At 63.2% G+C, this 55,877-nt stretch carries 54 protein-coding genes and 1 pseudogene (2 of these 55 running past the window's edge); 30 read left to right on the top strand and 25 right to left on the bottom strand.

Going from position 1 to position 55,877, the window contains the following annotated elements:
• Both HU719_RS09035 and HU719_RS09030 read right to left on the bottom strand, forming a co-directional pair.
• Positions 1–299, bottom strand: the 5' portion of a protein-coding gene (locus HU719_RS09035) for a hypothetical protein (protein ID WP_186517956.1). 208 nt of this gene lie to the left of the window's left edge; only the first 299 of its 507 coding nucleotides appear in the window; the start codon lies at positions 297–299; its stop codon lies off the left edge, out of view.
• 80 nt (positions 300–379) lie between these two features.
• Entirely contained in the window at positions 380–2,062 is a 1,683-nt protein-coding gene (locus HU719_RS09030; RefSeq protein WP_186535103.1) for a WG repeat-containing protein, read from the bottom strand.
• Between the two features lie 207 nt (positions 2,063–2,269).
• Between HU719_RS09030 and HU719_RS09025 the strand changes: the two genes are divergently transcribed.
• A complete protein-coding gene (locus HU719_RS09025) occupies positions 2,270–3,409 on the top strand; it encodes a glycerate kinase (protein WP_186535104.1) in 1,140 nt (379 codons plus the stop codon).
• Positions 3,410–3,413: 4 nt separating this feature from the next.
• Here HU719_RS09025 and HU719_RS09020 read toward each other — a convergent pair whose 3' ends face one another.
• The 11 genes and pseudogenes from HU719_RS09020 to HU719_RS23870 form a co-directional block, all read right to left on the bottom strand.
• On the bottom strand, positions 3,414–5,615 hold the full coding sequence (locus HU719_RS09020) for an LTA synthase family protein (protein ID WP_186535105.1): 2,202 nt from the start codon (positions 5,613–5,615) through the stop codon (positions 3,414–3,416).
• Between the two features lie 311 nt (positions 5,616–5,926).
• Positions 5,927–7,198 carry a fibril amyloid transporter FapF gene (gene fapF, locus HU719_RS09015; RefSeq protein ID WP_186517949.1) on the bottom strand — a complete coding sequence of 424 codons (1,272 nt, stop codon included), beginning with the start codon at positions 7,196–7,198 and terminating at the stop codon, positions 5,927–5,929.
• A 45-nt stretch (positions 7,199–7,243) separates the two neighbouring features.
• The gene (gene fapE, locus HU719_RS09010) at positions 7,244–7,984 is read right to left on the bottom strand and encodes a fibril amyloid subunit FapE (protein WP_186535106.1); all 741 of its coding nucleotides are present in this window, start codon (positions 7,982–7,984) and stop codon (positions 7,244–7,246) included.
• A 34-nt stretch (positions 7,985–8,018) separates the two neighbouring features.
• Positions 8,019–8,708: a fibril amyloid maturation endopeptidase FapD gene (gene fapD / locus HU719_RS09005; protein ID WP_186517947.1), complete on the bottom strand. Its 690-nt coding sequence runs from the start codon at positions 8,706–8,708 to the stop codon at positions 8,019–8,021.
• 61 nt (positions 8,709–8,769) lie between these two features.
• Entirely contained in the window at positions 8,770–9,996 is a 1,227-nt protein-coding gene (gene fapC / locus HU719_RS09000) for an amyloid-like fimbrin subunit FapC (protein WP_186517946.1), read from the bottom strand.
• A gap of 51 nt (positions 9,997–10,047) precedes the next feature.
• The gene (gene fapB, locus HU719_RS08995) at positions 10,048–10,620 is read right to left on the bottom strand and encodes a fibril amyloid subunit FapB (protein ID WP_186535107.1); all 573 of its coding nucleotides are present in this window, start codon (positions 10,618–10,620) and stop codon (positions 10,048–10,050) included.
• A 1-nt stretch (position 10,621) separates the two neighbouring features.
• On the bottom strand, positions 10,622–11,062 hold the full coding sequence (gene fapA, locus HU719_RS08990; protein ID WP_186535108.1) for a functional amyloid chaperone FapA: 441 nt from the start codon (positions 11,060–11,062) through the stop codon (positions 10,622–10,624).
• 298 nt (positions 11,063–11,360) lie between these two features.
• Positions 11,361–11,912, bottom strand: a complete 552-nt coding sequence (locus HU719_RS08985; protein WP_186535109.1) for an AAA family ATPase — start codon at positions 11,910–11,912, stop codon at positions 11,361–11,363.
• The gene (gene pnuC, locus HU719_RS08980; RefSeq protein WP_186535110.1) at positions 11,909–12,475 is read right to left on the bottom strand and encodes a nicotinamide riboside transporter PnuC; all 567 of its coding nucleotides are present in this window, start codon (positions 12,473–12,475) and stop codon (positions 11,909–11,911) included. The genes HU719_RS08985 and pnuC overlap by 4 nt, the downstream gene beginning before the upstream one ends.
• Positions 12,476–12,572: 97 nt before the next feature.
• Positions 12,573–13,307 (bottom strand): methyl-accepting chemotaxis protein, encoded by a 735-nt coding sequence (locus tag HU719_RS23875; protein WP_424803791.1) that lies wholly within the window; start codon positions 13,305–13,307, stop codon positions 12,573–12,575.
• Between the two features lie 138 nt (positions 13,308–13,445).
• A pseudogene (locus tag HU719_RS23870) lies at positions 13,446–14,117 on the bottom strand (cache domain-containing protein); the annotation flags it as partial.
• A gap of 390 nt (positions 14,118–14,507) precedes the next feature.
• Here HU719_RS23870 and HU719_RS08970 point away from each other — a divergent pair.
• Complete coding sequence (locus HU719_RS08970) at positions 14,508–15,338, top strand: undecaprenyl-diphosphate phosphatase (protein WP_186517937.1); 831 nt, start codon at positions 14,508–14,510, stop codon at positions 15,336–15,338.
• On the top strand, positions 15,338–15,733 hold the full coding sequence (locus HU719_RS08965) for a DUF1294 domain-containing protein (protein ID WP_186517935.1): 396 nt from the start codon (positions 15,338–15,340) through the stop codon (positions 15,731–15,733). Before HU719_RS08970 ends, HU719_RS08965 begins: the two co-directional genes overlap by 1 nt.
• Here HU719_RS08965 and HU719_RS08960 read toward each other — a convergent pair.
• Positions 15,710–16,072, bottom strand: coding sequence for an MmcQ/YjbR family DNA-binding protein (locus HU719_RS08960; RefSeq protein WP_437179659.1), 363 nt, complete (start codon positions 16,070–16,072; stop codon positions 15,710–15,712). The two genes, HU719_RS08965 and HU719_RS08960, sit on opposite strands and share 24 nt — an antisense overlap.
• Before the next feature lie 7 nt (positions 16,073–16,079).
• Entirely contained in the window at positions 16,080–16,982 is a 903-nt protein-coding gene (locus HU719_RS08955; protein WP_186535113.1) for a LysR substrate-binding domain-containing protein, read from the bottom strand.
• A gap of 136 nt (positions 16,983–17,118) precedes the next feature.
• Between HU719_RS08955 and HU719_RS08950 the strand changes: the two genes are divergently transcribed.
• Positions 17,119–17,730 (top strand): FMN-dependent NADH-azoreductase, encoded by a 612-nt coding sequence (locus HU719_RS08950; protein WP_186517932.1) that lies wholly within the window; start codon positions 17,119–17,121, stop codon positions 17,728–17,730.
• Between the two features lie 121 nt (positions 17,731–17,851).
• Positions 17,852–18,901 (top strand): alpha/beta hydrolase family protein, encoded by a 1,050-nt coding sequence (locus tag HU719_RS08945; protein WP_186535114.1) that lies wholly within the window; start codon positions 17,852–17,854, stop codon positions 18,899–18,901.
• On the opposite strand, the gene HU719_RS08940 is transcribed toward HU719_RS08945, so the two are convergent.
• Positions 18,860–20,041, bottom strand: coding sequence for an MFS transporter (locus HU719_RS08940; protein ID WP_186535115.1), 1,182 nt, complete (start codon positions 20,039–20,041; stop codon positions 18,860–18,862). The two genes, HU719_RS08945 and HU719_RS08940, sit on opposite strands and share 42 nt — an antisense overlap.
• Positions 20,042–20,293: 252 nt before the next feature.
• The gene (locus HU719_RS08935) at positions 20,294–21,880 is read right to left on the bottom strand and encodes an ABC-F family ATPase (RefSeq protein WP_186517930.1); all 1,587 of its coding nucleotides are present in this window, start codon (positions 21,878–21,880) and stop codon (positions 20,294–20,296) included.
• A 280-nt stretch (positions 21,881–22,160) separates the two neighbouring features.
• On the opposite strand from HU719_RS08935, the gene HU719_RS08930 reads away from it, so the two are divergent.
• Positions 22,161–22,661, top strand: a complete 501-nt coding sequence (locus HU719_RS08930) for a methylated-DNA--[protein]-cysteine S-methyltransferase (protein WP_186520437.1) — start codon at positions 22,161–22,163, stop codon at positions 22,659–22,661.
• A 1-nt stretch (position 22,662) separates the two neighbouring features.
• Here the strand turns inward: HU719_RS08930 and HU719_RS08925 are convergent, their stop codons facing one another.
• Both HU719_RS08925 and HU719_RS08920 read right to left on the bottom strand, forming a co-directional pair.
• A complete protein-coding gene (locus tag HU719_RS08925; RefSeq protein ID WP_186520438.1) occupies positions 22,663–22,905 on the bottom strand; it encodes a hypothetical protein in 243 nt (80 codons plus the stop codon).
• Complete coding sequence (locus HU719_RS08920; protein WP_186535116.1) at positions 22,902–23,642, bottom strand: carbon-nitrogen hydrolase family protein; 741 nt, start codon at positions 23,640–23,642, stop codon at positions 22,902–22,904. Before HU719_RS08920 ends, HU719_RS08925 begins: the two co-directional genes overlap by 4 nt.
• Positions 23,643–23,739: 97 nt before the next feature.
• Here HU719_RS08920 and HU719_RS08915 point away from each other — a divergent pair, with 97 nt between their 5' ends.
• Positions 23,740–24,237 carry a DUF2867 domain-containing protein gene (locus tag HU719_RS08915; protein WP_186535117.1) on the top strand — a complete coding sequence of 166 codons (498 nt, stop codon included), beginning with the start codon at positions 23,740–23,742 and terminating at the stop codon, positions 24,235–24,237.
• A 70-nt stretch (positions 24,238–24,307) separates the two neighbouring features.
• A complete protein-coding gene (locus tag HU719_RS08910; RefSeq protein WP_186535118.1) occupies positions 24,308–25,003 on the top strand; it encodes a metallophosphoesterase in 696 nt (231 codons plus the stop codon).
• Here HU719_RS08910 and HU719_RS08905 read toward each other — a convergent pair.
• On the bottom strand, positions 24,981–25,595 hold the full coding sequence (locus tag HU719_RS08905; protein WP_186520442.1) for a LysE family translocator: 615 nt from the start codon (positions 25,593–25,595) through the stop codon (positions 24,981–24,983). The two genes, HU719_RS08910 and HU719_RS08905, sit on opposite strands and share 23 nt — an antisense overlap.
• A gap of 291 nt (positions 25,596–25,886) precedes the next feature.
• On the opposite strand from HU719_RS08905, the gene HU719_RS08900 reads away from it, so the two are divergent.
• The 15 genes from HU719_RS08900 to HU719_RS08830 all read left to right on the top strand — a co-directional run bounded on the left by HU719_RS08900 (position 25,887) and on the right by HU719_RS08830 (position 43,834).
• A complete protein-coding gene (locus HU719_RS08900) occupies positions 25,887–27,302 on the top strand; it encodes a hypothetical protein (protein WP_186535119.1) in 1,416 nt (471 codons plus the stop codon).
• Between the two features lie 318 nt (positions 27,303–27,620).
• Positions 27,621–28,298 (top strand): thermostable hemolysin, encoded by a 678-nt coding sequence (locus tag HU719_RS08895; RefSeq protein ID WP_186520444.1) that lies wholly within the window; start codon positions 27,621–27,623, stop codon positions 28,296–28,298.
• Positions 28,288–29,754 carry an AMP-binding protein gene (locus tag HU719_RS08890; RefSeq protein WP_186535120.1) on the top strand — a complete coding sequence of 489 codons (1,467 nt, stop codon included), beginning with the start codon at positions 28,288–28,290 and terminating at the stop codon, positions 29,752–29,754. The genes HU719_RS08895 and HU719_RS08890 overlap by 11 nt, the downstream gene beginning before the upstream one ends.
• An 8-nt stretch (positions 29,755–29,762) precedes the next feature.
• The gene (locus HU719_RS08885; RefSeq protein WP_186520446.1) at positions 29,763–30,443 is read left to right on the top strand and encodes an iron-containing redox enzyme family protein; all 681 of its coding nucleotides are present in this window, start codon (positions 29,763–29,765) and stop codon (positions 30,441–30,443) included.
• Positions 30,430–31,236 (top strand): SDR family oxidoreductase, encoded by an 807-nt coding sequence (locus HU719_RS08880; protein ID WP_186520447.1) that lies wholly within the window; start codon positions 30,430–30,432, stop codon positions 31,234–31,236. Before HU719_RS08885 ends, HU719_RS08880 begins: the two co-directional genes overlap by 14 nt.
• Positions 31,233–31,874 carry a tetratricopeptide repeat protein gene (locus HU719_RS08875; protein WP_186520448.1) on the top strand — a complete coding sequence of 214 codons (642 nt, stop codon included), beginning with the start codon at positions 31,233–31,235 and terminating at the stop codon, positions 31,872–31,874. The genes HU719_RS08880 and HU719_RS08875 overlap by 4 nt, the downstream gene beginning before the upstream one ends.
• A 2-nt stretch (positions 31,875–31,876) precedes the next feature.
• A complete protein-coding gene (locus HU719_RS08870) occupies positions 31,877–32,539 on the top strand; it encodes a response regulator (RefSeq protein ID WP_186535121.1) in 663 nt (220 codons plus the stop codon).
• On the top strand, positions 32,536–33,900 hold the full coding sequence (locus tag HU719_RS08865; RefSeq protein WP_186535122.1) for a sensor histidine kinase: 1,365 nt from the start codon (positions 32,536–32,538) through the stop codon (positions 33,898–33,900). The genes HU719_RS08870 and HU719_RS08865 overlap by 4 nt, the downstream gene beginning before the upstream one ends.
• A gap of 167 nt (positions 33,901–34,067) precedes the next feature.
• Complete coding sequence (locus HU719_RS08860) at positions 34,068–34,622, top strand: cytochrome b (RefSeq protein ID WP_186520471.1); 555 nt, start codon at positions 34,068–34,070, stop codon at positions 34,620–34,622.
• 192 nt (positions 34,623–34,814) lie between these two features.
• On the top strand, positions 34,815–36,185 hold the full coding sequence (gene chrA / locus HU719_RS08855; protein WP_186535123.1) for a chromate efflux transporter: 1,371 nt from the start codon (positions 34,815–34,817) through the stop codon (positions 36,183–36,185).
• Positions 36,186–36,402: 217 nt separating this feature from the next.
• Positions 36,403–38,052, top strand: a complete 1,650-nt coding sequence (locus HU719_RS08850; protein WP_186535124.1) for a VRR-NUC domain-containing protein — start codon at positions 36,403–36,405, stop codon at positions 38,050–38,052.
• Positions 38,049–40,304, top strand: a complete 2,256-nt coding sequence (locus HU719_RS08845) for an ATP-dependent DNA helicase (protein ID WP_186535125.1) — start codon at positions 38,049–38,051, stop codon at positions 40,302–40,304. The genes HU719_RS08850 and HU719_RS08845 overlap by 4 nt, the downstream gene beginning before the upstream one ends.
• Positions 40,305–40,383: 79 nt before the next feature.
• Positions 40,384–42,021 carry a phosphoglucomutase (alpha-D-glucose-1,6-bisphosphate-dependent) gene (gene pgm / locus HU719_RS08840; protein ID WP_186535126.1) on the top strand — a complete coding sequence of 546 codons (1,638 nt, stop codon included), beginning with the start codon at positions 40,384–40,386 and terminating at the stop codon, positions 42,019–42,021.
• 173 nt (positions 42,022–42,194) lie between these two features.
• A complete protein-coding gene (locus HU719_RS08835; protein WP_186535127.1) occupies positions 42,195–43,082 on the top strand; it encodes a pirin family protein in 888 nt (295 codons plus the stop codon).
• A gap of 491 nt (positions 43,083–43,573) precedes the next feature.
• On the top strand, positions 43,574–43,834 hold the full coding sequence (locus HU719_RS08830; protein ID WP_186520456.1) for a DUF1652 domain-containing protein: 261 nt from the start codon (positions 43,574–43,576) through the stop codon (positions 43,832–43,834).
• 55 nt (positions 43,835–43,889) lie between these two features.
• Here HU719_RS08830 and HU719_RS08825 read toward each other — a convergent pair whose 3' ends face one another.
• A complete protein-coding gene (locus tag HU719_RS08825) occupies positions 43,890–44,177 on the bottom strand; it encodes a hypothetical protein (protein WP_186537287.1) in 288 nt (95 codons plus the stop codon).
• 207 nt (positions 44,178–44,384) lie between these two features.
• Between HU719_RS08825 and HU719_RS08820 the strand changes: the two genes are divergently transcribed.
• The 5 genes from HU719_RS08820 to HU719_RS08800 all read left to right on the top strand — a co-directional run bounded on the left by HU719_RS08820 (position 44,385) and on the right by HU719_RS08800 (position 49,720).
• Positions 44,385–45,005, top strand: coding sequence for a LysE family translocator (locus tag HU719_RS08820; protein ID WP_186537288.1), 621 nt, complete (start codon positions 44,385–44,387; stop codon positions 45,003–45,005).
• A gap of 18 nt (positions 45,006–45,023) precedes the next feature.
• The gene (locus HU719_RS08815) at positions 45,024–45,896 is read left to right on the top strand and encodes an alpha/beta fold hydrolase (protein ID WP_186537289.1); all 873 of its coding nucleotides are present in this window, start codon (positions 45,024–45,026) and stop codon (positions 45,894–45,896) included.
• Positions 45,897–45,998: 102 nt separating this feature from the next.
• Positions 45,999–47,126 (top strand): HlyD family secretion protein, encoded by a 1,128-nt coding sequence (locus HU719_RS08810; protein WP_186537290.1) that lies wholly within the window; start codon positions 45,999–46,001, stop codon positions 47,124–47,126.
• Entirely contained in the window at positions 47,116–48,624 is a 1,509-nt protein-coding gene (locus HU719_RS08805; RefSeq protein WP_186537291.1) for an MDR family MFS transporter, read from the top strand. The genes HU719_RS08810 and HU719_RS08805 overlap by 11 nt, the downstream gene beginning before the upstream one ends.
• 340 nt (positions 48,625–48,964) lie before the next feature.
• Positions 48,965–49,720 (top strand): AraC family transcriptional regulator, encoded by a 756-nt coding sequence (locus HU719_RS08800; RefSeq protein ID WP_186537292.1) that lies wholly within the window; start codon positions 48,965–48,967, stop codon positions 49,718–49,720.
• A 2-nt stretch (positions 49,721–49,722) separates the two neighbouring features.
• On the opposite strand, the gene HU719_RS08795 is transcribed toward HU719_RS08800, so the two are convergent.
• On the bottom strand, positions 49,723–50,670 hold the full coding sequence (locus tag HU719_RS08795) for a LysR substrate-binding domain-containing protein (protein ID WP_186520463.1): 948 nt from the start codon (positions 50,668–50,670) through the stop codon (positions 49,723–49,725).
• A 146-nt stretch (positions 50,671–50,816) separates the two neighbouring features.
• On the opposite strand from HU719_RS08795, the gene HU719_RS08790 reads away from it, so the two are divergent.
• Complete coding sequence (locus HU719_RS08790) at positions 50,817–52,193, top strand: L-serine ammonia-lyase (protein ID WP_186537293.1); 1,377 nt, start codon at positions 50,817–50,819, stop codon at positions 52,191–52,193.
• A 102-nt stretch (positions 52,194–52,295) separates the two neighbouring features.
• A complete protein-coding gene (locus HU719_RS08785) occupies positions 52,296–53,603 on the top strand; it encodes a serine/threonine transporter (protein ID WP_186520465.1) in 1,308 nt (435 codons plus the stop codon).
• Positions 53,604–53,662: 59 nt separating this feature from the next.
• On the opposite strand, the gene HU719_RS08780 is transcribed toward HU719_RS08785, so the two are convergent.
• From HU719_RS08780 to HU719_RS08770, 3 genes are all read right to left on the bottom strand, one after another.
• Positions 53,663–54,340, bottom strand: a complete 678-nt coding sequence (locus tag HU719_RS08780) for a DUF3313 domain-containing protein (protein WP_186537294.1) — start codon at positions 54,338–54,340, stop codon at positions 53,663–53,665.
• 222 nt (positions 54,341–54,562) lie between these two features.
• Positions 54,563–55,858 carry an NAD(P)/FAD-dependent oxidoreductase gene (locus HU719_RS08775; protein ID WP_186537295.1) on the bottom strand — a complete coding sequence of 432 codons (1,296 nt, stop codon included), beginning with the start codon at positions 55,856–55,858 and terminating at the stop codon, positions 54,563–54,565.
• 13 nt (positions 55,859–55,871) lie between these two features.
• Positions 55,872–55,877: the end of a polyamine ABC transporter substrate-binding protein gene (locus tag HU719_RS08770; RefSeq protein ID WP_186537296.1), read on the bottom strand. Its footprint extends 1,083 nt past the window's final position; 6 of the gene's 1,089 nt are visible here — the last part of the coding sequence; its start codon lies beyond the right edge, outside the window; the stop codon is at positions 55,872–55,874.

Here is a 55,877-nt window from a genome sequence, read left to right as displayed (position 1 = left end):
CCGCGCCGCAGGTTGAACCCCTGCTCGTCGAATGCCAGGCAGTATTGGCCCTCGGCGGCCTTGAGGGTCTGCCGCAGGCGCGCCTCGATCAGCCGGTGGTTCAAGCGTTGAAAGGGCTTGCGCGGTGCGCCGGTGCCGATCAGCCACGCTGGCAGCACCCGGCGCAGCGGCGCGAGCACACGGTTTTGCCAGTCTTCGACGGCGGCAATTACCCGGTCATGGGCCTGGGTTTGCTGCGCGAGTTTTTCGGCCAGGCGCGCGTCGGTGTGAGCAGGGGTGATGCAAAAGTGCAGTTCCATGGGGCGGGGCAGCCGATGTCCGTATTTGCTGGGGGCAGCATTCTAACGGATTTTGCCTACCCAGCCCATGAACTGGCGCGCTATGCCTGGAAGGTCCAGTGTTGCAGGGGGGCAGGCTCCACCCGGCCATCGGCATGCAGCAGCACCATTGCGCCATCTTCTGCCCGTTGCGCAGGCACTCCTGCATCGCGGTTCCAGTGCTCGGCGATAGGCTCAGCGCTCCACACCACCATCTTGGGCTGGGCGATCCAGGCGTAGATGGGCTCGTGCAGCCAGCTACCATCGGCGTGAGCGATACCGGTTTGCAGGCCCTCGGTGCAGTATTCGCTCGGGTCGTCGGGTGCGATCGTGCACAGCCAGCCGTACATATCGGCCCATTTCAGCCCGAATACTTCGTGCACGTCGGGCAGCACCTGGCGCTGGGCGTGCAGGTCATAGACACTCTCGAACCATTCGTACCATTCGGGATGCTCGACACACAGGCTGGTGCGCACATAGCGGCCGGCCACGCCTGGGGGCGCTGGGGCGAGCTCGGTGGGGTCATCGCTGGGTACCCAGACCAATTTACCCAGACCGGTATAAACCATGGGGATCAGTGGCTGGGCCGCGCAGTCGACCATGCCGACCTTGTCCTCGCGCCTTGTCACGATACGCATGCTGGCATCGCTCCATTGCCTGGCCGGGTCGATGTCACTGACAAACGCGCCAAGCGCCTCATAGTCAGGGGGCAGCAGCGCGCGCCCTTGGGCCGTAAGCAGGCCCTTGCCGTCGTTGCGCTCGGGGACCCAGGCGTACAGATCGGCGCTCCAGCTCATTTCATCCCAGGCAGGCGCCACCACCCAGTCACCCTGGCGGTCAATCAACCCCCACAGCCCATTTTCGCAGGCAGGGGCGAGGTTGGCGGGCGAAAAGTCGTCTACGTTTTCAAAGCACGGGCTCAGCGCCAGGTTGCCGGTCAGGTCGATAAAGCCGAACTTGTCGTCCTTCATGACCGCCGCCAAACCGTTTTCAAACGGCCAGATGCCTTCGTACTGCGCGGGTACCAGCACTGCCGCCTCAGGCTCGCGGCCGTTGCGTACGCCCCATAGCTCGCCGATATCGAACGCGTACAGGTTGTGGCCAAGGTGAGCGTTGTCGATGGCGCTCTGGGCCTCGAACTCATCGAACCGCACCTGTAGCGGCTCATCGGTCTCAGCGAAGTAAGGGTGGTCCAGCCCGCTCAGGCCGAACTGCCAGGCCCAGCCGTCCTCGTCCTGCACGCCGTTCACGTTCAACAAGGCCAGCACGCCTGCGACATCGTCGGCGGCCATGCGCTCGCGCAAAGCTTGCCAGCGTTCGTTGCATTGCTGGCGCACGGCCGCGATGAACTGCTCGGGCTCACCGCTGTAGAGCCAGGACAACTCGTCCAGGTTGGCGTTTAACCAGCACTCCACGCCGTCATCTTCGGCCTCAAGCAACTGCTCAAGCCACAGCGCCGCGCCTTCGATTTGCAGGCAATACAGCGATTGCTTGGCGCGTTCGCGGCCAATCAAGAACGCGGCCAGCTCGTACAACCGCGCCCGCGCTGCGTGGGCGGGGGCGCGCAGGCCGTCGCTGCCGGCATCGCCGAAGACCCGCTGGCGGGTGTCTGCCTGGGTGGTTTCGCTTACAGCCAGCAGCACCTGCCAGAGGGTCGGCAGGTTGTTGTTGGCGCTGGCGATTTCGCATGATTGCGTGTCGCCGTCTTGGTCTGTCTGCAGGTACAGCCAGGCGCGGTTGCCCATGGGGACGTCCTTGTAGTTACGCGGTGAAGGGAGGCGGCTGGCTTGATAACCCAGTACTGTCGCAAGTTCAAGCCTTGCGTGCATTCAGCAGCGCAGGGCCAGGCGCGGCATCTGCCCAACAACCGCCATGCGCTTTTGTGCATTCGACCGAGGCTGGCTTGCCGTGCAACTGTCAGCATGCGCAGTACAAGACAGGAGAACCCCCCAATGAAAATCGTGATCGCCCCAGACTCGTTCAAGGACAGCCTCGACGCCGCAGGCGTTGCCCGTGCCATCGCCAGTGGCCTGGCTCAGGTGTGGCCGCAGGCGCAACTGCTGGAGTGCCCGATGGCCGACGGCGGCGAGGGCACCATGGAGGCGATCGTCGCCGCCAGCCACGGCGAACAGCGTCGCCAGCGTGTACGTGGGCCATTGGGGACCAGCGTTGAAGCCAGTTGGGGCTGGCTGGCCGAAAGCCGCACGGCGGTGATCGAAATGGCCCAGGCCAGCGGTATCCAGCTGGTACCGAGCGGCCAGCGCGATGCCTGCCGGACCAGCACCTGGGGCACTGGCGAGCTGATCGCCTCGGCGTTGGCCGCTGGCGCCCAGCGCATTGTCCTGGCAATTGGCGGCAGCGCCACCAACGACGGCGGCAGCGGCATGCTGCGCGCCCTGGGCCTGCGCTTGCTGGATGCTGCCGGCGAGCCGCTGGCCGAAGGTGGCCTGGCATTGGCGCAGTTGGCGCGTATCGATGCCAGCGAGCTGGACCCGCGCCTGGCCGAGGTGCAGGTTGAAGTGGCGGCAGATGTCGACAACCCGCTGTGTGGCCCGAACGGCGCTTCGGCGATTTTCGGCCCGCAGAAGGGGGCCAACCCTGAGCAGGTGCAGCAGCTGGACCGCGCACTGGGCCATTTTGCCGACCACTGTGCGCAGTGGCTGGGCGGCGATGTGCGCGACGAGCCGGGCAGCGGCGCAGCGGGCGGCATGGGCTTTGCGGCCAAGGCATTCATGGGCGCACGCTTCCGCCCGGGGGTAGAGGTGGTGGCTGAGCTTGCCGGCCTGGATACGCTGGTGCAGGGCGCGGACCTGGTGATCACCGGCGAAGGCCGCTTCGACGCCCAGACCTTGCGCGGCAAGACCCCATTCGGGGTCGCGCGGGTGGCCAAGGGGCACGGGGTACCGGTGGTGGTGTTGGCCGGCACGCTGGGCGCCGGCTATGAACAGCTGTATGCCCACGGCATCGATGCTGCGTTTGCCATCGCCAGCGGGCCGATGACCCTTGAGCAGGCTTGCGCCGACGCCGGCCCGTTGCTCAAGGCGCGGGCCGCCGACGTGGCGCGGGTGTGGCGGGTAGCCCGCTCTGGCTAAGGCTTTAGCCGGCGTGGGCCAGCGGGTGCTCGTCGGGCTCCTGGCTGGGCTCTTCTTCACCCGGCAGGGCGGTGATGACACTGAAGTCACTGACCTCGACCTCACCACCGCCATAGCCGAGCAAGTGGAACGAAAACGCCTTGCGCTCGGTAGGGTTGTCGAAGTCGAACTCCATTTCCATCGGCTGATCGGCCGTTACCAGCACCTCCTCGGGCAGGCCTAGCTGCACGTCCTGCTCGAATTCCTTGGCTTTAAGGCGGATATACGCCTCGTGCTGCGGGTCGAGCGCGCGCACCTTGATGCGCACCTTGGTTCGCGAGCCTTCGGGCATCTCAAGGTACTGCGCGCCAATCAGGTTGTCGGCCCAGTCGTCGCGGATGTGCTCTTGCAGGGCAATCGGCGATGGCCCTCCGAACTGGTAGCGCAGGTTCAACGGGGTTTGCAGCAGCGACTGGTCCAGGGTGTTGGCCAGTAGGCTGATTTGCGGGCCGAGGGTGCTGGTGCCCCGGTCGATGAAGCGCGCCTGGTCGGCAATGAAGCCTTCGCTGGCATAACGCCGGCAGCGCTGCTGGAAATCACACTCGGTGAACGTGCCCTGGCCGTCGTGGTAACGCAGCACGCCGTTGGTGAAGGAGATCATTTCGCGGCCGCTGTCATAGTTGCGGAACAGCGAACGCCCGCCCAAGGCTGCCGGGATCGGCAAGGCAAAGTAGTCGAGCAATGAGGTCGCCAGGTCGATATGGCCGTAGGTGCCGTGTTTGAGCGTAGGTAACTTCGCCTGCTCGGGCGCCAAGGTCAGGTTGAAGCCCCAGGAAGACGCCAGGCGCACGCCGTCGATGCCGTGGGATTCGTCCGAGGTAATCACCACCAAGGTGTCCTTCAGTACGCCCTGACGTTCGAGTTTGTCGAGGAAATCGCCCAGCGAATCGTCAAGGTAAGCCACGGCGGCTTGCTTTGGCGTGTCGTAGCGCTCCAGGTAGTCATCAGGTGCCGAATAGGGCTGATGGGTGCCGACGGTAAGCAGGGTGAGCATCCACGGCTGCCTTTGCTTGCGCAACTTGCCGACGTAGCCCAGGGCCCCCTCGAAGAAGGCGCGGTCGTCCTTGCCCCATGGGAATTCCAGGTAGTTGTCATTCTTGAACCACTCCTGGCCATGCACCGAGGCAAAGCCGATGTGCGGCATGATCCGGTCCTTGGCCATGAAACGCAGCCCGGCGCCTTGCAGGTAGTGGGTGGAGAACCCGGCCTGACGCAGTTGCGCGGGCAGGCAAGACTGGTTGCGCACCTGCTGGGTGAGCAGCTCGACGCCTTTGGGGGTGCCGTTGGCCAGTTTGTCGTAGTCGCCGCAGAGCATGGCGTACAGGCCACGGATGGTCTGGTGGGTATGCAGCACGTAATCCGGGGTGTTCATGCCGCGCTCGGCCCATTGGCTCAGGCGTGGCATCAGGTCTTCGTCAAAACGGCTGCCCAGCGCCTGGCGGTTTGTGCGCACATACGCGCCCGGAATGCCCTCGACGGTGATCACCAGCAGGTTGCGGGCCTTGCCGCGCCCTTTGAACAGGCGCTGGCCGCTGAGGTCGGCCTGGGTCAGGCCGCTGGTGGGCAGCGGCGTGACGGGGGTTGGGCCATAGACCAGCACCTCGGCACGTTGCTGCAGGCTGCCGGTGGCGGCGCTGAGCAACTGGTGCGGCAGGTTGTACTGGCGCCATTGGTCGGCATCGGACGGCAGCAGGTGTTGCGTGCCCCAGTGCGTCAGCAACAGCACTGCAGGCACCGCCCAGGCTTTGCGCGGCAGCGCGGCGCGGTGCTGACCGCGGCCATACCAGGCGCCAGCCAGCCACGCCAGCAGGCCAACGGCCAGCAGCGCGGGCAGCCAGGGGTGGGAAAGGCCGCCGCCGGTTGAGTTTTCCATGAACTGCGGGTCGAACAGGTAATGCAGGTCGGCCTCGTTCGGCAGACGGCCTACAGCGCTGACCAGCTCAGCCGAGGCCACGAACAGCACGACCCAGGCCAGCAATACAGGCAATGCCAGCCACCAGGCGCGGCGTTGCAACAGCATCACCAGCAGGCTGCCGATGGCGAGGTCTGACAGGTAGCCCAAGGGGTCGGACCAACCCAGCAGGGCGCGCACGCCCAGCGGTATGAGCAGCACCAACCCGCACAGGGCAATCAACCGGGCGCGTGGCTGGCCGAGCATGTTTTTCACGTAAGCGATCCTTCTACCATGAAACTGACATACAAAAGTGCTGGATGATATCAGCCCGCGGGCAGGTGCGTTGCGAATGAAAACACCGGTTACCAAAAGTGCGGGCGGGCTTGCCGCTGCATCGATGAGGTTTTACGCGGTCAGGGTAGGAGCGGCCTTGTGCCGCGATGGGCTGCGAAGCAGCCCCAGCAATTCTGTATGGGGCTCAGATCCTGGGGCCGCTTCGCAGCCCATCGCGGCACAAGGCCGCTCCTACACAATCAAAAGCGGCTTGCCTGAAACACCGGGGCGGCACTGCGAGGCTTTGCGCCTTAGAAGTAATACGGGAATTTCAGGCTGAAGGAAAAATCAGGCGAATCGTCGGTCAGCCCTATCGACAGGTTGGGCACGATAGTCAGGTTTTCCGAGGCCGCGAAGGTCATGCCGATGTTGAAGTTGGCGGCGTTGTAGTCGCTGTTGGTGATCGACTGCCAGTCGCCGCCGTCGCGCTTGATCTTGCTTTTGCTAGCGAACTGGTCAGTAACCGAGAACGACATGCTCATCTTCTCGTTCAGCGCAAAGGCGATACCGCCACCGATCTGCCAGGAATCACCCAGCTTGACCTTGCCCGGCACCTTGCTGCCCTGCTCGGGGCTGATGTCACTGAACGAGTCTTGCATGTTGTAGGTGTAGGACAGGCTGCCAAACAACACGGCCGGGTCGTAGGTCTTGACCAGCGAGATTCCGGGGGTAATCGACCATACGCCGTTGCCGGTAGGCAGGCTTTCCGGCACCGCCAGGTTGTCGTTGCCTGGCACCTCGCGCAGCTTGATGCCGTAAGGGTCCTTGCCTGTGGGGGCCTTGATGCGCAGGGTTGCTACTGCATCGGGCAGGCTCTCGGTCTCGTCGAGGAACTTGTACGCCACGCCAACGTTGACGTCGCCCAGGGTCGGGTCGCGCTTGACGCTGGCGGTGGACTCAGACTGCCCGGAACCACCGGCACCGCCTGAGGAGTAGCTGGAGTCGCGGTAAACCACCGGCACGTTTATGTCGAACTGCCAGCGCTGCGCGACGTTGTAGCGGGCGGTCAGGTCCAGGGTCCAGTTGTCGGCCTTGATGCGGTCGATGTTGATATCGCCGAGAAAGATCGAGTCCAGCGCCAGAAAGCCGTTGAGCACAAGGGCGCGGGTGTCGTAGTGGGTGTAGGTGATGCCGGTTTCGATACTGAACTTGCCGCCACCGAAAAAGCCACTGGCCTCGTCGTACAGGTTCGATACGCTCTGCGCCGGCTCCGAGTCGTCCTTGAGCGACTGCCCATACGAGCTGCCCGAGCCATTGGCAGCCACTGCCTGGCCGCCGCGGGTGCTGGCGGCCGGGGACTTGACCAGGCGTTTGGGCTGGGGCGCGGCGGGTGTTTCTTCGACCTGGCGAACCCGCTGTTCCAGCACCATCAGCGCGTTTTGCTGCGCTTCATAGCGGCGTTTGAGCTCCATCAACTCTTGCTTGAGGGCCTCGACCTGAGGGTCGGCTGCAGCCTGAAGCTGCATGGCGGGGGCCAGGGTGGTCAGGCAGACGACAGCGCTGAATCTCAACGATCGATGCATGGGGAGCCGTCCCTTCAGGCTACATGGAATGAAACAGAGCGTAGATCAGTATCCGAGTGCGCGTAGGCCTTTGAGCTGGTCAAGATTGTTGGTCAACGCACCGCCCGAGGGGATGTTGTCGCGCAGCATCACGTTGAGCGAAGTGATATTGCTGACGTGGTTGCCATTACCGAGCAAAGTGGTGTTCTGCATCAGCCCGCCTTGGGCGATGCTCTGCACCGTGCTGCCCTGGTTGCTGCCGGCGACGATGTTCATCTGCACCCCGGTGCCGTTGCTGGTGACGCTCATGGAACCGGCGCCATTGGCGCCGACCAAGGTCGAGCCGGGTGCCAGCACCTGGCCTTGTGGCGTTACATCGGTGGCTTGGCTGCCCTTGGTGACTTTGATATCGACGTTGTTCAATGCCGAATTGTTGTCGCCGGCTGCGCGTACCACTTGGGTCACGCCGCTGGTGGTGTTGAGCCCGCCGCCACCGGTCACCGTGCCGGTGCCTGGGGTCACCGTGCCGCCACTGCCTTTCTCGTCGATGACAGTCACGTAGAACTGCGGCTTGATGGTGGATTGCTGGATCTGCATGGTGGAGGTCGCGCCAATCACCTCGCCATTGGCGTTCTGCCAGGTGCTGGTCATGACAATGCCGAAGCTGACGATACGCCCCGGCATGACATAGCGGCCCCGCAGGTTGGCCAGTTCCTGGTCCTTGAGCTCGATCGGCTGGAATACCTGTGCCTGGGTTGGCAAGCTGACCGCAAGGCACATCAGGGTCAGCCAGGCTTGCGTCTTCATGGAATGCTCCTAAAGCGTCATGCCCGCTTTGTAGTTAGAAGAAATCGCTGCGGATAAAACCGAAATCCATCAGCTCCGAATCCTTGACCGGTGAGAAGTTGTTGATGCGGTTCTTGGCGGTTAGCGGCTGCGGCGGGTCGAGCAGGGCGTTGTCCTTGTCATAGCCCTGGCCGATCACCGCGAAGATGATGCCGTTCCAGCCTTTGACGAAGTCCTCGACCTTGAAACGCTTGTGGCCCAGCACCGGGTCGCCGATGTAGGCCCAGCCTTTCTCGACCTTTTGCAGCACCACAAAATGCTTGTAGCCACGGATGTCCATCAGCACCACTACCGGAATGCGCACTTCGTGCAGGGTTTCCGGGGCCACCCGGTAACCGCGGGCGCGCATGCCGATGCTTTCGACGTAGCGCTTCATGTCGAGCATGGAAAAGCCCTGGGTGCGTACCAGGTCCTGGTCGGCGTGGGCCAGCATGCCTTCGATCAGGTCGTGCTCGGTCACATCCAGCCAGTAGGCCTGGCGCAGGATGGTGGCAAGCGCTGCCGCGCCACAGCTGAAGTCGGTTTTCTGCTGCACCAGGTCGGCAAACTTGCGTTCGCGCACGCTCTGGATCGGCTTGAACACCACGGCACCACCCGGAAGCACCGAAAGCGGCATCTGCGCCGCTTCACTGGTTGGGGTAACGCCGGTCAGGCAAAGCAGCAACGCCATGGCAGGTATGCGCATGATCGAACGCCTTCTGGTTACATGGAAAAGGCCCCTCGCAAGGGGCCTTGGCTGCACACGATCAGTACGAGGTGTTGGAGATCGCCAGCGAGTTGCTTTGCTGGTTGCCTACACCGGCCGCCACGTTGACACCCAGGTTGCCCGAGCTGCCAGTCACCGAACCACTGAGGGTTGCGGTGTTGTTGACCACATTCGACCAGCCGTTAGGCCGCAGCACCTGGAACGAGATGGTGTTGCTCAGGTCGTAGGCGCTGGACTCGCTGTAGCTCTTGGTGACGTTGTCGTGGGATTCGGATGCCGACTGGCCCGAATTGTTGTACGACGAGTCGTAGGCTTTTTCGAACGAGGAGTCGTACGTGCTGCCTTGGGTGGTGGCGATGCTGCCGTTGAGGTTGCCGTTGAACGAGTCGCTGGTGCTCACGCTGCGGGTGCGGTCGCCATTGCCGTTGTTGAAGGTGACGGTACGGTTGGTGTTGAGCGCGCCGTCGCCGCTGGCAGTCAGGGTTGCGTTGCTGGTGGCATTGGACTCGCCCGACTTGCTGCCACTGGCCTGGGCATGTGAGGCGCCTTCATTGCTCCAGTTGCCCGAGGAGGTCTTGTCGACGTTGGCCACCGAAGCCTTGCTGAAGCTGGCAGTGCCGCTTTGGGTGGTGGTCAGCGAAACGGTGTCGACGCTCATGTTGCGGTCGGACTTGTTGTTGACGATCAGGCCTGGGCTGTTCTGCTCGGCCGAGGCGTTGGCGACCGAGTTGCCGCCTTGTGGCGAGGTGGCATTGGCAATCGCCATGGTGTTTTTCTGCTGGTTCAGGTCGCCACCGGCCACGTTGATGCCCATGTTGCCCGAGCCACCGTTACCCGAGCCGCTCATGACGGCTGAGGAGGTGGTGTTGTAATTGTCGACCTTGTTGTCGTTGCTGTACTGCTTGACGTAGGCCGTCGCAGTGGCTGCGCCGAACACGAAGGCGTTGTCGATGCCAGCAGCGTTTGAGTTGGCAATGGCGGCAGCGTTGTCCTGCTGGTTGCCGCTGCCGGAGGCCACGTTGATACCGACGTTGCCGCTGGCACCGCTGGCGGAGCTGCTGATTTCGGCGCGGTTTACCGTGCCTTCATTGAGAATGCGGTTGCCGGTGCTGTTTTGCGTGTCCACAGCAGTCGCCGCAGCGCTGGTCTGAACAACAGTTGGCCCGTGGTTGCGGTCGCGGCGGTCGTTTTGCCCAGCCTGTGCAGCCACAGCCATGATCGCAGCAATTGCGAAAACCAGAGGCTTGATTGCCATCGAAGGTTTCATGGTGATTCTCCGTGCTCGGTTTAGGTTAAGTGTTGTTCCTGACTGCCTGGGTCAATTGGCGACCCGCACGCTCAGGGTGTTGGCCGTTCGGTTTCCCACCCCGGCGCTCTGGTTCAACTGGATCACCCCACGGCTACCGGTGAAGGCCTGGTCACTGGTACTGACCTGGCGATAGCCGGCTGGGGTGTCCGTCGCACCTGAGTTGTTGATCAGCGCCACGTTCTGCTGCATGAGGACGCTGTCGTCGAGACTGAGCGGTTGCGCGCTGACACTCAGGCGCACCGCGTTGGCTTGCTGGTTACCGGCACCGGCGCTCTGGTTGACCCCAAGAATGCCGTTGCCGCCGCTAAAAGCGCTGCCTTGGATAGTGGCCCCGGCTGCCATCGAGGCATCGGCCTGGGTGTGCGCCTGTTGGCGAATCTGGGTGGTGGCGCTGGCGTCATGGCCAAGGGCGATGGCGCGGGCATTGGCTTGTTGCTGGCCGTCGCCTGCGGCCTGGTTGACCGACAGCACGCCTTGGTAGCGGGCGCCGGAGCTGTCGATGGTGGCGGTATTCACCACTTGCGGGTCGGCGTTCACTTGCAGCGAGATCAGCGCGGTGAGCATCAGCAGTGCAGGCTTCATGTTATTTGCCCCCCAGTACTTTCAGCGCACCCATGCCTTGTTGGACGCTGGAATTGACCATGTTGGCGATGCTGCTGCCGCCGCCCGAACCACGCCCGCCGGCAAGGTTGGGCAGTTGGGTCTGGGTGTTGACGTTGCCGCCCAGGTTGTTGGTCTGTTGCAGCACCATGCTGTTGATGCCGGCGCCGCTGCGAATGCCGGCAAAATCGCCGTCGCTCAGCTCGCCGGTCTGGCGCAGAATGAATGCAGAAGGGTTGGTGTTGACGGTGACCGGGTTAGGGTCGGGGATGACCGGGGCGCGGGTGGCCATGCGCGGTTGCACGTCACGCAGGATGATGATGCGCCCATCGTCGGCTTGCGCCGGCAGGTTAAGGGCCGCGCCAAGTGCACAACCCAGCAACAGGAGGCGGGTGATGCGGGTGCCTGAGTCGAGTGTGTGCACGGTGGCGGTTCCTTCTGATCGGTGCTGGCCGGGGTCAGCGTTGACAGAAGGAGGGCAGAAGTCGTGCCAGTTTTCCTTTTTATTTATAGATCAACAGCTTGCATGGGAATCGCGGGGGCGGGTCGAGGCAGTTGTATCAGCGCTGAAACGCAGTGCTCGCGGCAAGCGGTGAAAACCCCGTAGTACGGGGGATGTGAAGAGATCGTGAAACGCTGTCTCAGCGCTGAAACAGGTCCCCGGGTTTTGCCGCTCGCCCCGCTAATCCGGGGCTTGCGCCGCCCAAAGGTGTCTTACGCTGTTAACACTCGGTAGCACAAGCTGGCAGCTGGCCACTAAGCAGCCGTGCTACGGCAGCGAGAGCAGCGGCGCTGCGTTGCGGCCAGTCGCCTTCAATGACCTGCAACGGGCGCTGATGGCTCTGCAGCCAGCCCAGGCTGTCATTGAAAAACGCCTGGCGCTGGGCCAGGTCTGGTTGGCAGCGCTGGCCGTCGCCTACCCAACTCACGCCCTCGGGGCGCAGCAGCAGGTGCAGGTCGTAGTGGCGGGCGGCGAGGGCGTGTTCGATCCAGGCTGGGCAATCGCCGAAGAGGGTGCGGCTCCAGAGGATATTGCTTAGCAGGTGGGTATCTAGAATCAGCAACGGCGGGGCCTGCAAGCGGCCTTGATCCTCCCACTGCAACTGCCCTTCGGCGATGGCGGATATATCTTCATAGCAGGTGTCTCGCTGCTCACGCTCGATGAAGTGGCGAACGTATTCACCCACCACCACACCGCCAAAATGGGCCTGGATCTCGCCGCTGAGCCAGCTCTTGCCGCTGGATTCGGGGCCGCACAACACCAGGGTTTTCATGCGTAGGCCAGCGCCGGGTCGCGGCGCCACTCCAGCCAGCCGCGCACCGCAATCACGGTGAACAGGGCATACAGCCCGGCAGTAAGGTAGAGGCCTTTGTACAGGAACAAACCCACGAAGATCACATCCAGCACCACCCACAGCGCCCAGCATTGCAGGCGTTTCTGTGCCATCCACAGTTGCGCCACCAGGCTGAAACCTGTCAACGCGGCGTCCAGCCAGGGTTGTGCGGCGTCGGTGTAGTGGGCCATGCCGGCGCCCAGCAGCAGGCTGAACACCAGGCCTGCGGACAAGCTCTTGAGCATAGGCGCTGAGGCCAGGCGCGAAACCTGGCGGGCGTCTTTCTGGTTGTCTGGGCGGGTCCACTGCCACCAGCCATACACTTGCAGCACGGCGAAGAACAGTTGCAGCAACATGTCCGAGTACAGCTTCACTTCGTAGAAGATCCAGCTGTAGAGCACCACCATCACCAGCCCGATCGGCCAGCACCAAGGGTTCTGCCGTACGGTGAGCCATACGGCAATCACGCCCAGCGCTGCGGCAAAGAGTTCAAGCCCGGACATCGGCGCGCCTTCCAAGGGGAAAGGGCGGGATGCTACAAGCAGCGAACTGCAAGCTGCAAGCGAACGGTGCGGCTTGCAGCTCGAAGCTTGCCGCTGGCTAAACCCGGAACTGGCGCAGCAGTTGCTCGAGCTCTTCGCTCAGGCGGCCCAGGGCGTTACCCGCTTCGCTGGATTGGCGCGCGGCTTCGGCGGTTTCCTGGGACAGCCCGGCGGTTTCGGTGACGTTGCGGTTGATCTCCTCGACCACATGCGACTGCTGCAAGGTGGCGCTGGCAATCGAGGCGTTCAGGGCACCCAGGGTGTTCAGCGCCTGGCTGATGGCATCGAGGCGGGTACCGGCTTCACGGGCCTGGGTGACGGTCTGGCGCGAGGCCTCGCTGCTGGTATCGATGGCTTTGACGGCGGCCTCCGACTGGCCCTGCAGGTGCTCGATCATGGTCTGGATTTCAGCGGTGGATTGCGCCGTGCGCTGGGCCAGCAGGCGCACTTCGTCGGCTACCACGGCAAAGCCGCGGCCTTGTTCGCCGGCGCGGGCCGCTTCGATGGCTGCGTTCAGCGCCAGCAGGTTGGTCTGCTCGGCGATGGCGCGGATCACCTCCAGTACGCCGCCAATGCGTGTGCTGTGGCTGGCCAGCTCGCGGATGACCTGCACTGCCTGCTCGATGGTCGCCGACAACCGGTCGATCTGTTCCAGGCTGCCATGGATGGCGTGCTGGCCCTCATCGACTTGCTGCTGGGCGTTGCGCATCTCGCCGGCGGCCTGCTCGGCATGCTTGGCGACATCGTGCACGGCGTAGCTGACTTCGTTGATGGCGGTGGCCACCTGGTCCATCTGCAGCGATTGCTGCGCGCTGCGCGCCTGGGCGGCACCGGCGTTGTCGCCGACATTGCCGGCGGACTGCGCCAGGGCATGGGCTGCGCCTTGCAGTTGGCCAACCACGCCTTGCAGCTTGCCGTTGAAACGGTTGAAGTGCTCGCCCAAGTGGGTGATTTCATCGCGCCCATGGGTGTCCAGGCGGCGGGTCAGGTCACTTTCGCCGCTGGCGATATTGCCCATGGCCTGCACCGCCTCGTGCAAAGGGCGTGAGATGCTGCGGGCGATCAGCAATACCACCAGCGCCATCAGCACCGCGATGGCGATGCCGACCAGCGAGGCGTGCCACAGCTGGCGGGCGAACTCGTCCTGCACGTCATCGACATACACCCCCGAGCCGATGATCCAGCCCCAAGGCTTGAACAATTGAATGTAGGACGTCTTTGGCACAGGGTCGCTGGCGCCGGGCTTGGGCCAGCGGTAGTCGACCGGGCCTGCGCCCTGGCTTTTGGCCAGCGTGACCATTTCGTTGAACAGGGCAAAGCCGTCAGGGTCGCGGATCGACGACAGGTCCTGGCCTTCGAGCTTGGCGTTGACGGGGTGCATGACCATCTTCGGCTGCAGGTCATTGATCCAGAAATAGTCGTTCTGCTCGTAGCGCAGGCCGCGCACCACTTGCAGCGCCTGCTGCTGGGCGGCATCACGGGTCAGCGTGCCGGCGGCCTCCAGGCCTTGGTAATAGGCCAGCACCCCGGCTGCGGTCTGCACCACGTGGCGGGTCTTTTCGGCCTTGGCCTGGTACAGGTCGCCATGGATCTGGCGCAGCATCAACAAGCCCAGTACTACCAGCATGGCCACAGCGACCAGCAGGATCAGCCAGAGACGGCGGCTGATCGACATCGACCTGAGGGTCTTCATGATGCGTTACTCCAGTGTTGTTCTTTTTATAGAAGGCATCCAAGCATGCTTTGGCCTAGGCCCCCACCCGACCAACGGCTAATGGGTATGAAGTGACATTCCGTGTTGCAGGTAATACGGGAACGGAAACAGTCCCTCTGCTAGGATCTCGGCCGCTCTGGATGAAACCTTTAGCGCGCTGAACTTTTCTGCTGGTATTGCACCCAAGGGTCGCTGTAAAACGGCGTCGCCGCGTGCGGTATACATTTGCATATCAAAACAGAGGGGCCTGCCAATGGCGCGGTCCCCCATGGGGGAATGATGGATTTTTGGAGTGCCTTGCAGGCGATCATCCTGGGCGTGGTCGAAGGGTTGACCGAGTTCTTGCCCATTTCGAGTACCGGGCACCAGATCATCGTTGCCGACCTGCTCGGCTTTGGCGGCGAACGCGCCATGGCGTTCAACATCATCATCCAGCTGGGCGCAATCCTGGCGGTGGTGTGGGAGTTTCGTCGCAAGATCTTCGATGTGGTGGTGGGGCTGCCGACCCAGGTGCCGGCGCGGCGCTTTACCGCCAACCTGCTGATTGCCTTCCTGCCGGCCGTGGTGCTGGGTGTGCTGTTCGCCGACCTGATCCACCATTACCTGTTCAACCCCATCACTGTGGCGGTCGCGCTGGTGGTGGGCGGGTTGATCATGCTCTGGGCCGAGCGTCGCGTGCACCGCGTCGAGGTCGAGCATGTCGATGAAATGAGCTGGCACCACGCCCTGAAGATTGGTTTCGTGCAGTGCCTGGCGATGATTCCAGGCACCTCGCGCTCCGGCTCGACCATCATCGGCGGCCTGCTGTTTGGCCTGTCGCGCAAGGCGGCCACCGAGTTTTCGTTCTTTCTGGCGATGCCGACCATGGTCGGGGCGGCGGTGTATTCGGGCTACAAGTACCGCGACCTGTTCCAGCCTGCAGACCTGCCCGTGTTCGCGCTAGGCTTCGTGGTGTCGTTCATCTTTGCCATGATCGCGGTGCGCGGGCTGCTCAAGTTCATCGCCAACCACAGCTACGCGGTGTTTGCCTGGTATCGCATTGCCTTCGGCCTGTTGATTCTGGCCACCTGGCAGTTTGGTTGGGTTGACTGGGCGACGGCGCAACCCTGATGGCTCGCGCGCAGGCTGCTCAGCCGGGTATTCGCAATGCCGGGCTCAAGGGCTTGGTATTGGCTGGCCTGTGCCTGCTACCGCTGGGCGGCAGCTTGCAGGTTGGGCTTAGCGGGCAGTCATGGGTGCCTTTGGCAATGTACCCGGCACTGAGTTTGATCAGCCTGCTGCTGTATTGGCAGGACAAACAGCAGGCCCGTACCCAGGTTTGGCGCACGCCGGAGAAGGTGCTGCATGCCAGCGAACTGCTGGGCGGTTGGCCTGGGGCATTGCTGGCCCAGCAACTGTTTCGCCACAAGACGCGCAAGGTGTCGTACCAAGTGGTGTGCTGGGCCATCGTGCTGGTGCACCAGGTGTTCTGGTTCAATCATCTATGGCACGCAGGGCTCTTGTAGCAGCAGCCCCACCTGCGTGCGCTTGGGCAAGCGTTTCACCACCAACTGGTGCGAGCGGCTGAGCAGCTCGCGTAGCTCTTCGCCGCCCATGGGGTAGGGCGGCGCCACGCTTACCCACTTGGCCCGCGCCAGATAAGGCGCCGGGCGAATGCCCGGGCGGTCGCAATAGCCCAGAAACAGCTCATCGGCCACTTTGAACGACAACCCTGCACCGGCCAGGTCCATCACCGCGAACATTTTGTTGCCGGCAATCGAGAACACGCGGATCCCACCCCATTTGTAGTCTTCTCGCGCCCCCGGCAGGGCCAGGCAAAACGCCGCCACCTGCGCCTCAGTCATGCGTTGGTCAGACATAGCGCTCTCCACAGGCTTCGAATGAAGCCGCCAGATGATCAATCCATGCCCGCACCGCTGGCAACAGGCCACGCCGGTGCGGGTATACCGCTTGCAGATAACCGCCCGGTAGCGACCAGTCCGGGAGTAGCCGTACCAGCTCGCCCCGCGCCAGTTCCTCTTCGCAGAACATCGCCGGCAGCGCAGTGAAACCCAGGCCCGCGCGCACGGCTGCGTTGCGGACGACGAAATCGTCGATGGCCAGGCGCGGCTCAAGGGCAACGTCCTCGGTACGGCCATTGGGCCCCAACAGACGAAAATGCACCAACCGGTCAGCCTCCGCCGCGCCCAGCACCGGCAGGCCAGCAAGTTCGGAAGGGTGGCGCACATGGTCGGCAAAGCCGGGCGCCGCCACCAGTTGCATCTGCGCCTGGCGCAGGCGGCGGGTGACCAGCGCCGGGTCCTCATCACCCAGCTCACGCACCCGCAGGGCAACGTCGATGCCTTCGGAAATCAGGTCTACCCGACGGTTGAGCAGCACCATGTCCAACTGCACCAGCGGGTACTGAGCCAGGAAACGGGCGATCACCTCAGGCAAAAAAGCGTGGGCCAGCGCCACCGGGCAGGACACCCGCAGCCGGCCACGAGGCTCGCTGGACATGCTGGCCACCACTTCATCAGCCATTTCGGCCTCAAGCATCATGGCTTGGCAGTGGTGCAAGTAGCGCTCGCCCACGGCGGTAAGCTTGAGTTGGCGCGTGGTGCGCTGTAACAGCCGCGTGCCCAGCCGCTCCTCAAGCTCGGCAATGCGCCGCGACAGCCGTGATTTGGGGATGCCCAACTGGCGCCCGGCGGCAGCGAAGCCGCCAGCCTCGACCACCTGGGCGAAGTAAAACAGATCGTTGAGGTCTTGCATGCAAAGGGCTCATTGTTCCATCAGTGGAACAAACTAACGCATTTTTGCTAACTTTTCAGTTATTGGTCATGTCGGTAGGATCCTCCCCATCGTGATCGCTTATCCGCAGCGGTCTTCAAAAACACTGGAGAGTCCTATGAAACTGTTGCACATCGATTCGAGCATCCTGGGCGACAATTCCGCCTCCCGCCAGTTGAGCCGCGAAGTGGTAGAAGCCTGGAAGGCAGCCGACCCATCCATAGAGGTGGTGTATCGCGACCTGGCTGCCGATGCCATCAGCCATTTCTCCGCCGCTACCTTGGTTGCCGCCGGCACTGCTGAAGAGGCGCGTGACGCGGCGCTGGCGCACGAAGCCAAGCTCAGCCAGGAAACCCTCGAAGAGTTCCTGGCAGCAGACGCCGTGGTAATCGGCGCGCCAATGTACAACTTCAGCGTACCCACCCAGCTCAAGGCCTGGATCGACCGTGTAGCGGTGGCTGGCAAGACGTTCAGCTACACCGAAGCCGGCCCGCAGGGGTTGTGCGGTGACAAGAAGGTGATCGTGGTATCGACGGCCGGCGGCCTGCATGAAGGCCAGCCAACTGGCGTCGGCCATGAGGACTTCCTCAAGGTGTTCCTGGGCTTCATCGGCATTACCGACCTTGAGTTCGTACGTGCCCACGGCCTGGCTTACGGCCCCGAGCACCGTGCCAAGGCCATCGATGCCGCCCAGGCGCAGATCGCCGACGAGCTGTTCGTCGCTGCCTGACCTGCAGGTTTTTACCCCAGCCGACTGTCGCCACGCGCGCCAGTCGGCTTTTTTTCATGCTTTTTTCATCCAGCAGGCTTCAAGACGGTTCTAAGCTCAGGCGACATCCGGGATTATTGCCATGAATCGACTGCAGAACCTGGTCACTTTGTTGCTGTTCGGCGGCCTGCTGGCCAATGCCGAGGCAGCCTCGTGGTCGGCGGGCCTGCACCGTCTGACATTGGCCGACCCAGTCGATGCCAAGCCGATGCAGGCGCTGGTGTTCTACCCCTCAAGCGCGCAGGCGCACCCCGTACGCATCGAGGGCTACCAGACGCGGGTTGCCGAAGAGGGGCCGGTTGCCCTTGGGCAGTTTCCGTTGCTGGTAATCTCCCACGGCAATACCGGTAGCCCCATGGCCTTGCATGACCTGGCCAATAGCCTGGCGCGGGAGGGTTTTGTGGTGGTTGCCGTGGTTCACCCTGGGGACAACAGCCGCGATCACAGCCGTCTTGGGGCTGTGAGCAACCTTTATGGCCGGCCGTTGCAGATCAGCGCAGCAATAACTGCAGCACGCGCGGACAAACTGCTCGCCCCGTACCTCAATGACGGCAAGGTCGGTGTAATCGGCTATTCGGCCGGGGGCGAGACGGCGTTGATCCTGTCTGGCGCCCAGCCTGACCTTGAGCGCCTGCGCCGTTACTGCGATGAGCGCCCCAAGGATGCCGATGCCTGCAAGACGCACGGCGTACTGATTGCCGACCACAGCGAACTGACCGCCCACGCGGACCCTCGGGTCGGTGCGGTGATGCTGATGGCGCCGTTGAGTTTGATGTTCGGGCGGCACGCGTTGGCTGGGGTGCAGGTACCGGCGCTGATCTACAGCGGCGACCATGACCAGTTGCTTGCGCTGGAGCACAACGCCGATGCACTGGCGCGCAAGTTGCCGGTCACGCCTGACTATCGGCTGCTCGCCGGCGCCGGGCACTTTGTGTTCATGGCCCCGTGCGATGAAGAGCAGCACCAGCGCATGCCGGCGCTGTGCAAGGACGCCGATGGCGTCGACCGGCGCTACATCCACCGGTCGTTGCGCAGCGAAACCACTACCTTCTTCAGCCAGGCCCTCGGTGCGCCGGAGCCCGCCGAGCGCTCAGCCGCGACGGGCGAGCAGCAGCGTCAAGCCCACCCCTGACAGGGCGAGCAACGCAGCCACGGCAAAGATCGAGGCATAGCCCAGATACACCGCCACCGCGCCCATCATTGGCCCTGCAATCGCCAGCGCCAGGTCGAAGAACACCGCATAGGCGCCAAGCCCGGCGCCGCGGCTGCTACTCGGCACCTGGCGGATCGCCTCGACGCCCAGCGCCGGGTATACCAGCGACAGCCCAAAGCCCGTCAGCCCGGCGCCAATCATCGCAAACAGCGGGGAGGGTGCGAGCCACAGCAAGGCCAGCCCCAGCACTTCAGTGGCCATGCAGGCGATGGCTACGTTATAGCCACCGAAGCGGTTCACGGCGTTGACGAACAACAACCGGGAAATGATGAAGCATGTCCCGAACGCGCTCAGGCACAGCGCTGCGCCGCTCCAGCCGCGCTCCAGGTAGTACAAAGTGACGAAGGTGGTCAGGGTGCCGTAGCCGATCGAAGCCAGGGTCAGGCCCAGGCCGCACGGCGCCACACGGGCAAACGCCGACCAGAAGCGCAGGCGTTCACCCCGCACCACCAGCACATCCGGGCGCTTGCGCAGTGCCAGTAGGGCTAGCACGGCCAAGACAAGTAGCGCCGGGCCGAGGGCTGCAAAGTTGAACGCATCGACCATCACTACGCCCACCGGGGCACCGATGGCGATGGCGCCATATGAGGCGATGCCATTCCACGAGATAACCCGTGCGGTGTGTTCCGGGCCCACCTGGCTGATGCCCCAGCTGAGCGTTGCGACGCCGATCAGCCCTTGGGCGATCCCCAGCAACAGGCGCCCGCCAAGCAGTAGCGCCAGGCTCAGCCAGGGGACCGGCAAGGCCCAGGCCGAGAGCAACGTGAGTACACCGCAGCCGGCGATGCCATAAAGGCCGTAGCGGATCGCCCGTTTGCCGCCCAGGGTGTCGGCCACCTTGCCGGCGAACGGCCTGCTGAGTAGCGTTGCCAGGTACTGCAAACCAATGGTCAGGCCGGCGATCACTGCGCCATAGCCCAGTTGGTCATGTACATGGCCTGGCAGCACCGCAATCGGCAGGCCGATGCACAGGAAGGCAATGAAGGTGTAGAAAACGATGGCGAGGATTTGCAGCGTGATGCTGCTGGTATTGCTGGGGGAGGGTACTGGCGCGGTCATGGGCTCGTTCGCGGGTAGGCGGTTGGGCGTACGGGCAATGATGGCGATTGTGCGGAATAAAAGAAAGCAGGCTAACGAATTAAGCGCTGGGTGGTAGCCCATAACGGGGCAGGAGGATCGCGGGGCAAGCCCGCTCCCACGCTGCCCAGTTCGCTGCGCGACAGCGCAGCCCGGAAGGGCTGGGTGACCTCCCACAGGTGAATGCGTTTGAACCTGTGGGAGGGGGCTTGCCCCGCGATGGCGTCGGTCAGATCAGACCACGACGCCCTGGCTACGCAGGTAGTCGTCGTAGGTGCCGCTGAAGTCGATCACACCGTTCGGCGTCAGCTCCAGGATGCGCGTGGCCAGCGAGGACACGAACTCCCGGTCGTGGCTGACGAACAGCAGTGTGCCGGGGTAGTTTTCCAGCGCCAGGTTCAACGCCTCGATCGATTCCATGTCCAGGTGGTTGGTCGGTTCGTCCATCACCAGTACGTTCGGCTTTTGCAGGATCAGCTTGCCGAACAGCATGCGGCCTTGCTCACCCCCGGAAATCACCTTCACCGACTTGAGGATCTCGTCGTTGGAGAACAGCATGCGCCCCAGGGTGCCGCGGATCACTTGCTCGCCGCTGGTCCACTGGCCCATCCAGTCGAACAGGCTCACGTCGTCTTCGAAGTCGTGGGCGTGGTCCTGGGCGTAGTAGCCAACCTCGGCACTGTCGGTCCACTTCACCGCGCCTTTGTCCGGTGTCATTTCACCGACCAGGGTGCGCAGCAGGGTGGTCTTGCCAATGCCGTTGGGGCCGATGATGGCCACGCGCTCGCCGGCTTCGACGGTGAAACTGAAGTCCTTGAACAGCACCTTGTCGTCGAAGGCCTTGGCCATTTTCTCGACGACCACTGCCTGGCGGTGCAGCTTTTTGGTCTGTTCGAAACGAATGAACGGGCTGACGCGGCTGGACGGCTTGACTTCGGCCAGCTGGATCTTGTCGATCTGCTTGGCCCGCGAGGTGGCCTGCTTGGCTTTCGAGGCGTTGGCCGAGAAGCGGCTGACGAAGGTCTGCAGCTCGGCGATCTGGGCTTTCTTCTTGGCGTTGTCCGACAGCAGTTGCTCACGCGACTGGGTGGCCGCGGTCATGTACTCGTCGTAGTTGCCTGGGAACAGGCGCAGCTCGCCGTAGTCAAGGTCAGCCATGTGCGTGCACACGCTGTTGAGGAAGTGACGGTCGTGGGAAATGATGATCATGGTGCTGTTACGCGCCGTGAGGATCGTTTCCAGCCAACGGATGGTGTTGATGTCCAGGTGGTTGGTCGGTTCGTCGAGCAGCAGGACGTCCGGGTCGGAGAACAGCGCCTGGGCCAGCAACACGCGCAGCTTCCAGCCAGGGGCAACTTCGCTCATCGGGCCGAAGTGTTGCTCCAGCGGAATGCCCAGGCCCAGCAGCAGCTCACCGGCGCGCGATTCGGCGGTGTAGCCGTCCATTTCGGCGAACTCGGTTTCCAGCTCGGCGACGGCCATGCCGTCTTCTTCGGTCATTTCTGGCAGCGAGTAGATGCGGTCGCGCTCAGCCTTGACCTTCCACAGCTGGTCGTGGCCCATGATCACGGTATCGATCACCGTAAAGTGTTCGTAGGCGAACTGGTCCTGGCGCAGCTTGCCCAGGCGGGTGTTGGGCTCGAGCATCACCTGGCCGCCGGAAGGCTCCAGGTCGCCGCCGAGGATTTTCATGAAGGTCGACTTGCCGCAACCGTTGGCGCCGATCAGGCCATAACGGTTGCCGTTGTTGAATTTGACCGAAACGTTCTCGAACAGCGGCTTGGCGCCGAACTGCATGGTGATATTCGCGGTGGAGATCAAAGCGCTTACCTATCAGTAACTTACGCGGCCATGGCTCAGGAAGCCCGAGTGCTCACGGCTCGCTCCAGTGGGAGCTTGGGTTGGCCTTTGGGCGAGTGTCTACAGCAGCGATGCAGGCTGCGACCTAGCTGTTGGGCGATGAATGCGGGGGTTGAGGCCGGACATTGGGCGGCATTGTCGCATAGCTGGGGCATGCTTTGCAGTGGGTGCGTGATGGGTGGGGTCGCGCAGCGGCGCACCTGGGGGTAAAGTGCGGGGCCCGTCGCCCCGGAAAACTGCCATGCCCTGCACCTTCACCTTGATGCAATCGCCTGTGGGCACCCTGACCCTGGTGGCCCGCGGTGCCTGCCTGGCGGCGGTGCTCTGGGAAACCGAGCGTGAAAACCGTGTTCGCCTGGGCGAACTTGAGCGTGACGACGACAATGCCGTTCTGCGTGAAACTGCACGCCAGCTAGGCGAGTACTTTGCAGGCCAGCGCCGCACCTTCGACCTGCCATTGGACTTTGTCGGCACCGAGTTTCAGCGCCAGGTGTGGGCGGCGCTGCTGGCCATTCCTTTCGGTGAGACGCGCAGCTACCGCGATATCGCCCAGCGTATCGGCAACCCTCAGGCGGTGCGTGCCGTTGGCGCCGCCAATGGGCGCAACCCCATTTCCATCATTGCGCCGTGCCACCGGGTAATTGGCGCCTCGGGTAGCCTGACCGGTTTTGCAGGCGGGCTGCCGGCCAAGCAGTACCTGCTGGCCCTGGAAGGGCGCCAGAGCCTGGCACTGGGCCTGTAGCTCAGCCGAGCCAGGCGCACAGCAGCACCAGCAACACGGCCAACACGCTGCCGGCCAGCAGGCTGTAGGTGCGCTGGGCTTGGCGCGCATGGGCCTGCACTTCACGCAGGTATTGCCCAGGCGGCGGCGCGTCATGTTGATGGCGCAGCCCTTCGGCGATATCCGCCAGTTGCCCGCGAATCAACAGGCCGACCACATACCAGGCGCTGGCGTAGCTTGCCAGCACCACAAGCACATACCTCATGGGGCGAACTCCAGCGCAAAGGCCTGGGCGCTGTTGCGGGTGGTATCGAGCAGCAGCAGGCCTTCGCTGTGTTCATCCAGCTGGCCCAGCAGGTTGCCTTGGGCATCCCACGCCGCCGACTGGCCGGCGCCGATAAAGTTGTCGGCCGCCCCCACACAGTTGGCCATCAACACCGCCATACCCGACTGGCGCGCCGCCTTGGGGTAGTGGGCAAACCCCTCGGCGACCCCTTTGGCGGTTTTCGCCACGCTGACCAGATACAGCTCTGCGCCCAGTGCCCGCACGCTGTGGGCGTGCTCGATGAACATCGACTCGTAGCAGATCGCCGGGGCAATCTGTAGCGCGCCGGCGGCAAAAACCAGCGGTTGCGCACCGGCCACGAAGAACGGCAACTCGTCGGCGTGCAGGCGCTGCTTGGCGTAGAGCAAAGGCGCCTGGCGCGGGCGCAGGATGAGCATGCCGATGTGCACGCCAGCAGCGGCGGGCATCGGCAGGCCGATGGCTGCGGTTACATCAAGGCGGTCACATTGCGCCTGCAATGGCCTGAGCAATACGTCATCAGCGGCGGTGACAACGCGCTGCGCCAAGGTGGGTTCATAGCCACTGAGGGACAGTTCAGGGAACACCACCAGCTCGGCGCCGTGGGCCGCTGCCTGTTCCATGGCATGCAAGTGGCGGTGCAGATTGCCGGCCAGGTCGCCCTTGTGCGAGGCCAGTTGTACGGCGCAGAGCTTCACGGGATTCCATCCTTGGTGTGCGTGGGGTGTTCGAGGATACAATCGGAACAATCGCCTCACCAGCACGAAGTCGCCTATTCCAAGGATGGAGACCTGTATGACCTTCGCTACGGCCATTCCCGCCGATTCGTTGATAACACCCCACGCAGCCCAGGCCGAGTTTCGTCACTGCCGGGGTATCACCTTGGCGGCCGGTGAAATGCCCGCGATGGGGTACTTTCTGCAACTCATGACCCGCATGCCGGGCTGGATCGACGGCCTTATGGTGCTGCGCAACCGGCTGGTGCGCCTGGTCGGGCTGAAGAACCTCGGGCGCCTGAGTGCAATCGACCGCAGCCGCGCATCGGCCAGCTACCAGCCGGGCGACCGGGTCGGTATCTGGACACTGCTGGTCAATACTGACAACGAGGTGCTGCTGGCTGACTGCGACCGCCATCTGGACGTGCACATCGCGCTGACCCGCCAGCCGGCCGCGAACGGTCAGTGCCAGGTGCTGGTGAGCACCCATAATTGGCTGGGGCGCTTGTATATGCTGCCGGTAGCGCCTTTTCATCGTTTGATCGCGCCAATCGCCCTGCGTCGGTTGCGCGCTTGAGCCGTGAGCCCTGTGCCATGCTGTGCAACAGGTACGGCCTGCCGCCAAGCCGTCACAGAGGGTTGATGCAATGAGCCGTTTTCGGCGGGTAACCGCCAACACTCGCGGGCGAGACTTGGCCGTGGGGGATATTCATGGGCACTTCCAGCGTTTGCAGCAATGCCTGGACAGCGTTGGTTTCAACCCCGAGGCAGACCGGTTGTTCAGCGTCGGCGACCTCGTGGACCGTGGGCCGCACAGCCCGCAAGCGTTGCAGTGGCTGGCACAGCCGTGGTTCTACGCGGTACAGGGCAACCACGAATCACTGGCTATCAGCCATGCGCGCGGCGGTCGGCTTGACCCGGCGATGTATCGGGCGGCAGGCGGTGGCTGGTTTCTCGACCTGCCGGCCGAGGAGCAGGAACCGTTCGTGGAGGCATTCCTGAACCTGCCCATTGCCCTTGAGGTAGCCACCGCTGACGGCCCCGTCGGGTTATTGCATGCTGACAGCCCTTTCAGCGATTGGGCGCAGCTGCGTGACAGCCTGCTGCACGACGACGACCCTGCGGCCCGTGAGGTTTGCCAGTGGTCGCGCCGCCGGCTGAAAGAAGGCGACAGCCAACCGGTGGAGGGTTTGCGCGCGCTATTGGTCGGCCACACTGCGGTAGTGCAGATGAAAGTACTGGGCAACGTCTGGCACCTGGACACTGGCGGCTGGAGCAGTGGTTGCTTCAGCCTGCTGGACATTGCCTCACTGGAGCTGCTCAGCCCAGCGCCAGACGTATAAGCATGGCACCTGACAGCACTATCAGCAGCACGCCTGAGGCGCGTTCCAGCCAAGGCAAGGCCTGGGCGAAGCGGTGCAACACTCGCTGATTACCGATAGCCAGCGCCACCAGCAGGTCCCAGGCCAGCACCACGCTGAACATCCAGGTGCCGTACGCCACCTGCAACCAGGTGGCACTCCCGGCCACGAGGCTTGCAAGGCTTGCGTAGAACAGCGCGTTCTTCGGGTTGAGGATGCCCGAGGCCAGTCCCATGCCCAGGCTTGCCAGCCAGCTACTGGGAGCGGCATGGGCGCTGCCCCCGGTGAGGCTGCTGCAGCCGGCGTAGCGCACGAACAACTGGCCGATATATAAAAGGTAGGCGCAACCGGCCAGTTGCAGGACGATGAACAGCGCGCTGCCCTCGCGCAGTGCCGATACGCCGGCGAAAGCCAGGCAAATGAACAGGCCATTGGCCAACGCGACGCCCAGGCACGCCCCGCTGGCTGCGCGCCAACCGGCGTTGGCCGAAGTGCGGGCAATCAGAAAAAAGTCAGGCCCGGGTGACAGCAGGGCCAGGAAGTGGGCGAGGGCGATGAGCAGGAACTGATTCATGGTGCGGGTTCTGGTAGTGGTAGAGGCCGCAGTGTGGGGGGCAGGTCGCGCGAGGTATTGAAGATTATTGCGCGGCGCTTTTCAGTGCCCCGACGCGGTCAGTGTGTGGGCGGCCTTGTGTCGCGATGGGCTGCAAAGCAGCCACTAACAAGCTCAACTTCCCGCCTCTTTACCCCCTCATTTCCCACAATCCTTCAGCATTTTCGGAAATTTCCTTCAACTTGAGGGTTATCTTCATCTGGCAAACTCTGACCTTCGATGCAAGCCCATCCAGGAAGGAAAGGTGGTCACATGAACGACAATATCCACGACCTTGCCATGCACCATGTCCGCGAGCAGGTGCTCGAACGCCTGCTCGAGCATATGACCCAGGCGCAACGCGCGTCTGTGCACCTGCTGATGCAGCGGATGCTGGTGATCGCCGGCGGGCCCGGCAAGATCAGCGAGTTCCGCGCCATGGTGCTGCTAGGCGCCGACCGCCGCAGCGCGCATTTGCTGGCCTGCCTGCGGGCAGCACAATTGAGCCTTGCCAAGCGCTATGGCCGCAGCTTCCTGCTGCGGGTGCTGGTGGCGCGTTTGCCGGGGCTCGACAGCACCACGCTGGCCCTGCACGACCGCTGCTTCGGCGCGCTGTTTCTGGAGGATGACTCGCGCGTAGAGTTGCTGCGTGCCGACGCTGGGCAGATTGGGCCCTACAGCGCCCGTCCGGTAGCCACCACGGAGCAACGTGCTGTGGCCCGCAACGCCTGGTTGCTGTTCGGGCACCTGGGTGTTTGCCGCCCTGAAGCGTTACTGGGCGCACGGGCTTATCTGGAGCTGGCAACAGTACTGGACCAGGCCCTCCACGCCGGCACCGGTGTCGACGCACTGTTTACCGTGCTACCGACGACACAGCGGCACCGCTTCATGGCTTGGGGGCGGCACTGCCTGCGGGCGATTACCGGTGGCGCCGCCGATGCCTTGCCCCATGGTGTAGGGGTGCTGGCAGAAGGCCTGATGCAACTGCACAACCTGCTGGCCCTGCCGCTGCAGCGCGCTGCCCCCATGGCCCTGCGCACGGACGCCAAGGTACTTCAGGTGATAGCGCTAGAGGGGTTTCTGCAGCAGTTGGAGAATGACGACCTGCTCGACCGCATGCTCGGGCGGGTCAAGGTGCTACCGTGTGAAGTGCACGGCCCCGCCGGGCTGTTCGACCCGGTTCCGTTGGCACACCTGCGCGGGCTGTACGCGCAGTTCATCGAGCAGCGCGGTTATCGCGCTGGCAGTCGTGCGGTGGTCGAGCAGTTTGCCCACTTGCCGGTGCAATGGCCGCAGCCACTGCGCGAGGATGCCCAGGAACGTCTGGCAGACGCGCTCGGCGTAACCATCGAGCAACTGGTTTGTCAGGCGTTCGCGCCGTTTTCCGATCAGGGGCGGCGGCTGGAGCTGTTTCTGGTGCGTTGCCACCCTGGCATGCTGGTGGCATTGCCTGCCCTGCACCGAGCGCTGGAAGGGCGCCGCTGCGCGTCGGCGATCACTGCCTGGCTGATGCAGGTCAGTGGCCTGGAGATGGCTCAGTTGCGTGCGCTCTACGCCGGTGCATTGCGCCCGCAAGTGCGCCGCCTGGTCGCGTTGCTGGCGCGCCGCGACATCGCGCTGCGCGCATTGGCCCAGGCCAGCCCGATAGCGCCGCCGGCGCAGCAACATGTGGGCGCAGGCCAGCGGTGATGACGTTTGATCCCGTCGGCGGCCAACAGATTATGGGGTGATGATTATTAAAATTAATGGCTTAGGGGAGTGCCGGGCTGAACTTGGACTAAGAGCCACAGGCAGTCAGCTTGACTGTGGTTTTTGATGAATTTACCGCGTATTCACACAGTCTGGACCGTTAGCAGACGTTCAGTGAATGCGCAGCCCTTGCAGTAGGCAATCCGTTCTCTCTACGCGTCGTACGATAGTCACAAACGCCCTGGGCTGTTCGACTTCAGACTCCATTCAGATTCGGCCCCGATAATCCCTCCGTCGAACCAAAACGGGGGGAGTTTCATGACCCAGCCTCACTGGAGCAATCTGCTCCCGCTACCCATTGGCAGCCATGCCGACCATAACGCGAACCTGACGCTCCACGTGGCAGGGGATCCTGCACGCGAAGGCTTGCAGCAGTTCATCCACCAGTGCTTTGCCACTGTGCATCAGGCAGATGTGCAGCATTACTTGCCAGAACTGTTGGCACTACATGATAGCCATGGCCGACTGATCGCGGCCGCTGGCATGCGACCGGCGAGCGATGGCCCTCTGTTCCTGGAGCGATATCTGGATGCGCCTATAGAGGCGGCCATCTCGCAGGTTGCCGGCGCTTCTCTGGACCGGGCATGCATGGTTGAAGTGGGCAACCTGGCGTCACTCAGCGCCGGTAGCGCACGGATAATGATCATTGCCGTGACGTGGTTGTTGGCCATGCGTGGTCTTCAGTGGGTCACATTCACGGGCGCTGCGACGCTGATCAACAGTTTCCAGCGGCTGGGGCTGATGCCCACGGTATTGGCCGCGGCCGACCCGGAACGTCTACAGGGCCAGATGGACCAGTGGGGGCGCTACTACGATCAACGCCCCCAGGTATTCGCAGGCAACATCGGCTTTGGCTTTGATGCTCTGACTCGCGCGGGTGTATTTCAGCGCTTTGGGTTTCCCTGCTTAGCCCAGGAGGCAGGCAATGCGGCATGAACTGAGCGCCTTTAGGGCCTTGCTGCTCCAGCGTGCCGAGCATGAAGCTGATGCTATAGCTGTGCAGGGCCCGGTTCGGCGTTTTACCTACCGGCAATTTCTCGACGAGGTTGAGTGCCGTATCGCCCGTTTGCAAAGTCAGCCACCGGGTGCATTCGTGGTGGTGCTGGATAACGGGCCTGAAGTGCTGTTCTGGGACCTGGCGGCACTGTTTGCCGAGCGCCCTTGCGTGATCGTTCCGTCGTTCTTCAGCGCCGCTCAGTTCCGCCACTGCCTGAGGCAGAGTGGTGCCACCATCGTTCTGTGCGAACAACCATGGACGGCCCAGCTTCTAGAGCAGGGCTTTGTCCAGCATGAGCCAGAGGGCTTTTGGACGCGCCCGTACGGCGCCATTGCGATGCCGGCGGGCACGGCGAAGATTACCTACACCTCTGGCAGCACCGGAGCACCCAAAGGCGTGTGCCTGGGGGCTGAGGCCATGCTGCGGGTGGCGCGTGAATTGGAAACGGCCAGCCGGCCAGTCGAGCCTCAGCGTTATCTGGCCGTACTGCCGCTGGGTGTCTTGCTGGAGAACCTGGGGGTGTACGCCGCACTCATGGCGGGCGCCTGCGTCCAGCTCTACCCGCAGCAACAGCTGGGCATGGGCGGGGCAAGCCAGGTGGATTTCAAACGCTTGCTGGGGGCCATCGCGCTCAGTGGCGCGCACAGCCTGATTCTTGTGCCGCAGCTGCTGATGGGGCTGGTCACTGCCATCGAGCGCGGGCTCATCGGTGTTGGCCCGCTGCGCTTCGTGGCGGTGGGCGGCGCGCGCGTATCACCCAGCTTACTGGCCCGGGCCGAGGCGGTGGGCTTGCCGGTGTTCGAGGGTTACGGGCTGTCCGAGTGCGCCTCGGTGGTGGCGCTGAACCGCCCAGGGGCCGTGCGCGCTGGCAGCGTTGGCAAGCCGTTGCCCCATGTGCAGGTGCGCATCGCGGGGGATGGCGAGGTGCTGGTGGCCGGCTCGACCTTGCTGGGCTACCTGGAGGACACGCAGGTCACCGACAAGTGGTGGGCTACAGGTGACCTCGGTCACCTCGACGAAGAGGGCTACCTCTACCTCGAGGGGCGCAAGAAGCACCAGTTCATCACCAGTTTCGGGCGTAACGTCAACCCGGAGTGGGTGGAGTCCGAGCTCACCCAGGGCGGCGTGATTGCCCAGGCGTTCGTGCATGGCGAAGGCCTGCCGCGCAACCAGGCACTGCTCTGGCCACTGGACCCCACGGCCAGCGACGAGGCCATCGAGCAGGCCGTACAACACAGCAACGCGCAATTGCCCGATTACGCCCAGGTGCATACCTGGCGCCGTCTTAGCGCTCCATTGAGCGCCCGCGACGAAACACTGACTGCCAACGGCCGCCCGCGACGCGCGGCGATCCTGCAGCGCTATCACGCCCTGTTATCCGACATTTCGCTGTGAGGTTGACCATGTCCTTTTTCGATACCCTGCAAACACAAACTGCTCAGGAACGTCAGGCGCTGTTCGCCGTGCCGGTCATTCGGGACGCGCTGGCCGGCCAGGTCAGCCTTGACAGCTACATCGCCTTTCTGACCCAGGCCTATCACCATGTGCGCCACACCGTCCCATTGATGATGGCTTGTGGCTCGCGCCTGCCTTCGCGCCTGGAGTGGCTGCGCGGCGCGGTATGCGAATACATCGAAGAGGAGTACGGCCACGAGCAGTGGATCCTCAACGACATCAAGGCCTGCGGCGGCAACTGGGAGGCCGTACGTGATGGCCGACCAGCGCAATCGATCGAGCTGATGGTCGCCTACCTCTATGACTTGATCGCCCGCGGCAACCCGGCCGGGCTGTTCGGCATGGTCAATGTGCTTGAAGGCACCAGCATCGCCTTGGCGACCCAGGCTGCGGGCACCATCCAAAGTACGCTTGCCTTGCCTGACAAAGCCTTCAGCTACCTGAGCTCCCATGGTGCGCTCGACCAGGACCACATGGTGACGTACAAGCAACTGATGGACCGCCTTGATGATGAGGATGACCAGCAAGCCGTCATCCACGCTGCCAAGGTCGTCTACCGCTTGTACACCGAGATGTTCCAAACCCTGCCACGCGCCGGGCAGCACGAGGTGCGCCATGCGCTTGCCTGAATCCGTGGTGATTCTCACCGGTGCCAGTGGTGGCATCGGCCTGGAACTGGCCGAACAACTGTGCGCAGCCGGTGCCCGGGTACTGGCGGTCAGTCGGCACATGGGCAAGCTGGCCGGCCTGATGAACCGCTACCCGGACCGGCTGCGTTGGCAGACCGCCGACCTTCGCACTCAGGAAGGGCGCGAGCAGGTTGTCGCTCGGGCCCGTGAAATGGGGGGCGTCAATGTGCTGATCAACGCTGCCGGGGTGAACCGCTTCGCCTTGCTCGACCAACTGGACGAGCACGCACTCGACGAGTTGCTGGACATCAACCTGAAGGCCCCTCTGCAATTGACCCGTGCGTGCCTGCCGTTGCTGCGCGCCCAACCCAAGGCGTTGGTGGTCAACGTCGGCTCCACCTATGGCTCGATCGGCTACCCCGGCTATGCCACCTACTGCGCCAGCAAGTTCGCGTTGCGCGGTTTCTCGGAAGCACTTCGCCGCGAGCTGGCCGACACCACGGTGAATGTGCTCTATGCAGCGCCCCGGGCGACGCGCACGACAATGAACAGCAGCGCTGCAACAGCGCTCAATCAGGCCTTGAAAGTCGGTATGGACGACCCGGCGGATGTTGCCCGTGCAGTGCTCGAGGCGATGCAGTCCGAGCGCAGCGAACTTTATCTGGGCTGGCCGGAGAAGCTCTTCGTGCGCATTAACGGCATGTTGCCGGGTGTGGTCGACCGAGCACTGCGCAAACAATTGCCTGTCATCCGCCGCTACATCGGCAGCCATTCCAAGGAATCGATCAAATGAAGCGACTGCTTATCGCTAGCTTGCTAGTATTTGCCCCCTTCACCTGGGCACTGGACCAGGCAGGTACGCAGCACCTGAGTGATCTGCAACAGCGCTGGGCGCAGATCCAGTACCAGTTACCCAAGGACAAGCGTGCCGACGCATTCGAAAAGCTGGCGAGTGACGCAGCGGATTTCGCGCATCAATACCCAGGCACACCAGAGCCACTGATCTGGGAAGGCATCATCAACAGCAGCTGGGCGGGCGCCACCGGCGGCATCGGAGCACTGAGCAAAGTCAAAGCGGCGAAGGCCAGCCTGGAGCAGGCCATGAAACTGGACCCCAATGCGCTGCAGGGCTCGGCCTATACCAGCTTGGGCACACTATACGACCAGGTGCCCGGCTGGCCGATCGGTTTCGGCGATGCCGATATGGCCGACAAGTTGCTGCGCAAAGCCTTGCAGATCAACCCCAGCGGTATCGACAGCAATTATTTCTGGGCTGATCATTTGTTCCGGCAAAAGCACTACCCTGAAGCAACTGCCGCCCTGCAGAAAGCCTTGCAGGCTCCGCCACGGCCAGGGCGTGAATTGGCCGATCAGGGTCGGCGCGCCGATATCGATGCTTTACTCAAGGCCATCAAGGACAAACAGGACTGAACATGCGTCTGTTGCTGGTTGAGGATGACATCGCACTGGGAGAAGGGATCTGCGACGGCTTGCGCCAGGAGGGCTACACCCTCGACTGGTTGCGTGACGGTGTCAGCGCCTTGCACGCGTTGCAGCACGAAACCTTCGACCTGGTGATTCTGGATCTGGGGTTGCCCCGTATGGATGGCATTGAACTGCTGCGGCGGGTACGCGCCGGCGGTGACAGCCTGCCAGTGCTGATACTCACCGCACGGGACGCCCTCGACGATCGCATCACCGGCCTGGATGCCGGTGCTGACGATTATCTGGTCAAGCCGTTCGACCTCAACGAGTTGAAGGCGCGCCTCAGGGCTTTGCTGCGGCGCAGCGCCGGGCGCGCCAAGGTGTTGATCGAACATGCCGGGGTCTGCCTTGACCCGGCCACCCAGCAGGTTCATTACCACGGCGTTGAAGTGGTGCTAACCCCGAAGGAGTACGTGCTGCTGCACGAGTTGTTGGCGCAACCCGGCAAGGTCTTCACCCGCGAACGCCTGACTCAGCTGCTGTATGGCTGGGATGAGGAGCCCGAGAGCAATACGTTGGAGGTGAACATCTACCACCTGCGCAAGAAGCTGTTCACCGGCCTCATCCGCACGGTGCGCGGCATTGGCTACTTGGTCGAGGCCAAAGCATGAACTCGCTGCGCCAACGCACCCTGTGGCGGGTGATGCTGTTGTTGCTGATCGGCACCGGCTTGCTTGCCTTGTACAACTACCACGACAGCCGCCGCGAAATTAACGAGGTGTATGACGCCCATCTCGCCCAGAACGCCCGCCTGCTGCAGGGTGTCATGAGCATGCCGGTGCAGGATGGTGCGCGTGAGATGCTGTACCAAGCGTTCAACGACGCCTTGGGCAAGGCTGGGCGACACCAAGTGGGCCACCCTTATGAAAGCAAGCTAGCCTTCCAGGTCTGGCAGGACGACGCTGGCCTGCTGGTGCATACACCCAGTGCGCCGACCATCGACCCAACACCGACGGTTCCCGGTTTCTACGACTTTTCCAGTGATGGCGAGCAGTGGCGCGGTTTCGTGCTGCCAGTACCCGAACGGCACTGGGTGATCTGGGTAGGCGAGCGCGACGATGTCCGCTACGACCTGATCGACCGCATCGTGCGCCACACCCTGTTCCCGTTCCTGCTCGGCAGCCTGGCTTTAGCGCTGTTGGTCTGGGCCGCGATTGGCTGGGGGCTGCGGCCCTTGCAGAACATGGCCGATGTCATCCGCGGGCGCCACGCCGACTCGCTGGAACCGTTGCAACTGGTGCCGCTACCCTCGGAGCTGGAGCCCATGCAAGCGGCCATCAATCGCTTGCTGGCACAGATCGAGGACCTGCTGCGGCGTGAACATCGGTTTATCGCCGATGCCGCCCACGAAATGCGTACACCCCTGGCCGTTTTGCGTCTGCATGCGCAGAACGCGCTGGAAGCCAGCAACGATGCCGAGCGGCAAAAGGCGCTGGGCTTTCTAATGGGCGGGGTCGACCGGCTCACCCGGGTGGTCAATCAGTTACTGACGCTCGCCCGTGTGGAACCAAGGCTGGGGCAGCGCGCGAGTACACAGGTCGACTTGGCCGCAGTAGTCACCGACACCTTGGCTGACCTGACCCCATGGATACTGGACCGAGGCCTGGAGCCTTCACTGGATATCGGTGAAGGCGATCATCTCCTGGCGATCGATGCCGGCGCTCTGGGCATCGCGCTGCAGAACCTTGTGTCCAACGCGGTAGAGCATTCCCCGCCGGCCGGCCGCATCACCGTGTCACTCAGGCGCCAGGGCAATCACTTCAAGCTGGTAGTCGAGGATGAGGGGCCGGGTATCGATGAGGCGAGCCTGTCGCGGGTGTTCGAGCGTTTTTACAGCCGTAACAGCCCAAATGGTGCAGGCCTTGGGCTCTCCATCGTAGCGACCATCGTCGAGCGGCTGGGCGGGCAGGTGCGCCTGGACAACCGGGCAAGCGGCGGGCTAGCCGCCACTTTGCTTTTTCCAGCGACCTGAACGCTCCAGCCCAGGCGCTGACGGTCATGCAAACGGCAGCTGACGCTGGCCACTTCAGACTTCCTTAAGCTTAAGCCTGCAACCTGACACTGTCCGGTTGCCGGGAATGGCTCCTCCATCGCGCCTTATGGCAACGGATATCCCTCTAATTGTGCGAGGCCATGGAGATGAAGCGCGGTTCAAGTACTGACCGATATGGTCGCCTGTCCATCATCATGCACTGGAGCATGGTCATCTTGTTCATCGGCATTTATGCCTGCATCGAATTGCGTGGCGCATTGCCGAGAGGCAGCGCACTGAAGAGCCCATTGCTTGGGTTTCATGCGCTGATGGGGATCGCCGTATTTGCATTGGTATGGGTACGCCTGATTGGTCGGCTTAGCCCACGTCCTCCCATTCTGCCCAAGCCACCTGCCTGGCAGACGGCGATGGCCAGCGTCACCCACCTGGCCTTGTATGGTTTGATGATCGTCACGCCACTATTGGCCTGGCTGATGCTGGGCGTTGCGGGTAAACCAGTGCCGTACTGGGGCGTGATTCTGCCTTCGCCGCTGTCTGTCGATCCAGCATTGGCCAGGACGCTGAAGGACTGGCATGAGCTCATTGGCAACGCCGGGTACGCCTTGATCGGGCTTCATGCCTGTGCAGGGCTTGCGCACCATTATTTGATCAAGGACAACACCCTCAAGCGCATGCTGCCAAGTTCAAGCGCAGCGCAATGACAAAGGTGTCGATCAGCGGGACTCACGCCGGGCCTGATCGCGCTGTCATGTGGAGCAAGCTATCCTGCTGCATTTTCCGGCGATATGTCATCGCAGGTTTGAGAGGACGCTTTCGCGATGGCGACTGACAACGGTCGCAGAAGGCCTTTTTCCAGGCCCAGCTAAGCGCTTCTGTGAGTGAGGAAAAACACCATGGCTGATACCAGCCCCACTGTGAGCAGGCAGCCGCCATCGCCAGCGGCTCAGCAGCCGATTGGCATGTTTGAAGCGTTTCTGTTTTGGCTCAAGCTGGGCTTCATCAGCTTTGGCGGGCCCGCCGGGCAGATCTCGATCATGCACCAGGAGCTGGTCGAGCGTCGCCGCTGGATCAGCGAGAAGCGGTTTCTGCACGCACTGAACTACTGCATGTTGTTACCTGGCCCTGAGGCGCAGCAGCTCGCCACCTACATCGGCTGGCTTATGCACCGCACCTGGGGTGGGGTGATTGCGGGTGCATTGTTCGTGCTGCCTTCGCTGTTCATCCTGATCGGTTTGTCCTGGGCCTACGTCGCCTTTGGCGAGGTACCGGTAGTCGCGGGGATCTTTTATGGCATCAAGCCGGCAGTCACGGCCATTGTCATCCATGCAGCCCACCGAATTGGATCGCGAGCGCTGAAGAATGGCTGGCTGTGGGCCATGGCGGGGGCTTCGTTCGTGGCCATCTTCGCCTTCAATGTGCCATTTTCCGTTATCGTGCTGGTCGCCGCTATCACTGGCTACACAGGCGGTCGCTTCGCCCCAGGCAAATTCGTCATCGGTGGTGGCCATGGGGCTGCGAACAACCGCTTTGGCCCGGCGCTGATCGATGACGACACCCTACCTCCCGAGCATGCCCGCTTCAGCTCGGGGCGTCTGCTGCGCCTGCTGCTGGTCGGTGCCGGGCTGTGGGTACTGCCTATGGGGCTGCTGACCCTGGCGTTTGGCTGGAGTGGCAGCTTGACGCAAATGGGCTGGTTCTTCACCAAAGCTGCACTGATGACGTTCGGTGGCGCATATGCGGTGTTGCCTTATGTCTACCAAGGGGCTGTCGGGCACTATGGGTGGCTGTCACCCACCCAGATGATCGACGGCCTCGCCTTAGGGGAAACCACACCAGGGCCATTGATCATGGTGGTTGCCTTCGTTGGCTTTGTCGGTGGCTACCTCCATCCGATGTTCGGTGCTGAACACCCACTCCTTGCCGGCGCAGTCGCAGCGAGTCTCGTCACTTGGTTCACCTTTCTGCCGTCGTTCATCTTCATCCTTGCTGGCGGCCCACTCGTGGAGTCGACCCACAACGAGATGAAATTCACCGCCCCGCTTACAGGCATCACCGCCGCGGTGGTGGGGGTGATCCTGAACCTCGCCATGTTCTTCGGTTACCACGTGCTTTGGCCAAAAGGCTTCGATGGGGCATTTGACTGGCCTGCTTCAGTGATCACGGTTACCGCTGCGTTTGCGTTGTTTCGCTTCAAGCGAGGTGTGATCCAGGTGCTGTTCGCCTGCGCACTGGCCGGCCTTGCAGTTCACATGATGGGTATATGAAACCAGAGACTGCGCCAGAATTTCGCGTTTCTGCGCGAATTCTGGGTAACCTGCCTAGCCGAACTTTGACAGATTTCACGTACGCTCGGGTTCTTACCTCTGCTGATCAGGCTCGTTCCTGTTAAGGGCCCGTTCATCCGATGTGATCCGTGGCCCTTGTCCTGGGCGGGTATCTGTATGTATAAACAGTACCCGTTTCCTTGCCCGACTTTGCCCTGTGATCGCCCATTCCGTCGACGACCCGCTGTATTACCTGCACAACTTCCGCCAGGTGCTGGGCTGGGTCGAGCAACGCTATGCCGACCTGCTCGATGCCACGGAGCAGGCGTTCATGCATACTTTCGCCACGCTGCCGGCGCCTTCGCAGGCCCTGTTGGTGCGGATGGTCATGCGCAAGGGCGAGCTGTTTCGCAGCGACAAGCTCGACTACGCCGAGGTTGGCGATGTGCATGTAGCGTTGGCACCATTGTTGGCATTGGGCTGGGTCGACGCACAGGCGCCGCTGTCGGTCGAGCAACTGTGGGCGTTGCTGCGCAAGGACGAGCTGGTCAGCTGTTTTGCCGGTCGGTTGCAGCGGCCTCGGGCCGGCAAGGCCGAGCTGCTTGAGCAGTTGCAGGCCCTGGCGCTTGCTCCTCGCCCTTTGGCCGAGTGGTTTCCAGGCTTCAAGGTGCAGATCGTGCAATGGCGCTTGCAGCCCCTGTGTGATCGGCTACGGCTACTTTTTTTCGGCAACCTGTATCAGGACTGGCACGAGTTCGTGCTGGCCGACCTGGGTGTCTGGCGCTACGAGCAGGTGGCCTTCAGTGATAGCTCACGGGCGTTGCGTGCTCGCGCCGAGGTGGACCTTGCCATGGCCCTGCACCAGTGCGCCGAGCGCCTGGAGCAGGGCGAGCCACCCGCGACGCTGCTGGCCTTGCTGGAGGGCCTGGACAGCCAAAACCCGTGGCTGGCCCGGCGCCGCTCACGGGTGCTGTTTGCCCTCGGTCAGCATTGCGAACGGCGGGCCGACTGGGCGTTGGCACTGAGCATCTACAGCGCATGCGACCACCCTGAGGCGCGTATCCGCCAGGTGCGGGTATTCGAACGCAGTGAGCAGTGGCCCCAAGCCCATGCCCTGGCGCAAAGCATGGCTGGCGCGCCGGCCAACCCCTTGGAACGCCAGGCATTGGAGCGCATGTTGCCGCGCCTGGCGCGCAAACTCGGCGGGCCGCCACGGCCCCGCCGGCGTAACGCAGCGGTCGAGGTGATCGAGTTGCAGTTACCGGCCGAGCTGGCTGCGTTAGGCGTAGAGGAGGCGGTGCGCGTGCACCTGCAAGGGCAGGGCGGCGCCGCACATTATGTTGAAAACACGCTGTTCAACAGCCTGTTTGGCCTGCTGTGCTGGGAGGCGATCTTCGCGCCCCTGCCGGGCGCGTTCTTCCACCCTTTTCAGGCCGGGCCTCAAGATCTGTATGACGCCGACTTTCAGCAGCGCCGTGCCGATTTGTTCGCACAGTGTTTCGCGCGCCTGGACGACGGCAGCTACCGCGACGCCATCCGCGCCTGCCGGGGCGCCAAGCAGGGCCTGCAATCGCCCTTCGTGTTCTGGCAGATGCTCGAAGACCAGTTGCTCGACCACGCCCTGGATTGCCTGCCGGCGGCGCACCTTAAAGCCTGTTTCGAACGGCTGCTGCAGGATATACGCAACAACCGCGCTGGCATGCCCGACCTGATTCAATTCTGGCCGGGTGAAGGCCGCTACCGCATGGTCGAGGTCAAAGGGCCTGGCGACCGCCTGCAGGACAACCAACTGCGTTGGCTGGAGTTCTGCCAGCAGCATGGGTTGCCCGTGGCGGTTTGCCATGTGCGCTGGCAGGCGGCGGCTTGAGCTATACCGTTGCGGTGCGCGCGCTGTGCGAGTTCAGCGCCAAGGTCGGCGACCTCGACCTGCGCTTTACCCCGTCGCCCACCGCACAGGAAGGCATCGCCGGCCATCGCCGGGTGGTGGCGCGACGTGCCGCCGGCTACGAGGCCGAAGTCGCGCTGGAGGGGCACTATCAAAGCCTGCGGGTGCGCGGCCGGGCCGACGGCTACGATCCAGCCTGCAACCGCCTCGAAGAGATAAAGACCCACCGTGGCGACCTGGCCCGCCAACCTGCCAACCATCGCCAGCTGCATTGGGCCCAGGCCAAGGTCTATGCCTGGCTGCTGTGCCAAACCCGCCAGCTTGAGCACATCGAGGTGGCGCTGGTGTACCTGGATGTCGACAGTGATGCGCAGACGGTGATCAGTGAGCACCATAGCGCCGCTGAGCTGCAGCTGTTTTTCGAACTGCAGTGCGAGCGCTTTCTGGCCTGGGCCCAGGCACAGGAACAGCGCTTGGCCGAGCGCAATCTCGGCCTGCAAGCACTGCGCTTCCCATACCCCGAGTTCCGCCAAGGCCAACGGCAATTGGCCGAAACCCTCTACAAGGCGGTAAGCACTGGGCGCTGCCTGATGGCCCAGGCCAGTACCGGCATTGGCAAGACCCTCGGCACCTTGTTCCCGCTGCTCAAGGCGATGGTGCCGCAACAGCTCGACAAACTGTTTTTTCTGACTGCTAAAACCCCAGGCCGCGCGCTTGCGCTGGATTCCCTGCGCAAGCTGACTGGCGCCTGCCCGCAACCTGCGCTGCGCACCCTTGAGCTGATCGCCCGCGACAAAGCCTGCGAGCACCCTGAAAACGCCTGCCATGGCGAATCCTGCCCGCTGGCCAAAGGCTTCTACGACCGCTTGCCCGCAGCCCGCGAGGCCGCCGCCCAGGTGCTGGTGCTGGACCGCGCAGCGCTACGCGAAGTCGCGTTGGCGCACCAGGTGTGCCCGTATTACCTGGGGCAGGAGATGGCGCGCTGGGTTGACCTGCTGGTGGCCGACTACAACTACTACTTCGATACCCATGCATTACTGTTTGGCCTGGCCCAGGTAAACCAGTGGCGCACAGCGGTACTGGTGGACGAGGCGCACAACCTGGTCGAACGCGGCCGGCAGATGTACAGCGCAAACTTTGATCAAGCCCAACTGTTGGCCCTGCGCCAAAGCAAGCCTGCCGGGCTTGGCAGCGCACTGGACCGTTTAAATCGCCAGTGGAACGCCCTGTACAAGGCGCAAGTGGCGCCGTATCAAGCCTGCGAGCAACTGCCAGAGGCCTTTCTACGGGCGCTGCAGCAATGCATCGGGCTGATTCAGGAACGCATGAACCAGGCACCGGCTGAGGTCGAGCCCAAGGTGCTGGAGTTCTTCTTCCAGGCCTTGCAGTTCAGCCGCGTGGCGGAACTGTTCGACGAGCATTTCATCTTCGATATCAGCCAGCGCAGTGCCAGCCGTGGCCGGCGCTTGGCCACCTTGTGCCTGCGCAACGTGGTGCCGGCGCGCTTGCTGGCCCCGCGCATGGCGGCGGCGCGCAGTGTCACGCTGTTTTCGGCAACCCTGAACCCACGGCATTTCTACAGCGACTTGCTAGGCATGCCCGCTGACACTGCCTGGCTGGAGGTCGCAGCACCGTTTCGCGCTGAGCAGTTGCAGGTGCGCATCGTCAGCGAGGTTTCCACCCGCTACCAGCAGCGCCAGGCCTCGTTGTTGCCAATCGTCCAGCTGATCGCCCGCCAATATCAGCAGCAGCCGGGCAACTACCTGGCGTTTTTCAGCAGCTTCGAATACCTGGAGCAGGTGGCGCAGCTGTTGGCCGAACACCACCCGCAGTTGCCGCAGTGGCGCCAGGAGCGGGGCATGGATGAGGCCAGCCGCGAGGCGTTTCTCGCACGCTTCGCCCCCGACGGCTGCGGCGTAGGTTTCGCCGTGCTTGGCGGTGCCTTTGGGGAGGGGGTGGACTTGCCTGGCACGCGGCTGATTGGCGCCTTTGTCGCAACCCTCGGTCTGCCGCAGGTCAACCCGGTCAACGAACAGTTCAAGCAGCGCCTGGGCCGCCAGTTCGGTGCCGGTTTCGACTACGCGTACCTGTACCCTGGCGTGCGCAAAGTGATCCAGGCTGCGGGCCGGGTAATCCGTGGCGACGATGACCGTGGCGTGCTGCTGCTGATCGATGAGCGCTTTGCAGAGCCGCGGGTGCGGCAGATGTTCCCAAGCTGGTGGCAATGCGCCTGAACGCAGCCATCGCCTGGCATTGAAACTCCCAGTACACTGCGTGTTCCAACCCCAACATTCGTTGATTTCGAGGTTCTGCATGACGCTCAGTCCTTTGGCAGGCAAGCCGGCTCCGGCCAGTGTGCTGGTCGATCTTCCCCGCCTGTTGACCGCCTACTACACCGGCCGCCCTGACGCGGGCGTGGCGAGCCAGCGCGTGGCGTTCGGCACCTCCGGCCACCGGGGCACCTCGTTCGAGCTGAGCTTCAACGAAGACCATGTATTGGCGATCACCCAGGCCATTTGCCTGTACCGCCAGCAGAACGGCATCGACGGCCCGCTGTTCATCGGCGCCGACACCCACGCGTTGTCGGCCCCAGCCGCTGCCAGCGCGCTGGAAGTGCTTGCCGCCAACGGCGTGCAGGTAAAGCTGAGCAAGGATGATGAGTACACCCCAACACCAGCGGTCTCCCACGCCATCCTTTGCTATAACCGTGGCCGCAGCAGTGGGTTGGCCGATGGCATCGTCATCACTCCCTCGCACAACCCGCCGCAAAGCGGTGGCTTCAAGTACAACCCGCCCAATGGCGGCCCAGCCGACAGCGACGTGACCAAATGGGTCGAGGCCAAGGCCAACGAACTGCTGGCCGCAGGCCTTGCCGGGGTCAAACGCATCGGCTACCAGCAGGCGCTCGATGCCCCCACCACGCAACGCCATGACTACGTCAGCAACTACGTTAACGACCTGGAAAATGTCATTGATTTTGATGTGATTCGTAGCGCCAACCTGCGCCTGGGCGTTGACCCTTTGGGGGGCGCCGGCGTGCGCTACTGGGCGGCCATCGCCGAGCGCTACCAGTTGAATCTGGAAGTGGTCAACAGCGAAGTAGACCCGACCTTCCGCTTCATGTGCGTCGACTGGGACGGCCAGATTCGCATGGACCCATCCTCGCCTTACGCCATGCAAGGCTTGATCGGCCTGCGCGAGCGCTTCGATGTGGCCTTCGCCTGTGACCCTGACCATGATCGCCACGGCATCGTTACCGCGGACGGCCTGCTGGCCCCGAACAACTACCTGGCGGTGGCTATCGATTACCTGTATCGCAATCGCCCGCAATGGCGCGCGGACGCTGCGGTTGGCAAAACCGTGGTATCCAGCGGCCTGATTGACCGAGTTACTGCTGCGCTGGGGCGTGAGCTGTATGAAGTGCCGGTTGGCTTCAAGTTTTTCGCCCAGGGCCTGTTCGAGGGCTCGCTTGGCTTTGGTGGCGAGGAAAGCGCCGGTGCGTCGTTCCTGCGTAAGGACGGCTCGGTGTGGGCCACTGACAAGGACGGGCTGATCCCGGCGCTGCTGGCGGCAGAAATGACCGCACGCACTGGCCGTACCCCGAGCCAGATCTACGCCGAACTGACTGCCAAGCTGGGCAAACCCTACGCCACTCGCGTCGAGGCCAAGGCCGATGCGCGGCAGAAAGCGCTGCTGAGCAAGCTTGCACCGGAACAGGTGAAGTCCACCGAGCTTGCCGGTGAGCCGATCGAGCAGATCCTCAGCCACGCGCCAGGCAACAACCAGGCAATTGGTGGCTTGAAAGTGATGACCGCCAACGGCTGGTTCGCCGCGCGCCCATCGGGTACCGAGGACATCTACAAGATCTACGCCGAAAGCTTCATCGACGAAGCGCATTTGGCGCGGTTGGTCCAGGAAGCACAAGTGCTGGTGGACGCGGCCATCGCCTGAGCTGCAGCCTGAGCAATCGCGGGGCAAGCGCGCTCCTGCCTGAAAAGGTGGGGGCGGCTTGCCCCGCAGCGTTTCTGGTTGTTCCAGCAGTAGAACGATGAGTGCCATTCTGGCCATCTACCGCGACATTGGCATCATCGGTAAGGTGATGGCCAGCCAAGAGGAGCCAGTCCATGAAAACCATCCAAGGTATCTATCAGAACCCCAACGCCCACTGGGTCGGTGACGGTTTCCCGGTACGCAGCCTGTTCACCTACGACAACCTCGCTCGGCACATCAGTCCGTTTCTGCTGCTCGATTACGCCGGGCCCCATCACTTCACACCCACCACACAGCGCCGTGGCGTCGGCCAGCATCCGCACCGTGGTTTCGAGACGGTGACCATCGTCTATCAAGGCGAGCTTGAGCACCGCGACTCGACCGGGGCAGGCGGGCTGATCGGCCCTGGCGATGTGCAGTGGATGACCGCAGCGGGCGGCATCATCCACGAGGAGTTCCACTCGCCAGCCTTCGCCAGCAGTGGCGGGCCGATGGAGATGGTGCAGTTGTGGGTCAACCTGCCGGCCAAGGACAAACGCGCTGCTGCGGGCTATCAAACCTTGCTGGCCGCCGACATTCCCCACGTCGAGCTTGAAAATCAAGCGGGCAGCGTGCGCGTGATCGCCGGGCGCTATCAGGGCCACCAGGGGCCTGCGCAGACCTTCACCGAAATGGATGTCTGGGACTTGCGGCTCAACGCCGGGGCCTCGCTGCAACTGCCGCTGGTTGCCGGGCGCAATGCGGCGCTTGTGGTGATGCGTGGCGAGCTACGGGTCAATGGCGAGCGCGACGCAGGGCCTGCGAGCCTGGTGCTGCTGGAGCGTGATGGCGACCAGGTGCATATCGAGGCGCTTGAGGACACCAGCGTGCTGTTGCTCAGTGGTGAACCGATCGATGAACCCATCGCCGGGTATGGGCCGTTCGTGATGAACAGCCAGGCAGAGATTGCTGAATCATTCGATGATTTCCATGCCGGGCGTTTTGGGCAAATGGGCGGCAGTGAGCGTGGGGCGGCGCACTGATCCAGTCTAGTCGAGCGCTTTGGGCGGCCCTGTCGCCCAGCTGGACGCGGGAGGTGGCGGCCTGCACCGGACCCTGTGGGAGATTCTATGTTTTTTGTACAACCCTGTTCTCGCCAGATATAACTTCTTGTGGCGAGCGGGCTTGTCCCGCGTTGGGCTGCGCAGCAGCCCTGAAAACCCCAGGGGCTGCTGCGCAGCCCAACGCGGGACAAGCCCGCTCGCCACAACTCTCTATCATTTCCCGCAGGATTGGGTCCAGCCAGCAATGTTGCGGTTGAGCAAGGCCTGCTCCTACGCTCGGAATGACCTGCCGCACAACCGCCTGTCGGGCCCCCCGTGCATCTGATCGAACAGTCGACTCCATGCTGGGTTCTTCCACTAAGGTGCTAGAGGATCTTGTGCATCATCGACGCCTCGGGCAAAGGAGCGCCCGCCGAGGCTGGTTTTTCACACACAACAACGGGCCATCCAGGACCAGAGAGGGTCGTACCATGTCGTTGATCGGAGTTTCGATGCTTGAAATGCGCCAGATGATCGAGCAGGCCTGCCTGCCGGATCGCTGCGAGGTCAGTTGCACCGATGGGCAACACCTGACCATTCGCCTGGGCCAAGGGCAATCGTTGGCAGAGTGTCTCACCATCACCGGTATCTCGGTGGCCAAACTCAACAGTTGCCGCGATATCGTCAGCCTGGTTGCCAGGCTCAAGAGCCAGCGCGAACGCCTCGCGCAGCCGTTCAAGGCCATTGCCTAAGCTCAAGCTACGCATGCCCTGGCAGCAGCAGCTGCCAGGGCATGCGTAGGGCAATTTATTGCAACTCTACCAACAGGTTAAGCCCGCCATCCCCGCATTTACCCCGGTCACGTACCACCCCGTGATAGCTCCTTCCATCCCAGATAAACGCCACGCTGTGGGCGCGGTCCACTTTGTCTGGCAGCGGCGGGCAGATATGCACCTGCAAGGCAGGGCGGCCTTGCAGATTGAGCGGGGCAAGCTGAGCCTGGCATTCGACGCTCAGCGCCACAGGGCCGAACAGGGTGTCGCGCACATAGTCCAGTTGCAGGCGGGCGTTGGGAGCGCGGCAAGGCATCTTCATAGCGGGCGTGGGCTCCTGGTGAGGGTTTGCAGACGTGGATCAAAGGTTTGAAACCTGCGCGACGCCAAGCGTTCAATTTGATTCCATGAAATCTGGGTATCGTGTCAGTCAGCTGTACGTGCGCAATACCGGGCAACTGTACTGGTGAGTTGATGTTGCGCTCCGTTACTGTGGGGCTACAACTTAGAATCATCTGGAAACATCGCCATGCTTGCCTCCTTCGATCTGCTCAGCGCGTTCGTGCTGTTCGCCTTTGTTTCATCCATCACCCCAGGCCCCAATAACACCATGCTGCTGGCATCGGGAGTGAACTTCGGCGTGCGTCGCAGCGTGCCCCACGCGCTGGGCATCAGCCTGGGCTTTGGCGTGATGGTGTTGGCAGTCGGGCTTGGGCTGGGCGAGGTGTTCAAGATGTGGCCACCGCTGTACACCGTGCTGCGTTATGGCGGTGCGGCGTATCTGCTGTACCTGGCCTGGAAGATCGCAACCTCCGGGCCGATGTCCAGCGATACCACAGGCAAGCGCAAGCCACTGGGTTTCTGGGGCGCTGCGGCATTCCAGTGGGTGAACCCCAAGGCGTGGGTCATGGCAGTGGGCGCCATCACGACCTACACGCCGGCCCAGGGCTATGTGGTGAACGTGATTGTCATTGCGGCGCTGTTCACCTTGGTCAACCTGCCCAGTGTCGGCATCTGGGTGATGTTTGGCAGCGCATTGCGCAACCTTTTGCGCAAGCCGCGGGCGGTGCTGCTCTTCAATGTCGCAATGGCCTTGCTGCTGGTGATTTCACTGTACCCCCTGCTGTTTGTAGAATCGTCGTTTTCCTAGACGCGACGAGAGCAACAGATGGAGTTGATTCCCTGGTCCCATGACTGCGCCGAAGGCTTTACCTTGCGTGGCTGGCGCACGGCGGCCAGCGGCCGGCCGCTGCTGCATTTCCTGCACGGCAATGGCTTTTGCAGTTTGGCCTATCAACCCTTGCTACTGCGCCTGAGCGAGCACTTCGACCTTTGGTTGAGCGACGTTCAGGGCCACGGCGACAGTGATCACGGCGGGGAATTCTGCGGTTGGAACCGTACCGCCGAACTTGCCCTGGAGGCATTTGCCTCCGGGCGTGGCGAATACGGCGACGCGCCCTGTGTTGCCGTAGGCCACAGCTTTGGCGGGGTGATCACCGGCCTGATGCTGGCCCGCGAGCCACAGCTGTTCCAGCGCGCGGTGCTGCTGGACCCGGTGCTGTTCAGCCGGGGCATGCTCGGCTTGCTGGGGGCGGCGGCGATGGTTGGGCTGCAACGTCGCCACGCGCTTGCGCGCAAAGCTGCAACCCGGCGCAGTCACTGGCCTGACCGCATGGCGGCGCTTGCTTCGTTGCAGGGGCGAGGCATTTTCAAGGGCTGGGCCGATACCGCGCTGCATGCCTACGTCGAGCACGCCATTGGTGATTGCGGGGAGGGCGTGGTGCTCAAGTGCCGGCCTAGCCGCGAAGTGGATATCTTCAGCTCTTTCCCCACAAGGCTCTGGCAACATTTGGGGCAGATCACTTCGCCAACGCTGCTGCTGTATGGCGAACGCACCTACCCGTATGTGGTCCACTCGGCCAAACGGCTGGCTGCCCTGAACCCGCACGTGAGCGCGCAGCAGGTGCCCGGCGGGCATTGCTTCATGCAGGAAGACCCGGCAGCGGCGGCAACAGAGGTGCTGAGCTTTTTGCAAAGCTGAAACCCCAACTGTCCATTTTGCGACGAGCCTGTACCGATTCACGTGCGAACGACACGTGGAGATTCCTTAATCTGGCGCTCCCCCAAATGGATGGAGCGCATCATGAACCAGGCGGTCAGCCCTGACCCTCAGCTCGACTCAAGCGCACTGCGCGCGCGCCGGCGCCAGCGTGTGTTGCGCCTAGGGCTGGCCGGCTCGCTGAGTGTGGTGCTGGCAGCCTATGGCATCTACTGGTGGCAGGCTGGGCGGTTTCTGGAGCAAACCGACGACGCCTACGTACGCGCCGATTGGGCGCCGATCAGCGCACGGGTCAGTGGTTATGTGGCTGAGGTGACGGTTACCGACAACGCTACGGTCAAGGCTGGCGATCTGCTGGTTCGGCTCGATGCCCGTGACTTTCACGACCATCTGCGCAAGGCGCAGGCGCGCCTCGCCGTCAGTGAGGCCGCGCTGCAGGTGCAGCGCCTGCGTTTGCGCACCTTCGTTGCCGAGCAGAACGAGCAGGTGCAGGCCATTGCCCGTGCCGATGCCGAGCGCGGCGGCAGCCGTGGTGAAGCGCAGCGTGCCGAAGCCGATTGGCAGCGCTACCAGCGCCTGGCGCAGTGGCAGGCTACCAGCCTGCAACGCATGGAGCAGGCCCGGGCCACGCGCATTCAGGCCAATGCCTTGCAGCGCGCCGCCGATGCCGAGCTTGCCCGCCAGCATGCACACAAAGAGGTGCTGGCCCAGCGTGGCCGGCAACTTGAGGCTGAGCTTGCGCAGCGCCAGGCCGACCTCGACCAGGCCCGCGCTGAAGTGGCGCTGGCCAGCAGTGCCTTGGCCGATACCGAAATCCGCGCGCCGTTCGATGGCGTGGTGGGCCAGCGCAAGGTCCGCCAACAGCAATATGTAACGCCTGGCTTGCCATTGCTAGCCGTGGTGCCGGTGGCGCAGGCCTATGTGGTGGCCAACTTCAAGGAAACCCAGCTGGCTCACTTGCAGCCAGGCCAACCCGTGCGCCTGGAAGTCGACACCTTCGGCGAGCATTGGCAGGGTACCGTCGACAGTGTTTCGCCGGGCTCGGGCGCGGTATTTGCGCTGCTGCCACCGGACAATGCCACGGGCAACTTCACCAAGATCGTCCAGCGCTTCCCTGTGCGGATTCGTTTGCAGCCAAACGCCGTGGGCGCGCCGCGCCTGCTGCCGGGCATGTCGGTGATTGCCACGGTCGATACCCGGCATGAGCACTGAAGAGAAGGTTTCACCCCGTGCCTGGGTGGCCGTGATTGGCGGGTTGTTTGGCTGTTTCATGGCTGGCATGAACGTGCATGTCACCAGCGCCGCCTTGCCCGAGATCGAGGGGGCGCTGGGGGCAAGCTTCGAGGAGGGCTCGTGGATTTCCACCGCGTACCTGGTGGCCGAGATCAGCATGATCCCACTGACGGCCTGGCTGGTGCAGGTGTTTTCCCTGCGCCGGGTAATGCTGGTGGGCTCGGCGGTGTTTCTGCTCAGCTCGGTCAGTTGCGCATTGGCGCCGAGCCTGTCGGTGATGATTGCCTTGCGCGTTATTCAAGGTGCAGCTGGTGCCGTACTAATCCCGCTTTCCATGCAGTTGATCATTACCGAACTGCCGGCCAGCCGGATCGCGTTGGGCATGGCCCTGTTCAGCCTGTCCAACAGCGTGGCGCAGGCAGCAGGGCCGTCGATTGGCGGCTGGTTGACCGACATGTATTCGTGGCGCTGGATCTTCCTGTTACAACTGCCACCGGGGCTGGCGTTGCTGGCGGCGGTGGCGTGGTCGATCAAGGGCCAGGCAGGCGACCGCAGCGCCTTGCGCCGTGCCGACTGGCTAGGCATCGCAGCCATGGCGCTGGGGTTGGGCGCGCTGCAGATCGTGCTGGAGGAGGGTGGGCGCAAGGACTGGTTCGACTCGGGGTTCATCGTGTCGGCAAGCCTGCTGGCAGCCGTTGCCTTGGCGCTTTTCATCCACCGCCAGCTTTGGGGCGCTCGGCCTTTCATCAACCTGCGCCTGCTCGGCAGCTACAACTTCGGCGTGGCCAGCCTGGCGATGGCGATATTCGGTGCGGCGACCTTCGGGCTGGTGTTTCTGGTGCCCAACTATCTGGCCCAAGTGCAGGGCTATAGTGCCAGCGAAATTGGCAAGAGCCTGATCGCCTATGGCCTGGTGCAGTTGCTGCTGGCACCGCTGTTGCCGCGCCTGATGCGCTGGCTGAACGCCAAGGTGCTGGTGGCCAGCGGCTTTGCCATCATGGCGTTGGGGTGTTGGCTGGGGGCGCAGTTGACGGCGGATGCGGGCAGCAATGTGATCATCCCGTCCACAGTCGTGCGGGGCATTGGCCAGCCGTTGATCATGGTGGCGCTGTCGGTGCTGGCGGTGAAGGGGCTGGACAAGGCCCAGGCAGGGTCGGCCTCGGCGCTGATCTCAATGCTGCGCAACCTGGGTGGTGCGCTGGGGACGGCGCTGTTGACCCAGTTGGTGTCGCTGCGTGAGCGCTTTCATTCGGTGCGCGTGGGCGAAGGGCTGACGATATTCGACGGCGCGCTGCAGCAGCGGTTACCGGGCGGTATGGTTGACCCGCAGTCGCCGGAGGTTATGCAAACCTTGGCGCTGATCGACCGAAGTGTGCGTGAGCAGGCATATTTGATGGCCTATTCGGATGCTTTTTACCTGTCATGCCTGGCGCTGTTGGGGTGTGCAATGGCAGCGTTGCTGCTGCGCAGCAGGTAATTTTGTGCAAACCTGTTCCGGCCTCATCGCAAGCTCCCACAGGGACCGCGCTCCACGGCAATGTTGAGGTTTGGCTCAGATTCCTGTGGGAGATCACCAGCCCTTCCGGGCTGCGCTGCCGCGCCGAGAACTGGGCACCGTGGGAGCGGGCTTGCCCCGCGATGCGATGTTGGCAGTGCTATCGCTATCGCGGGGCAAGCCCGCTCCCACGTTTCGTTGTAAATCAGTTAGTTAGCGTTTGTTCTATGAGAGCTGGCGACAGCCTGCGATGAGGCCAGCACAGGTTTGCAGCGGCCACGAAAATTGTGGTATCCCATCATTCAACAGGCAGCCACCGCCCATGACCCGCCCACCTATCCTGCCGCTCGCCGAGAACTACGCCCATGGCGAGCACATCGCCGCGCATTGCCATGACCGGGCGCAGCTCATCCATGCCATCAGCGGTGTAATCACGGTCAATACTTTGGAAGGCAGCTGGGTGGTGCCACCCGGGCGGGGAGTGTGGGTGCCCACCGGCAGCCAGCACGAACTGCGTATGTCTGGCATGGTGCGCATGCGCACGCTGTTCATCGACCCTGGCGTGCGCGCGGGCTTGCCGCAGCAGTGCCAGGTAGTTGAAATCTCGCCGCTGCTGCGCGAATTGATCATCTGTGCCATGGATATCAGCCCCGGCTACGCCGCCGATGGCCGCGAGGCACGGGTGATGGCGCTGATCCTTGATGAGATTCGCGTGCTGCCGGTGCTCGCACTGCATGTCCCCAGCCCGCGCTCCGCGCTATTGCAAGAGCTGTGCGAAGCCTTGCGCCTGGCCTCTGGCGAGCCTTGGACGCTAACGCGGGCTGCGCAGTTTTGCGGGCTCAATGCGCGCACGCTGACCCGTGCGTTCCAGCGCGAGACGGGCCTGAGCCTGGTGCAGTGGCTGCGCAGAATGCGTTTGCTCGCAGGGCTCGATGCCCTCGCGACGGGGCGGTCGGTGCTGGAAGTGGCGCTGGATCAGGGTTACGACAGCCCCAGCGCGTTCAGTGCGATGTTCCGGCGCACGCTGGGGGTGTCGCCGTCGGTGTACTTCGGCCGCAACGCGGACCCTGCGCTTTAGCCTCACACCTCGACCAGCCCCAGCGGGTGCAGCGCCCTGAACACCTGCGCCTCTTCCACCAGCCAGTCATGCACCGCCCGCGCGCCCGGTTGGGTCAGCCCGCCGGGTGGATACAGCAGCACATAACGCTTGTGGTTGGCGATCGGCACCCCAAACGGCACGATCAGCGCGCCGCGCTCCAGCTCATCGTTAAGCAGTGTGCGCCGGGCGATGGCCACGCCCACGCCGGCAATCGCAGCCTCGATGCTCAGGTGGTTGCGGTTGAACGTGTGGCCGCGGCGTACGTCCAGCCCTTCAGCGCCGATTCCCGCCAGATAGAACTCCCATTCGGCATACTCGGAACTGCCGCGCCAGGCGGTGATGTCGTGCAGCAGTGGGTAGTGGGCAAGGTCAGCCGGGCCGTGCAGGGGCGGGCGGCCACGCAGCAGCGCCGGTGAGCACACCGGAAAGATCTGCTCGTCCAGCAACGGCGTGGACAGCATGCCGGGGTAGCTACCGTCGTTAAGGTCGATGGCCAGGTCGAAGTCTTCAGGGTGCAGGGCCTGGTTGCTGTCTTCGGCCACCAGGCGCAGTTCGATGTCGGGGTAGCGCTGCTGGAAACGCGGCAGCCGTGGTGTCAGCCACTTGGCCAGAAACGACGGGATCGAGCGCAGGCGCAGGGTGCCGCGAATTTCGCCGGCATCCAGGCGCAGCAACTCGGCTTCGATACTGCCGTAGGCCTCGGCTACGGTTTGCGCCAGGCGCTGGCCTTCTGCCGAAAGCTCGACACCCCGGGCCCGACGCAGGAACAGGCGAAACCCCAGGCGCTCCTCAAGCTGGCGCATCTGCTGGCTGACCGCGCCTGGCGTAATGTGCAGCTCTTCGGCGCAGCGGGTAAACGACAGGTGCCGAGCTGCGCATGAAAACACATGCAGCCAGACGTACACCTGGCCGTTGAGTGGGCCCTTCATTGTTTAGTCCTGCTAAAGGCTTGTGTAGGAAGTTTCGTTGGTCACCGAGTGGTAACCGCGTCAGTATCTCCTAAATTGGCAATACCGCTCAAATTTTCTACAGCGCCGTGAGCACCGCGTTTTCGTAGCTTCGGCAAGGCATTAGCATGGCTATCAGTGTTTTCGACCTTTTCAAAATCGGCATCGGCCCGTCCAGCTCCCATACCGTCGGCCCAATGCGTGCGGCCGCGACCTTTGCCCAGGCGCTGCGCGAGCGCGGCTTGCTGGCCCAGGTCACGCGGGTCGAGGTGCGCCTCTATGGCTCGCTGTCGGCCACAGGCGTCGGCCATGCCACCGACCGCGCCTGCCTGTTGGGGCTGATGGGCCAATGGCCAGACCGTATTGACCCACACAGCATCGAGCCGCGTATCGACCAACTGATGCAGGAGCAGTGCCTGATGCTCGATGGCAGCCATTCGGTGGCCTTCCAGTACAACCGCGACATGCGCCTGCTCGATGAAAGCCTGCCGTACCACCCCAATGCCATGACGCTTGAGGCCTTTGACGGCGAGCACAGCCTGTTCAGCCAGACCTATTACTCGGTCGGCGGTGGTTTTATTGTCGAGCAAAGTGAGATCGACGCGCCCTCTGCCAGTGCCAACGATGTTGCATTGCCCTTTGAGTTCTCCAGCGGCGCTGAACTGCTGGCCCTGTGCAAGCAGCATGGCCTGAGCGTCAGCCAATTGATGATGGCCAACGAATGCGCCTGGCGCCCAGAAGCCGAGGTGCGCGAAGGGCTGTTGAAAATATGGGTGGTGATGGGCGAATGCGTCGAAAACGGCCTGCAAAACGAAGGCATTCTGCCGGGTGGGCTCAAGGTCAAGCGCCGTGCCGCACGCCTGCACCGCAGCTTGCAGGAGCTGGGCAAACCCAACGTGATCGGCTCGACGCTGAGCGCCATGGAATGGGTCAACCTGTTCGCCCTGGCGGTCAACGAAGAGAACGCCGCCGGCGGGCGCATGGTCACTGCGCCCACCAACGGCGCGGCCGGGATCATCCCGGCGGTACTGCATTACTACATGAAGTTCAGCCCTGAAGCCTGTGACGATGATGTGGTGACGTTTTTGCTGGCCGCCGCCGCCGTGGGCATTCTGTGCAAGAAGAACGCCTCTATTTCTGGCGCCGAGGTGGGCTGCCAGGGAGAAGTGGGTTCAGCCTGCTCGATGGCCGCTGCCGGCCTTGCCCAGGTGCTCGGGGCAACGCCCCCGCAACTGGAAAACGCTGCCGAAATTGCCTTGGAACACAACCTGGGCCTCACCTGCGATCCGGTCGGCGGCCTGGTGCAGGTGCCGTGCATCGAACGTAACGCCATCGCCGCCGTAAAAGCCATCAACGCGGTACAGATGGCGCTGCGCGGTGATGGCGAGCACTTCATCTCGCTTGACCGAGTGATCCGCACCATGCGCGACACCGGTGCCGACATGCACGCCAACTACAAGGAAACCTCGCGCGGCGGCCTCGCCGTCGCCTTCGTCGAATGCTGATGCAGCCAGGGCCGGCCCCACGCCAGGGGCCGCCCGGCTAGCCCCGTTTTACCCGCAAAACCCCGCAGCACCCGCAACAAAAACAACTACAAGGCGATACCAATGACTGATGTACACACCACCACGACCATTCGTGAGGATTCGGCTGTCCAGGCTTCGGCTCAGGGCTCGACCACCTGGAACCGTCACGACACTACCTGGGCCCTAGGCCTGTACGGCACCGCAATCGGCGCCGGCACGCTATTCCTGCCGATCAACGCAGGTGTTGGCGGCTTCTGGCCGCTGCTGATCCTGGCCTTGCTGGCCTTCCCGATGACTTTTTTCGCCCACCGCGCACTGACCCGCTTCGTGCTGTCTGGGCGCAAAGGCGGTAACGAAGACATTACCGAGGTGGTCGAGGAGCATTTCGGGGCCGGCGCCGGCAAGTTGATCACCTTGCTGTACTTCTTTGCGATCTTCCCGATCCTGCTGGTGTACAGCGTGGCGCTGACCAACACCCTGACCAGCTTTTTCGAGCACCAGTTGCACGTCAACGCGCCGCCCCGCGCGCTGCTGGCGTTGCTGCTGATCTGCGGGCTGATGATTGTGGTGCGTTGTGGCCAACAGATCATCGTCAAGGCCATGAGTGTGCTGGTCTATCCCTTCGTGGCCTCGCTGTTGCTGCTGGCGGTCAGCCTGGTCCCCAACTGGAACGGTGCTTTCTTCGCCCAGGCCAATGAAGGTATCAGCGCCTCGAAGTTGCTGCTGACCCTGTGGCTGGCGATTCCGGTGATGGTGTTCTCGTTCAACCATTCGCCGATCATCTCGGCCTTCGCCGTCGACCAGAAGCACCGCTACGGTGCCCAGGCCGACCGCAAGAGCGGGCGCATCCTGGCCACAGCCCATGTGCTGATGGTGCTGACGGTGATGTTCTTCTGCTTCAGTTGCGTGCTGGCCCTGAGCCCGGCTGACCTTGCCCAGGCCAAGGCGCAGAACATTTCGGTGCTGTCGTACCTGGCCAACCACTTCCAGACCCCGGTCATCGCCTTTGTTGCGCCGTTGATCGCGCTGGTGGCGATCACCAAGTCGTTCCTCGGCCACTACATCGGTGCCAGCGAAGGGTTCCAGGGCATGATCGTCAAAAGTCTGCGTGGCCGCGGCAAGGTATGGCCGGCCAAACGCCTTGAGCGGGTGACGGCGCTGTTCATGGTGGTGACCTGCTGGGCGGTGGCCACACTCAACCCAAGCATCCTGGGCTTGATCGAAAGCCTGGGCGGGCCGGTGATCGCCTGCCTGCTGTTCCTCATGCCGATGTATGCGGTGCAGAAGGTACCGGCGTTGCGCCAGTACTCGGGCAAGCTGTCGAATCTGTTCGTGGTGCTGATCGGGCTGATTACGCTGTCGGCGATTGCCTACAGCCTGGTGGCCTGACCACCTGCGTCCAACCCGTTTGCCAGCCAGTCACCGGATGACCGGCTGGCATCACACGGTTATCGGGCTTTCTTCTCAAGGCTCACAAAGCTTTTGCGCATGTCACTGGCCCAGCCATCGAGCACTGGCTTCACGTCGTTGAGCGTGAGCTTCTGGGTGTCGTTTTCCAGCTCCTTGCCGCTGCCCTTGCGCACTACCTGGGCCAGTACTTTCTGGCTGGAACCGTCCAGAAACGCAGCTTCTACTGCAATCACCACATCCTGGTCGCGACCGCCAGCGGCGGTGTTGACTGCTGCTGCCACCAGTGCAATCGGCACCACTTCGTAAGGCCTGAGCCCCTCGTTGCTGGTAGAAACGGCGGTAATCGCCGGGCGCACCACGATGGTATTCGGGCCTGGCAGCTTGGCCAGCGTGAGTACGCTGCCAAGCTCGCGGCGCATGGCTTCATTGAAGTAGCGGGTGATCTCCTGCAGGGTTTGTGCAGAAATCACCTCGGTGGGCTGCGGCTTGGGGTAGAACTGGCTCGGTTCGATGAACACTTTGGTGTACTGGCCGGGCTTGATGGCGGGGTCGATCCAGCGCATGACCGGCGCGCCAGACACGCTTTCAGCTGGTTTCAGCCGGCTGTAGTCCTTGAGAAACCCGGAATAGTCCTTGGGGTCGACCTGGTTGCTTGAGCAGGCGACCAAAGCCAGCAGAGCAGCGCACAGCAGGGTGGTGCGAGGCAGTTGCTTCATGATTGCAGGCGTCCATGAGGGGAGGGGCCAGAACAACGCTAGCAGGTGCTTGGCGGTTGGCCAGCAGCGGCGCCGAAAGGAGTATTGCACGCGGTATGTAGGAGCGGTCTTGTGCCGCGAAAGGGCTGCGCAGCAGCCCCGGCGATTTTCTATGAAGCCGAGCTCTCAGGGCCGCTGCGCGGCCCATCGCGGCACAAGGCCGCTCCTACAGTGCGGCGTTTCTCACCCCAAGGCTTCGCGCAGCCGGTACCACAACATCCCCAAGGCCAGCAGCGGCGAGCGCAGCGCCTTGCCGCCGGGGAAGGTCAGGTGCGGCACGGCGGCGAACACATCCAGCCCACGGCTGTGGCCGCTGGCAATGGCTTCAGCCAGCAGCCTTGCCGTCCAGTGGGTCACGTTCAGGCCGTGGCCCGAGTACCCTTGGGCGTAGAACACATTGGGGTGCTGGCTCAGCCGCCCCACCTGGGGGAAACGGTTGGCGGTAATGCCGATCATGCCGCCCCATTGGTAGTCCAGACGCACGTCAGCCAGTTGCGGGAATACCTTGAGCAGCTTGGGCCGCATATAGGCGCCGATGTCCTTCGGGTCGCGGCCTGAGTAGTGGCAGGCGCCGCCGAACAGCAACCGCCGGTCGGCGGTGAGGCGGTAGTAGTCGAGCCCGACCTTCTGGTCGCACAAGGCCATGTTCTGCGGAATCAACGCCTGTGCCACCTGTTTGGGCAGCGGCTCGGTCGCCACCACGTAGCTGCCGGCCGGCAGCACCTTGCCGCTCAGGCGCGGTTCCAGTTCATCCAGGTGGGCGTTGCAGCCAAGCACAAGGCTGTGTGCGCGCACTTTGCCGCGCGCGGTGTGCAGGGTCACGGTGCTGCCGTGCTCGATACGCAGCACCGGGCTCTGCTCGAAAATCCGCACCCCCAGCCCGTGGGCTGCACGGGCCTCGCCCTGCACCAGGTCGAGTGGGTGCAGATGGCCCGACCCCATATCCACCAGCCCGCCGGCGTACTGGTCGCTGGCAACGATCTCGTGCATGCGCTCCGGGCTCACCAGCCGGGTCTCGTGGGGGTAGCCTTGGGCATTGAGCGCGTGCAGTTCGTGGCTGAAGGCTGCGTACTGTGCCGGGGTGTTGGCCAGCTCGCAGAAGCCCCAGTGTAAATCGCACTGGATGGCGTACTGCGCGATGCGCTGCGCCACCAGGGCCACCGAATCGATACCGGCTTGCTGCAAGTAGCGCACCCCATCCTCGCCAACATGCCGAGCGAAGCCCGACACATCGTGGCCAATACCGCGGATCAACTGCCCGCCGTTGCGCCCGCTGGCGCCCCAGCCGATGCGCCGGGCTTCCAGCAGCACCACCGACAGCCCGCGCTCGGCCAGTTCCAAGGCTGTGTTGACGCCGGTCAGGCCACCACCAACCACGCACACATCGGCGTCCAGGTCGTGCTCCAGGGGCGGATACTCAGCGGCCTGCCGCGCGCACGCCGCGTAGTAGGAAGCGGTGTGTTCAGTCATATGAGGCATGGGTGTACTCGGCTCAGCG

The organism is Pseudomonas farsensis (assembly GCF_014268805.2).
GTDB lineage: Bacteria > Pseudomonadota > Gammaproteobacteria > Pseudomonadales > Pseudomonadaceae > Aquipseudomonas > Aquipseudomonas farsensis.
This window is presented reverse-complemented; position numbering and strand designations above follow the sequence as displayed.

Bases quoted from the DNA above. Each gene is read 5' to 3' on its own strand.
- HU719_RS08945 (WP_186535114.1), top strand. From the start codon at position 17,852: ATGAATCGACTGCAGAACCTGGTCACTTTGTTGCTGTTCGGCGGCCTG.
- HU719_RS08895 (WP_186520444.1), top strand. From the start codon at position 27,621: ATGACCCAGCCTCACTGGAGCAATCTGCTCCCGCTACCCATTGGCAGC.
- HU719_RS08800 (WP_186537292.1), top strand. From the start codon at position 48,965: ATGACCCGCCCACCTATCCTGCCGCTCGCCGAGAACTACGCCCATGGC.
- pnuC (WP_186535110.1), bottom strand. From the start codon at position 12,475: ATGTCCGGGCTTGAACTCTTTGCCGCAGCGCTGGGCGTGATTGCCGTA.
- HU719_RS08805 (WP_186537291.1), top strand. From the start codon at position 47,116: ATGAGCACTGAAGAGAAGGTTTCACCCCGTGCCTGGGTGGCCGTGATT.
- HU719_RS08810 (WP_186537290.1), top strand. From the start codon at position 45,999: ATGAACCAGGCGGTCAGCCCTGACCCTCAGCTCGACTCAAGCGCACTG.
- HU719_RS08820 (WP_186537288.1), top strand. From the start codon at position 44,385: ATGCTTGCCTCCTTCGATCTGCTCAGCGCGTTCGTGCTGTTCGCCTTT.
- HU719_RS23875 (WP_424803791.1), bottom strand. From the start codon at position 13,307: ATGGACCAGGTGGCCACCGCCATCAACGAAGTCAGCTACGCCGTGCAC.
- HU719_RS08915 (WP_186535117.1), top strand. From the start codon at position 23,740: ATGACCTTCGCTACGGCCATTCCCGCCGATTCGTTGATAACACCCCAC.
- HU719_RS09025 (WP_186535104.1), top strand. From the start codon at position 2,270: ATGAAAATCGTGATCGCCCCAGACTCGTTCAAGGACAGCCTCGACGCC.
- HU719_RS08865 (WP_186535122.1), top strand. From the start codon at position 32,536: ATGAACTCGCTGCGCCAACGCACCCTGTGGCGGGTGATGCTGTTGTTG.
- HU719_RS08885 (WP_186520446.1), top strand. From the start codon at position 29,763: ATGTCCTTTTTCGATACCCTGCAAACACAAACTGCTCAGGAACGTCAG.
- fapC (WP_186517946.1), bottom strand. From the start codon at position 9,996: ATGAAACCTTCGATGGCAATCAAGCCTCTGGTTTTCGCAATTGCTGCG.
- HU719_RS08940 (WP_186535115.1), bottom strand. From the start codon at position 20,041: ATGACCGCGCCAGTACCCTCCCCCAGCAATACCAGCAGCATCACGCTG.
- HU719_RS08925 (WP_186520438.1), bottom strand. From the start codon at position 22,905: ATGAGGTATGTGCTTGTGGTGCTGGCAAGCTACGCCAGCGCCTGGTAT.
- HU719_RS08870 (WP_186535121.1), top strand. From the start codon at position 31,877: ATGCGTCTGTTGCTGGTTGAGGATGACATCGCACTGGGAGAAGGGATC.
- fapF (WP_186517949.1), bottom strand. From the start codon at position 7,198: ATGCATCGATCGTTGAGATTCAGCGCTGTCGTCTGCCTGACCACCCTG.
- HU719_RS08905 (WP_186520442.1), bottom strand. From the start codon at position 25,595: ATGAATCAGTTCCTGCTCATCGCCCTCGCCCACTTCCTGGCCCTGCTG.
- HU719_RS08775 (WP_186537295.1), bottom strand. From the start codon at position 55,858: ATGCCTCATATGACTGAACACACCGCTTCCTACTACGCGGCGTGCGCG.
- HU719_RS08835 (WP_186535127.1), top strand. From the start codon at position 42,195: ATGAAAACCATCCAAGGTATCTATCAGAACCCCAACGCCCACTGGGTC.
- fapD (WP_186517947.1), bottom strand. From the start codon at position 8,708: ATGCGCATACCTGCCATGGCGTTGCTGCTTTGCCTGACCGGCGTTACC.
- HU719_RS09030 (WP_186535103.1), bottom strand. From the start codon at position 2,062: ATGGGCAACCGCGCCTGGCTGTACCTGCAGACAGACCAAGACGGCGAC.
- HU719_RS08785 (WP_186520465.1), top strand. From the start codon at position 52,296: ATGACTGATGTACACACCACCACGACCATTCGTGAGGATTCGGCTGTC.
- HU719_RS08900 (WP_186535119.1), top strand. From the start codon at position 25,887: ATGAACGACAATATCCACGACCTTGCCATGCACCATGTCCGCGAGCAG.
- HU719_RS08985 (WP_186535109.1), bottom strand. From the start codon at position 11,912: ATGAAAACCCTGGTGTTGTGCGGCCCCGAATCCAGCGGCAAGAGCTGG.
- HU719_RS08955 (WP_186535113.1), bottom strand. From the start codon at position 16,982: ATGCAAGACCTCAACGATCTGTTTTACTTCGCCCAGGTGGTCGAGGCT.
- chrA (WP_186535123.1), top strand. From the start codon at position 34,815: ATGGCTGATACCAGCCCCACTGTGAGCAGGCAGCCGCCATCGCCAGCG.
- HU719_RS08790 (WP_186537293.1), top strand. From the start codon at position 50,817: ATGGCTATCAGTGTTTTCGACCTTTTCAAAATCGGCATCGGCCCGTCC.
- HU719_RS08875 (WP_186520448.1), top strand. From the start codon at position 31,233: ATGAAGCGACTGCTTATCGCTAGCTTGCTAGTATTTGCCCCCTTCACC.
- HU719_RS08830 (WP_186520456.1), top strand. From the start codon at position 43,574: ATGTCGTTGATCGGAGTTTCGATGCTTGAAATGCGCCAGATGATCGAG.
- fapB (WP_186535107.1), bottom strand. From the start codon at position 10,620: ATGAAGCCTGCACTGCTGATGCTCACCGCGCTGATCTCGCTGCAAGTG.
- HU719_RS08890 (WP_186535120.1), top strand. From the start codon at position 28,288: ATGCGGCATGAACTGAGCGCCTTTAGGGCCTTGCTGCTCCAGCGTGCC.
- HU719_RS08960 (WP_437179659.1), bottom strand. From the start codon at position 16,072: ATGACTGAGGCGCAGGTGGCGGCGTTTTGCCTGGCCCTGCCGGGGGCG.
- HU719_RS08825 (WP_186537287.1), bottom strand. From the start codon at position 44,177: ATGAAGATGCCTTGCCGCGCTCCCAACGCCCGCCTGCAACTGGACTAT.
- HU719_RS08815 (WP_186537289.1), top strand. From the start codon at position 45,024: ATGGAGTTGATTCCCTGGTCCCATGACTGCGCCGAAGGCTTTACCTTG.
- pgm (WP_186535126.1), top strand. From the start codon at position 40,384: ATGACGCTCAGTCCTTTGGCAGGCAAGCCGGCTCCGGCCAGTGTGCTG.
- HU719_RS08970 (WP_186517937.1), top strand. From the start codon at position 14,508: ATGGATTTTTGGAGTGCCTTGCAGGCGATCATCCTGGGCGTGGTCGAA.
- HU719_RS08880 (WP_186520447.1), top strand. From the start codon at position 30,430: ATGCGCTTGCCTGAATCCGTGGTGATTCTCACCGGTGCCAGTGGTGGC.
- HU719_RS08795 (WP_186520463.1), bottom strand. From the start codon at position 50,670: ATGAAGGGCCCACTCAACGGCCAGGTGTACGTCTGGCTGCATGTGTTT.
- HU719_RS08930 (WP_186520437.1), top strand. From the start codon at position 22,161: ATGCCCTGCACCTTCACCTTGATGCAATCGCCTGTGGGCACCCTGACC.
- HU719_RS08965 (WP_186517935.1), top strand. From the start codon at position 15,338: ATGGCTCGCGCGCAGGCTGCTCAGCCGGGTATTCGCAATGCCGGGCTC.
- HU719_RS08910 (WP_186535118.1), top strand. From the start codon at position 24,308: ATGAGCCGTTTTCGGCGGGTAACCGCCAACACTCGCGGGCGAGACTTG.
- HU719_RS08950 (WP_186517932.1), top strand. From the start codon at position 17,119: ATGAAACTGTTGCACATCGATTCGAGCATCCTGGGCGACAATTCCGCC.
- HU719_RS08860 (WP_186520471.1), top strand. From the start codon at position 34,068: ATGAAGCGCGGTTCAAGTACTGACCGATATGGTCGCCTGTCCATCATC.
- HU719_RS08780 (WP_186537294.1), bottom strand. From the start codon at position 54,340: ATGAAGCAACTGCCTCGCACCACCCTGCTGTGCGCTGCTCTGCTGGCT.
- fapE (WP_186535106.1), bottom strand. From the start codon at position 7,984: ATGAAGACGCAAGCCTGGCTGACCCTGATGTGCCTTGCGGTCAGCTTG.